The following is a 57,671-nucleotide window of genomic DNA, read 5'->3' as shown; positions in this document are numbered from 1 at the left end:
CCCCGCCACTGCGGGATCGCATCGATGACATTCCGCTGCTGCTGCAGGAGTTGCTCAACCGTCACGCGGAGCAGCACCACAGTGTGATCCGTCTGACCCAGCGGGCGCTGGAGTCGCTGATGCAGTACCCCTGGCCGGGCAATGTGCGCGAGCTTTCCAACCTGCTGGAGCGGCTGCTTATCCTCTACCCGCAACAGATCGTCGATGTGGCGGATCTGCCGAGTCGTTATCGTCTGTTGCCGAGCGAGCCGCGGGATGAGCGGCTGACCGAGATGGATGAGCGGGATGCGCTGGCGGCGGTGTTCCAGGAGCCGCCGGAGCTGGATCACCCCCTCGCCTCTGCCCGCACCATGCAACTGCCGGAGGAGGGGGTCAATCTCAAGGAGATGCTGGCCGACCTTGAAGTGGAGCTGATCCGCCAGGCGCTGGAGTCGCAGGACGGGGTGGTGGCCCGCGCCGCCGATCTGCTCGGTATGCGCCGTACCACCCTGGTAGAGAAGATGAAAAAGTACGGGATGAGCAAGGACGTTTAAGGGTCAAAGCCTTGACGTTAACATGCAATCTATTGCTTTAATTGAAATAATTTAGTGGCATGGAAATTGAATAACCTGACCCAATAGCCAGTTTGAGGTCAGGTTTATGACGATCCAGCAGCAGGACATGCCACTCCAGTCCCACGAAGTGAGCCAGCTCTATGCCATCTTCAAGGCGCTCCCCACCGGGGTGTTGCTGCTTGACGGGGCTGGGGTGGTCACCCGCGCGAATCCGGCAGCCATCTCCCTGCTGGGGGAGCCGTTGGAAGGAGAGCTCTGGCGCCGCATCATTGCCCGCTGTTTTGAACCACGTGAGGATGATGGCCACGAGATCTCCCTGCGCGATGGACGACGGGTCCAGCTTTCTACCCAGCCGCTGCCGGATCAGAGCGGCCAGCTGGTCTTTATCAATGACCTCACTGAAACCCGCAAGCTTCAGGATCGCATCAACCACATGAAGCGGCTGTCGGCGCTGGGCAATATGGCGGCTTCGCTCGCCCACCAGATCCGCACTCCGCTCTCCGCCGCCATGCTCTATGCCGCCAACCTGGCCAACCGCACCCTCAAGCCGGAATCCCGCAACCAGTTCCAGCAAAAGCTGATGGCGCGCCTGCAGGATCTTGAAAAGCAGATCAACGACATCCTGCTGTTTGCCCGCAATGGCGACAATCAGGTGGTCACCCCCATCTCGGTACAGGGCTTGCTGGCTGAAGTGCAGGCTGGTGCCGAGGCTTTCTGTCAGCAACAGGGCTGCGAACTGCACATAGAGGCGCCGGAGCCCGATCTCTGCCTGCTGGCCAACAGCAGCGCACTGGCGGGCGCCATCAATAACCTGATCGCCAATGCCCAGCAGGCGGGGGCCACGTCACTCTTGGTCAGCGCGGTGCGCAGTGGTGTCCGGGTGGAGATGCGTGTCATCGACAATGGCAAGGGGATCCCTTCTCACCTGCTTGGTCAGGTATTCGAACCCTTCTTTACCACCCGCTCCCAAGGCACTGGCCTCGGGCTGGCGGTGGTGCAATCCGTCGTGCGTGCCCATCAGGGGGAGGTCGGTGTGGCCTCGGTTCCCGGTGAAGGCACCTGTTTTACTCTGTCGTTCCCCCTGCATCAGCAGCAGGTGCAACTTGGAGGTGCAGCATGAGCCTTGTTAAGGAGCTGTGCCGGCCGAGAGGGAGCCATATCAATGCGGCCAGGTTGGCTGTCGTGGGAGGTGTAGCATGACTCAGGCCCGGATCCTGGTTGTAGAAGATGACAATGGCCTGCGCGAAGCGCTGGTGGATACCCTTTTGCTCGGCGGTTATGAGTGCCGTGAAGCGGACAGCGGCGAGCGGGCTCTGCTGGCCCTCTCCCGTCAGCCGTTTGACATGGTGATCTCCGATATCCAGATGGGGGGAATGGACGGTCTCACTCTGCTGGCTACTATCCGCCAGCAATATCCGCAGATACCTGTGCTGCTGATGACCGCCTACGCCAATATCGACGGCGCGGTGCGCGCCATGCGCGAAGGGGCCATCGACTATCTGGCCAAGCCATTTTCGCCGGAGGTGCTGCTCAATCAGGTCAGCCGCTATGTGCCCGCCCAGAAGGTGGAGAAGCGCGCCGTGGTTTATGGGGACCCCAAAACTGCCGAGCTGTTCCAGCTGGCGACCCGGGTGGCCAGAAGCGAAGCGACCGTGATGGTGACCGGCCCGAGCGGGACGGGGAAAGAGGTGCTGGCCCGTTACATTCATGACAACTCCAGCCGCGCCGAGCAGCCCTTTGTCGCCATCAACTGCGCCGCCATTCCGGAAAACATGCTGGAGGCGACCCTGTTTGGCTACGAGAAGGGGGCCTTCACCGGTGCGGTGCAGGGGTGCCCGGGCAAGTTCGAGCAGGCGCAGGGGGGCACCCTGCTGCTTGACGAGATCACCGAGATGGATCAGGGGCTGCAAGCCAAATTGCTGCGGGTGTTGCAGGAGAAAGAGGTGGAGCGGCTCGGCAGTCGCAAGATGATCCCGCTGGATGTGCGGGTCATCGCCACCAGCAACCGGGATTTGAAAAAAGCGGTGCAGGATGGTCTGTTCCGCGAAGATCTCTACTATCGCCTCAACGTCTTCCCGCTGCGCTGGTCTGCCCTCTGTGAGCGGCCCGGCGACATTTTGCCACTGGCGGAGCATCTGCTGGCGCTTCATGCCAGTCAGCAGGGGTTACCGACACCACAGTTGACGGATGCCTCGCGGGATCGGCTGCTGGCCCATCCCTGGCCAGGCAATGTGCGGGAGCTGGACAACGTGGTACAGCGCGCCCTGATCCTCAGCCCCGACGGGGTCATTGATTGTGACCACCTCATTCTGGAGGAGCTGGATGAGCAGGAGATGGAGTTTGTCAGCCTGGAGCGCAGCTATGGTGGCGATCGCCTCGGCAGCGAGCTCAAGCAGCAGGAGCACCAGATCATACTCGACACCCTGCAAGATTGTAACGGCAGCCGCAAGGCGGTGGCCGACCGACTCGGCATCAGCCCGCGCACCCTGCGCTACAAGCTGGCCCAGATGCGGGAGGCGGGGATCGACCTGCCAGCCTGAGGCATGTGGGAAACCGCACTGTGTGGTGGCTGTCATGGTCTTGACGGCCCGGCTCGATTATCATGGAGCCCTTGGCGTTTTGAGCCTGGGCCCTGTTTTTATTGGTAAAGCAGGGGACCGAGCCTTAATAAGGGACCCCTATGATCTCTCATCGAAAACTCGAAACCGTACTGAACCATCTGCTCGAACCGCACGCTATCAAGGATTACTGCCCCAACGGCTTGCAAGTGGAGGGGCGTGAGCGCATTCGCAAGGTAGTGACCGGTGTCACCGCCAGTCAGGCGCTTATCGACGCCGCCGTGGCTGCTGAGGCCGATGCCATCCTGGTCCATCATGGCTACTTCTGGAGCGGTGAACCGGCCCAGATCACCGGCATGAAGCAGCGTCGGCTCAAGACCCTGCTGACCCACGATATCAACCTGTTTGCCTACCATTTGCCGCTGGATGTCCATCCTGAAGTGGGTAACAACGCCCAGCTTGCCAAGCTGCTCGACATCAAGGTGCGTCGCGGTCTGGAGCCGTGGAACAGCAAGAGCGTCGCCATGGTGGGCAAGCTGGAGCAGCCGATGAGTGGTGCCGACTTTTCCAAGCTGATTGCCGAGCGCCTTGGCCGCGAGCCACTCTATTGTGGCGACAGCGGCCCCGAGCTTATCCGCTCCGTGGCTTGGTGCACCGGTGGCGGTCAGAGCTACATCAATCTGGCGGCGGAGCAGGGTATCGATGCCTTTATCTCCGGCGAAGCCTCCGAACAGACCATTCACACCGCTCGCGAGATGGGGATGCACTTCTACGCCGCGGGCCATCATGCCACCGAGCGTTACGGCGTCAAGGCACTGGGGGAGTGGCTGGCGACTGTGCATGGGCTGGATGTCACCTTTATCGATATCGACAATCCGGTGTAGGGTCGCTTGGCCGCATAGCGGCGTAATCGGACCTGACCTAAACCATCGTGTGGTAGGTAGAAATGACAAGGGAGGCCTAAGCCTCCCTTGCTGTATCTGACATGCAGTTGTTGGCGGTTACTCGCAGGCGTAACCAGCGGGGCCCAGCAGGGCGCCATCCAGTTGCACGGCGCCGTCCACCATCTGCAGCCTGCCTTCGCAGAACCAGCGCACCACCAGCGGGTAGATGCTGTGCTCCTGCGCCTGTACCCGTGCCGCTACCTCGTCCGCCGTGTCCCCTTCAAAGATGGGCACGCGGGCCTGCAGGATAACCGGGCCACCATCCAGCTCTTCGGTGACAAAGTGGACACTGGCGCCATGCTCGCGCTCCCCATCGTCGATAGCGCGCTGGTGGGTGTGCAGGCCCTGATACTTGGGCAGCAGGGAGGGGTGGATATTGATCATCCTGCCGGCGAAATGGCGCACAAGATCGCCGCTCAATATCCGCATAAACCCCGCCAGCACCACCAGGTCAGGCTGATAGTCTGCCATCAGCGCCAGCAGGGCGGCGTCATACTCCTCCCGGCTGGCGAACTGCTGCTGGGCCAGAATGGAGGTCGCCACCCCCGCATCTTTGGCGCGAACCAGACCATAGGCATCGGCCTTGTTGCTGATAACGCCGACCACCTCACCGGCAATCTTGCCGCTTGCGCAGTGGTCGAGGATCGCCTGCAGGTTGCTGCCGCTGCCGGAGATTAGGACGAGGATCCGCATCATTTGATGACGACCTGCTCCTCACCGTCGGCTGCCTTGGCGATATGACCGATGTGCCATGCGTTCTCACCTTCCGCCTTGAGCAGGGTCAGCGCCTTCTCCAGCTGGTTGGCGGGCAGGGCGATGATCATGCCGACGCCGCAGTTGAAGGTGCGATACATCTCGTGACGGGTGACGTTGCCAGCCTGCTGCAGCCAGCTGAACACCGCCGGCCACTGCCAGCTCTGCTCGTCGATCACCGCTTGAGTGTTGGCAGGCAATACGCGGGGGATGTTCTCCCAGAAGCCACCGCCGGTGATGTGGGACAGGGCGTGGATCTCGCACTCCTTGATGAGCTTGAGCACAGGTTTCACATAGATGCGGGTCGGCTCCAGCAAGGCATCTGCGAGGGTGCGGTCACCCAGCGGCTGATGCACGTCGGCTTTGGAGACTTCCAGAATTTTACGGATCAGGGAGAAGCCGTTGGAGTGAGGGCCGCTGGCGGCCAGCGCGATCAGGGCATCCCCTTCACCGACCTTGCTGCCGTCGATGATTTCGCTCTTCTCCACCACACCGACGCAGAAACCGGCGATGTCGTAGTCTTCCCCTTCATACATACCCGGCATCTCGGCGGTCTCGCCGCCCACCAGGGCACAGCCTGACTGCTCGCAACCGGCACCGATCCCGGTGACCACCGCGGCCGCGGTGTCCACGTCCAGCTTGCCGGTCGCATAGTAGTCGAGGAAGAACAGCGGCTCGGCGCCCTGTACGATCAGGTCATTGACGCACATGGCCACCAAATCGATGCCCACGGTGTCGTGCTTCTTCAGGTCGATGGCCAGCCGCAGCTTGGTGCCCACACCATCGGTACCGGAGACCAGTACCGGCTCCTTGTAGCCCGCAGGGATTTGACACAAGGCCCCAAAGCCGCCAAGACCACCAAGGACTTCAGGACGACGAGTGCGCTTTGACACGCCCTTGATACGTTCAACCAGTGCATTGCCGGCATCGATATCTACGCCAGCATCCTTGTAGCTCAGTGAGGTTTTGTCAGTCACGAGTATTCCCCGTCATGTAAAGAAGTGGAGGGTAAAATTCGGGGCGTATTCTAACAGTGGCGGTGAAAAACCAGAAAGGAAATCGTTTGCGCGTTTTTGCGCGGAAATGCTCTACAAGCGGTGGCTTTTGTTGTATGATTCCGCGATTTTTTTGCGGCAGGTTAGAGGAGATAATAATGAAAGTCGTTGAAGTCAAACACCCCCTGGTCAAACACAAGATCGGTCTGATGCGTGAAGGCGATATCAGCACCAAGCGTTTCCGTGAACTGGCCAAAGAAGTGGGCAGTTTGTTGACCTATGAAGCGACCTCTGACTTCGAAACCGAGAAGGTTATCATCGATGGCTGGAATGGGCCAGTAGAAGTTGACCAGATCAAAGGCAAGAAGGTAACCGTCGTACCTATCCTGCGTGCCGGCCTTGGCATGATGGATGGCGTGCTGGAGCACATGCCGAGCGCCCGCGTCAGCGTGGTCGGTATCTACCGTGATGAAGAGACCCTGCAACCGGTTCCCTATTTCGAAAAGATCGTCAGCAACATCGAAGAGCGTCTGGCGCTGGTCATCGATCCAATGCTGGCCACCGGCGGCTCCATGATCGCCACCATCGATCTGCTGAAGAAGAAAGGCTGCCAATCCATCAAGGTGCTGGTACTGGTTGCCGCGCCGGAAGGGATCAAGGCGCTGGAAGCCGCTCACCCTGACGTAGAGCTCTACTGCGCTTCTGTCGACCAGGGGCTGAACGAGAAAGGCTACATCGTGCCGGGTCTGGGCGATGCAGGCGACAAGATCTTCGGTACCAAATAAGTTTATGCCTTGACCCGCTTCCCATGTGGAAGGGGTGATCGGAGCCGGCGCATCGCCGGCTCTGCTGTTTGTGGCCGCTTGTGCCAGCCTTGCCGCAGGACGCGCCTTGCCGCTACCATAAGCACACTCTCCCATTTCGAGACTCTGTTCATGTTCAAACGTGTTGTGACCGCCCTCTGCTGCGGCTTGTCATTCATGGCCTCGGCCGCTCAGGTGACCGACCTCTATCAGGGCAAGGCCCCGACCAGTGGTGACATGGTGGCCGCTCAAGGGCAGGCACTGGGTCAGGTACTGATCAAGGTGACCGGCAAGCGCGACATCCTCACCCAGCCGGTGGTGGTCAAGGCGCTGGCGGCCCCGAGCGACTATGTCAAAAGCTATGGCTATGAGGATCAGGACTCCGTCAAGTATCTGAAAGCCGAGTTCAAGAGTGACAAGGTCAACAGCCTGGTCTCCGAGAGCCAGTTTGCCCTGCTTGGCCCGGCTCGTCCCCAAATGGCCATCTGGCTGGTGGTGGATCAGGGTGAGCGTCGCTTGCTGGCGGATCAATCCAGCGATGGTTGGGCGCAAGCCTTGCGCGAGCAGGCCCAGACGCTGGGGCTGCCCATCAGCATTCCGCTGATGGATCTCGATGACAACATGGCGGTCAGTGCCACCGACGTCTGGGGACGCTTTGCCGACCCGATTTTGCAGGCAAGCCAGCGCTATGGCGCCGAGATGGTGGTGTTGGGCAAGCTGACACCGGAAGGTGACAAGTGGAGCATCGATTGGGGACTCTACGGCCCCAAAGCGGCCGGTGAAGTGGCCGAGCTGACCCGTGGCAATAGCACCGGCACTCAGGCCGAAGTGGCGCAAGGGTTTGCCGATACCCTGGCGGCCTGGCTGGTGAAAAACTACGGTGCCCGCATTTCTGGTCCGGCAACCAGCCAGACCTTGGTGGTAGATGGCCTCTCCGAAGTGGACAGCATGATCGCCGTGCAGAAGATGCTGCAGGGGATGGCCAACGTCAGCAAGGTGGCGATCGGCAAGTTGGAGGGGGACCAGGTCACCTTCAACTTTACCCTGCAAGGGGATCAGGCCGAGCTGGTGCGGGCGCTGCAGCTTGAGAGTCGTTTGCGCAAGGTTGACGATAATGGCAGCGGTTTGCGTTACCAATGGTCGCAGCCCTGAGTTTATAAGGCTTTTGTAGACCGCCCGGCTTGCCCGGGCGGTTCTCTATCTGCCTTTGCGATGATACACTTAGCCACAAATGTCACAGTCAAAGCCCAACGAGTGAAGCAACCGGCCCAACTGTCTTTAGCCGTACAACTACCGGATGATGAAACCTTCGTCAGTTTTTATCCCGGCAACAATGCTCATCTGATCACCGCCCTCAAGAATGCGGCCATCGGTCAGGGCTCACCTTTCCTCTATTTCTGGGGGGCCAAGGGATCGGGCCGCTCCCACCTGCTCCACGCCACCTGCGCTGAGGTCAATGCCCGCGACGCCGCAGCCGCTTATCTCTCCCTCGATCAGTTTGAACAGCTCGATCCCAGTATGCTCGATGCCCTCGAAAGCTTGCCGCTGGTCTGTCTCGACAGCCTTGAGGCCATCGCCGGCAATGCCGTTTGGGAGCGGGCGCTGTTCGATTTCTACAACCGCTGGCAGGAGAAGGGGGAGGGGACGCTGGTGGTCACCGGCTGCAGCGCACCGCGCAAACTGGGGCTGCAACTGCCGGATCTCGCTTCGCGCCTCGACTGGGGGGTGAGTTTCCATCTCGAAGAGCTGGATGACGAAGGCAAGCTCAGTGCCCTGCAACTGCGTGCCGAGCTGCGGGGCTTCAAACTGCCCATCGATGTGGGCCGCTTCCTGCTCAACCGACTCTCCCGCGATATGCGCACCCTGCTCACCACTCTCAATCAGCTCGACAACGCCTCATTTCGCGCCAAGCGCAAGCTGACCATTCCCTTTGTCAAAGAGATACTCGAGCTCTGAGAACCTGGCCACGTTCTTACTGCGAGGCCGTGAGCAAGGCTCATGTGCTGCTCTTCACCTTGCTGACGACCTCTCGTCACAGACCGTGAAGAGGTTCTATAGCTTTGTTCCTTCTCCCTTCGGGAGAAGGGCCTCTCAAAAAGAAACCCCGGCTTCAGGCCGGGGTTTTGCTATTTCAAGACAGCTCTGCCTATCAGTGGAACTGATCTTCTTCGGTGGAGCCGGTCAGCGCGGTGACCGATGATTGGCCACCCTGAATGACGGTGGTCACCTTGTCGAAGTAACCGGTACCGACCTCCTGCTGGTGTGCCACGAAGGTGTAGCCACGGCTAGCTGCGGCAAATTCCGGCTCCTGCACCATCTCGACGTAGTGCTTCATCCCTTCGCCACGGGCGTACTGGTAGGCCAGTTCGTACATGTGGAACCACATGTTGTGGATACCCGCGAGGGTGATGAACTGGTACTTGTAGCCCATGTCGGAGAGCTCCTGCTGGAAGCGGGCGATGGTGGCATCGTCCAGATTTTTCTTCCAGTTGAAGCTCGGTGAGCAGTTGTAGGCCAGGATGCGATCCGGGAACTTGGCCTTGATCGCTTCGGCAAACTTGCGCGCTTCGTCCAGATCCGGCTTGGCGGTTTCACACCACACCATGTCAGCGTAGGGGGCGTAAGCCAGACCGCGAGCGATGGCCTGATCGATACCGGCACGCACCTTGTAGAACCCTTCGGCTGTGCGCTCGCCAGTCAGGAAGTCTGCATCGTACGGGTCGGCGTCGGTGGTCAGCAGGTCAGCGGCGTTGGCATCGGTACGGGCGATCACTAGCGTGGTGGTGCCGCATACATCGGCTGCCAGACGAGCGGCAACCAGCTTCTGCACCGCTTCCTGAGTCGGTACCAGCACCTTGCCGCCCATATGGCCGCACTTCTTGACCGAAGCGAGCTGATCTTCGAAGTGCACGCCAGCGGCGCCCGCTTCAATCATGCCTTTCATAAGTTCGAAGGCGTTAAGCACACCGCCGAAACCGGCTTCCGCATCCGCCACGATCGGCAGGAAGTAGTCGATAAAGCCCTCATCCTGCGGCCCTACCTTGTTGGCCCACTGGATCTGGTCGGCACGGGCGAAGGAGTTGTTGATGCGCTCCACCACGGACGGTACAGAGTTGGCCGGGTAGAGGGACTGATCCGGATACATGGTGGAGGACAAGTTGTTGTCCGCCGCCACCTGCCAGCCGGAGAGGTAGATCGCCTCGATCCCCGCCTTGGCTTGCTGTACTGCCTGACCGCCGGTCAGGGCGCCGAGGCAGTTGACGTAGCCTTTCTTGGCGTCGCCGTGGATCAGGCCCCACAGCTTGTCGGCACCACGCTGGGCCAGGGTGTGCACCGGCTGCAAGCTGCCGCGCAGGTTCACCACGTCTTCGGCGCTGTAGCCGCGCTTGATCCCTTTCCAGCGGGGGTTTTCCGCCCAGTCCTTCTCGATAGCCTGGATCTGTTGCTCACGGGTCAGTGCCATATCAGTTCCCTCTTTCATTGATTTCACGTTTCCATTGACTTGTTATTGGCGAGCCCCGCCCGGGGCCCGTGATTCAGAGCCGCTCGTAACCGGGCAGCGTCAGAAAATCGATCAGGGTGTCGGCGCAGGTGATCTCTTCCATCAGTTCGCTTGCCTCGGCAAAGCGTCCTGCCTGCCAGCGCGCGGCGCCTACCTCGGCTTTGACCACCTCCTGCTCTTCGGCCAGCATCTGGCGGAACAGCTCCTTGGTCACCACCTTGCCGTTCGACAGGCTCTTGCCGTGGCGGATCCACTGCCAGATGGAGGTGCGGGAGATCTCGGCGGTGGCGGCATCTTCCATCAGACCGTAGATGGGCACGCAGCCGTTACCGTTGATCCAGGCCTCCAGATATTGCAGGGCGACCCGGATATTTGTACGCATGCCAGCTTCGGTCCGCTCGCCCTCACAGGGTGCCAGCAGGTCGGCGGCAGTGATGGGGGCATCCTGCTCGCGCAGTACGCCGATCTGGTTCTTGGCACCCGCCGCAATGGTGGCGTTGAACACCGCCATGGCGGTATCGGCGAGGCCAGGGTGGGCGACCCAGGTACCGTCGTGGCCGTTGTTGGCTTCGCGCTCCTTGTCGGCCTTGACCTTGGCGAAGACCTGCTCGTTGACGGCCGCGTCCTTGGCCGGAATAAAGGCGGCCATACCGCCCATCGCCAGCGCACCGCGCTTGTGACAGGTCTTGATCAGCAGCCGCGAGTAGGCGGAGAGGAACGGCTTGTCCATGGTCACCACCTGACGATCAGGCAGGACCCGATCCGGATGGTTCTTCAAGGTTTTGATATAGCTGAAGATGTAGTCCCAGCGGCCGCAGTTCAGCGCAACGATGTGATCCTTCATCTGATAGAGCAGCTCATCCATCTCGAATACGGCTGGCAGGGTTTCAATCAGCACGGTGGCCTTGATGGTGCCACGTGGCAGACCGAACTTGTCCTCGGTCCAGGCGAACACCTCGCTCCACCAGCGCCCTTCCAGATGGCTCTGCAACTTGGGCACGTAGAAGTAGGGGCCCGAGCCTTTGGCCAGCAGCGCCTGATAGTTGTGCAGGAAATAGAGGGCAAAATCGAACAGGCCGCCTGGGATGGGCTCGCCATCGAAAGTGACATGTTTTTCCGGCAGGTGGAGACCACGCACCCGGCAAATGAGCACCGCCGGATTGGGGGTCAGGGTGTAGGCCTTTCCTTCCGGACTGGTGTAAGAGATGGTGCCGTTGACCGCATCGCGCAGGTTGATTTGGCCCTCGATCACCTTATTCCAGGCAGGGGCCAGTGAATCCTCGAAATCCGCCATGAACACCTTGACGTTGGCGTTGAGGGCGTTGATCACCATCTTGCGCTCGACCGGGCCGGTGATCTCCACACGGCGGTCTTGCAGGTCGGCGGGAATGCCGCGAATGGTCCAGTCACCTTCACGGATGTGGGCGGTTTCCGGCAGGAAGTCCGGCAGCTCGCCGCCATCGATACGGGCCTGGCGTGCCACACGTTGTTTCAGCAATTCCCCTCTTTGGGGAGCAAAACGTTCCACCAGTTCGGAGACCAGAGCCACCGCGTCCGGCGTCAGAATTTGCGCGTATTCGGGTTGCATCTCGCCCTGGATGCGAAGGCGGGCGCTGCAGTGGGTCTGAGCCGGTGTCGACATAAGGTTCACTCCTTTGAGAATTACATTTTGAACTTACTAACTACGACTAAAGTCGAACCCCTGTTCCTGAAACGTTCCCGCAACAACGGGGTAACACGATTGATAAGGTGCGAAATATTGTTGAGTACGTCAACAGTTTTTTTTAAACACTTGTTTTCTGGGTATGGTTAAGTTGATGTTTTTTATTACTTTATTGGGTTGGTATAAAAGCTCTACGCAGATGGTTATGCTCCTGCTTTTTCCCATCGGACAACGGCTAATTTGGGCCGTTACCCTGCCCCTCATTTTGTAACTTATTACGTAATAAAATTACAGATGCAAAAATAAATCCCGACCTAACTCCAGGCTTTGCCAAAACAGCCGTATAAAGCGCGTTTGAATGTGGCAATGAATGTTTTGCTAATGCTAGACCTGATTGGTGAACGTGCGTTTTAAACTTGGTGTGGTGATGCAGGCTCTGTTGGCACCAGAGGTTGCAGCGATGGAAAGTGAAGTGCAATAACGTAGGTTTGTATCAGTTGTCGGGGGGAATGCCGGGGAGGAAAGGGGGAGATACATCAGTCAATAATACTGCCATCCTTGATAGAATTAGCAGTTTGTCGTTTTTTGCAGATTTCTCGCCAAGGGCCTGAAACAGAGAGCGTTGAACAGGCGATGTGCTGGTGATGAGCGGCCATCTGGCCGGGCTCAATAGTCATCATCCGGTTCGGCAAGATCGATCACATCCAGCTGGATGACCTGTTCTTTTTCGCTTTCGGTGTGGCAAGGGGTGTCGTGAGGAACGGAATAAAGCGTAATGGCGGGTGCGAAATCGGTGTTCTGGTTCATGCCTAGTCCTGTGTTGCACGCAAGCCGGACAGTGATCCCTTCACTTGTTTTTCCACCTCCCTGTGTTGTCTACCGACGGAAAGTTGCGCATCTTAATGAGTTCGGCAAAAAGATTCAAGTGGTTCTGAGTGTTTTTTGTTCTTGGTGGGCTGGCATCGTCAGGAGGATAAATCGGAGGCAAAAAAATAGCCCAGTAGTTTGACTGGGCTATTCTCGGGGAAAATGGTCGGTGTGAGAGGATTCGAACCTCCGACCCTCTACACCCCATGCAGATGCGCTACCTGGCTGCGCTACACACCGACGGAGTCAGACTCGGCTGACGGGGAGGAAGTCTAATAGCATGGCCAAACGGGTGCAACTCCTTTTTTATCATAGAGATGCCGATTGCTTCTTTATTGCTCAGTCGGGATGCGGCTTGGGTCTGGCGTGCAGATTTGGCATAATCGCCGCCCTGTCAGCGATGCTAATCATGCCTGCTATCTATGGAATTATCTGACTGGTGTAGGGTCGCGGGAATGCAAACGGCACAATTGAACAATATAAAGAGGGGATTGGCGTGAAACCATCAGAGGTCCCAGAAACACTGGGTCAGGCTCCGAGTCAGACCGCGCAGGACGAACAGTGGATGCGCCATGCCATGGCATTGGCCGCCCGGGCCGAAGGGATTGGCGAGATCCCGGTCGGTGCCGTTCTGGTGCTGGATGGTCAGGTGGTGGGCGAGGGGTGGAACCGCTCCATCAGCGAACACGATGCCTGTGCCCATGCCGAGGTGATGGCAATTCGGGCGGCGGGCCAGCAGCTGGCGAACTACCGCCTGCTCGACACCACACTTTATGTGACGCTGGAACCCTGCTGCATGTGTGCCGGTGCGCTGATCCATAGCCGGGTCAAGCGGGTGGTTTACGGCGCACGTGATCTCAAGACCGGTGCTGCGGGGTCGGTGTTCGAGATCTTGCAGGACCCGCGCCACAACCACAGTGTCGAGCTGACCGGCGGTGTGCTGGCCGATGCCTGCTCGGCCCAGTTGTCGGCCTTCTTCAAGCGTCGCCGCGCCGAGAAAAAGGCGGCCAAACTGGCGCTGCAACAATCAAACGATGCCCTTTCCTGAATCATTTGGGGGCAGCACAGGCTGCTCTTGCTGATTATTCTCACAAATATCTCTTTATAAACAATATATTGTGTTCACTTTCCCTCGAAAGGACCCCCGCCCATTTTTCCACTAGCAACCTCGGTTAAAGCGCTCTCGATGTAACAAAACTGTCATGCAACCGCCATATAATGCCGCCAAGCCTAGCTTACATTGAGGTCTTGCATGTCATCGGAATCGTTAAACCTGGTCATGGCGGGCAGTAGAAAACGCCGGATCAAGGATAAATTGGCCAAATATGGCGTCACCACAGGCGGAGCCCTGGTACTGGTGGCGCTGCTGCTTATCTTCTTTTATCTGCTCTATGTGGTGAAACCCATCTTCAATGGCGCCTCCATGGAGCCAACTGCCTCATTTACTCTGCCTGCAGCAGGGAAGACCGCCTGGCTCGGCGTGGAAGAGCAGAACGAGATCGGCTATCGCTTCAGCGATAAAGGACTGGTCAACTTCTTCGCGGTGCAGGGAGATGACAAGATCAAGGTCGGGCAATCCCTTGGTCATGCTGAGGTCACCGGTGATGTCACTGCGGTGGCGCCACCGTCCCCTGGTCAGAAGCTGATCGCCTACGGTTTCGCCGATGGCAAGGCGCAGGTCGTCCAGCCTGCGTTCAAGGTCTCCTATCCCAACGATGTGCGGGTGATCGAACCCAGTCTGCAATATCCCTTTGGCGAGGAGCCGGTAGTGGTCGATCCGCAGGGCAAAGCGCTGCGTGCCATGGTGTTTGAGGCCACCAAGGACAAGATGGCGACCGCCGCCGTGACCGAAGATGGTCGTGGCGTACTGATGGTGATGAGCGGTGAGGAGAACTTCCTCTCCGGCGAGATTGAGTGGAGCAGTGAGAACTACACCATTCCGTCCCTGCCGCGCCATGTGGATCAGATGCTTTTGACTCCCAATCTGCGGATCCTCTTTGTGCGGGAAGGCAATCGTCTATCTGTCTATGACATTCATGACCTGAGCAATATATCCGTGCGCAACGTGCTGGAGATCAATGCGCCAGATGCCAACGTGACCCGGGTCGAGCTGCTCTCCGGTGCCTCCTCCCTGCTGGTGGGCAACGACAACGGCATCATCTCCCAGTGGTTTGAAGTGGCAAAAGATGGCAAACGCCAGTTCACTCAGATCCGTGACTTCAAGGGCGATGGCGCGGTGGATCTTCTGACCCCCGAGCACTATCGCAAAGCCTTCATCAGTGCCGACAAGGACGGCATCATCAGCTTCTTCCACGCCACTGGCGAGACCAAGCTGCTGACCGAGACGGTGGAAGGGGGTGAACTCTCTGCCCTGGCCATCTCCCCCCGTCACAACCTGTTGCTGATGCAGCAAGGGGAGACCTTCAAGCTTTTCTCGGTGGAGAACGATCACCCCGAGGTGACCTGGTCGGCCCTGTGGCAGAAGGTATGGTATGAAGGGTATCCGGAGCCCCAGTATGTGTGGCAATCCACCTCCGCCAGCAACGACTTTGAAGCCAAGCTGAGCCTGGTGCCACTGGTATTCGGTACGCTGAAAGCCTCTTTCTACGCCATGGTGTTTGCGGTGCCGCTCGGTGTCGCCGGTGCTATCTATACCGCCTACTTCATGTCGGCGGGGCTGCGCAAATACGTCAAACCGACGGTGGAGATCATGGCGGCGTTGCCGACCGTTATCCTGGGCTTCCTGGCGGGTCTGTGGCTGGCGCCCATCATAGAGGGGGCGCTGCCCGGGGTGATCCTGCTGTTGATCCTGCTGCCGATGGGGATGCTGTTGACCGCACTGGTCTGGAACTACCTGCCGGAGCGTGGCAAGTCCTGGCTGCCGGAGGGATGGCACGCCATCCTGCTTATTCCAGTGCTGCTGCTGATTGGCTGGGGGGCCTTCGCCCTGAGCCCGCTCATCGAGAATGCCTTTATGCACGGTGATTCGCGCATCTGGCTGACCCACGAAATGGGTATCAAGTTTGACCAGCGCAATTCGCTGGTGGTCGGTATCGCCATGGGCTTTGCGGTCATCCCCACCATCTTCTCCATCGCCGAAGATGCGGTCTTCTCGGTGCCCAAGCACCTGACCCAGGGCTCGCTGGCGTTGGGGGCTACCCCGTGGCAGACCCTGAGCCGAGTGGTGATCCTCACTGCCAGCCCGGGCATCTTCTCGGCGGTGATGATGGGCCTTGGCCGTGCCGTGGGCGAAACCATGATCGTACTGATGGCTACCGGCAACACCCCCATCATGGACTTCTCCATGTTCCAGGGGCTGCGTACTCTGGCCGCCAACATTGCGGTGGAGATGCCGGAGTCGGAAGTGGGCAGCTCCCACTATCGGGTATTGTTCCTCGCGGCCTTCGTCCTGTTTGTGTTCACCTTTATGTTCAACACCCTGGCCGAGTTTGTCCGTCAGCGGTTGCGTGAAAAATACAGCTCGATGTAAGGGGCGGCTCTGTAATGGACAAGGAATCGACAATGGGTAAGTGGTTTAAATCAGGGGCCCCCTGGATCTGGATGACCGGCGGAGCCGTCAGCCTGAGTCTGGTGGCGGTACTGGGTCTGCTGCTGCTGATCGGATGGCGTGGTCTGGTCTACTTCTGGCCGCACCCCATCTATGAGTGGCAGCTGGAGGACGCCAGCGGCAACAAGAGCGTGCTGATCGGCGAGATCAACGATCGCGAGCTGGTGCCGGTGGAGCGACTGCGCGCCGCAGGTCTGCCGCTGGAGGGGGAAGAGCGCGAGCTGCTGACCCGCTATCTGGTCAAGACCGGCAACCGTGAGTTCGTCGACCTCGATTTTCGCTGGGTATTGGAGACGGACATCAAGTCCCAGAGCCAGCCAGCCGAGCTGGCCATGGTTGAGCGTGCCACCAACGGTAACTTCTACGGTTATATCGTCGGGGTAAAAGAGGATGGCCGCGAGCTGACTTCGGATCTGCATCCTGCCCTGCAGCGGGTGCTGGCGAGAGCCAATGCCCTCTCCGAACAGGCCAACGATCTGCAAAAAGGGGACATCGGCAGCATCAACTATCAGCTGGAGCGGCTGCGCCTGAAAGAGCGCAAGGCCGAGCTGGAAGAGAAGCTGACCGATCAGCTGAAAGCTCAGCTGGAGCGTGAACGTCAGGCCCTTAACGATCGTTATCAGGTGCTGGAAAAAGAGCTCTTCTCTCTGCGCAGTCAGGCTGACCGGGACAGCATCACCGTCAAGGATATGCGTGGCGAGCTGGTGACCATGCCCATGTCCAGGGTACTGGATGTGGTATGGCCCAACGACATGAGCCTGCTGGCCAAGGTGGGTCACTGGTTCCACCAGATCGGCAAGTTTGTCTCCGACGATCCCCGTGAGGCCAATACCGAGGGCGGGGTGTTCCCGGCTATCTTCGGCACCGTCTTCATGGTGTTCCTGATGGCGATCATCGTCACCCCGCTGGGGGTGGTGGCAGCGGTCTACCTGCACGAGTATGCGGGCAAAAACAGCTTGACCAAGATCATCCGCATCGCGGTGATCAACCTGGCGGGTGTACCCTCCATCGTCTATGGCGTGTTTGGTTTGGGCTTCTTCGTCTACACACTCGGCGGTTCGTTAGACCAGCTGTTCTACCCGGAAGCGCTGCCGAGCCCGACCTTTGGTTCACCCGGCGTGATCTGGTCGGCGCTGACCCTGGCCATCCTGACCCTGCCGGTGGTGATCGTCTCCACCGAAGAGGGGCTGGCGCGGATCCCGAGCACCATCCGTCAGGGCTCGTTGGCACTGGGCGCCACCCAGGCCGAGACCCTGTGGCGCATCGTGCTGCCGATGGCGAGTCCGGCCATCATGACCGGCCTTATTCTGGCGATTGCCCGTGCGGCCGGTGAAGTGGCGCCGCTGATGCTGGTGGGGGTGGTGAAACTGGCACCGACCCTGCCGATGGATGGCAACTTCCCGTATCTGCATGTGGAGCGCAAGTTCATGCACCTGGGCTTCCACATCTATGACGTCGGCTTCCAGAGCCCCAACGTCGAGGCGGCCCGCCCGCTGGTCTATGCCACCTCCTTCCTGCTGGTGACGGTGATCGTGGGTCTGAACCTGACCGCTATCGGTATTCGTAACCACTTGCGCGAGAAATTCCGGTCGCTGGAACATTGATAGGCCAGCTACCACAGAGACGGGCAGGGGACAGGGTTCCCTGCCAGCCAAGCGTTCCGGCCGCGGGCGATGAGATTGCCCGCCGCCACCGACAGATTTTGAGGTAACAGATGATCAACGTAACGACCACGTCTACCCAGCACACCGCGCTGGACCTGCTTAACCTGAGCCCGGAGCAGACCGCGCTGGAGGTGAAGGATCTCAACCTGTACTACGGCAGCAAGCAGGCGTTGTTCAACGTCAACATGAAGATCCCCAAAGGGCAGGTGACCGCCTTTATCGGCCCGTCAGGCTGTGGCAAATCGACCCTGCTGCGCTGCATCAACCGGATGAACGATCTGGTGGAGATCTGCCGCATCGACGGGGAGATCCTGCTGCACGGCCACAACATCTATGACAAGAGCGTGGATGTCTCCGCCCTGCGCCGTCAGGTGGGCATGGTGTTCCAGCGCCCGAACCCGTTCCCCAAGTCTATTTACGAGAACGTGGTCTATGGTCTGCGCCTGCAGGGGATCAACGATCGCCGCACTCTGGATGAGGCCGCCGAGCGCTCCCTGCGCGGTGCGGCCCTGTGGGACGAAGTGAAGGATCGTCTGCACGACAACGCTTTCGGTCTCTCCGGGGGTCAGCAGCAGCGTCTGGTGATCGCCCGCGCCATCGCCATCGAGCCGGAAGTGTTGCTGCTCGATGAACCGACATCGGCGCTCGACCCCATCTCCACCCTCACCATCGAGGAGTTGATCAACGAGCTCAAGAGCCAGTTCACCGTGGTGATTGTGACCCACAACATGCAACAGGCTGCGCGGGTGTCGGATCAGACCGCCTTCATGTATATGGGCGAGCTTATCGAGTACTCGGATACCAACACCATCTTCACTACACCGGCCAAGAAGAAGACCGAGGATTACATCACTGGTCGCTATGGCTAAGGCGTGGTTGAACAAGGGTTATGGATATGAACATGATGAGCATCAATAAACAGATTACCGGTCAGTTCAACGGCTAAGGCATAATCGGAGCAATCAAGGATTATTTGTATGGACAATATGAACCTCAATAAACACATCTCCGGTCAGTTCAATGCCGAGCTAGAGAGCGTGCGCAATCAGGTGTTGGTGATGGGGGGTCTGGTGGAGCAGCAGCTCACCGACGCTATCGCGGCAATCCACGATCAGGATCTCGATGCGGCTCGCAAGATTGTGGCCAACGACCACAATGTCAACGCGATGGAAGTGGCGATCGACGAGGAGTGCACCCGCATCATCGCCAAGCGTCAGCCGACTGCCTCCGACCTGCGACTGGTGATGGCCATCATCAAGACCATCACCGACTTGGAGCGCATTGGCGACGTGGCCGACAAGATCGCCCGCATGCTGACCGACAACGCCAACAAGCCGCAGCCGCCGCTGGTGTCGCTGGAGAACATGGGCCGTCGCACCATCAAGATGCTGCACGATGTACTCGACGCTTTCGCCCGCATGGATCTGGATGCGGCGCTGGCGGTCTACAAGGAAGATGACAAGGTAGACCGGGAGTACGAGTCCATCATCCGCGAGCTGATGACCTATATGATGGAAGATCCCCGCACCATCCCCCAGGTTCTCAACGTCCTGTGGGCGGCGCGGGCCATCGAGCGGGTCGGCGATCGCTGCCAGCATATCTGCGAGTACATCGTCTACTACGTTAAAGGCAAGGATGTACGCCACACCAAGGCGGACGATCTGGGCACCCTGCTGGGCAAGGGCTAACCGGAAGTGAATAAAAAGGCGCGTGAAGCGCCTTTTTTGTTGCATAACTGGTCGGAGTAAGATAAAGCCCCCAACTGGCTGTTTTCTGATAGAATACTCCCCCTGTGTGAGTCCCGGATGGGCTCACGGTCCGGTCTCCCGGGCCCAGTTTGCCGTCTTGTGCTAAGGCGGGTGTAGCAATAGGTTAATCATGAGTTTTGCCGATAGTTTGTTCTTTTTAATGCTGCTGGTTGGCGGCAGTGTGTTCTTCTCCCTCTCCGAGATCTCTCTCGCCGCGTCTCGCAAAATCAAATTGCAGGTGATGGCGGATGAAGGTAATCGCCAGGCCGAAAAGGTGCTGGCCCTGCAGGCCCAGCCGGGCAACTTTTTCACCGTGGTGCAGATTGGCCTCAATACCGTCGCCATTCTGGGCGGTATCCTGGGTGAGTCTGCCCTCAACCCCGCCATCAAGGGGATTGTCTCCCAGTTCTACCAGGGCCCCTGGCTTGGCGAGATCAGCTCCGGTGCCTCCTTCGTGTTCGTCACCGGCATGTTTATCCTGATCGCCGACCTGATGCCCAAGCGTCTGGCCATGACCATGCCCGAGCAGATTGCCGTGGTGGTGGTGCGCCCCATGCTCTTCTTCGTCACCCTTTTGATGCCGCTGGTGTGGGTCTTCAACGGATTGGCCAACTCCCTGTTCCGTCTGATGCGCGTCTCCACGGTGCGCAACGACGAGATCACCTCCGACGATATCTATGCCGTGATGGATGCTGGTGCCGAGGCGGGGGTTATCCAGCGCGAGGAGCATCAGCTCATCGAGAACGTGTTCGAGTTGCAGTCCCTTGGTGTCACCTCTGCCATGACGGCCCGCGAGAGCCTCATCTACTTTACCCTGCAAGAGAGTGAAGAGAGCATCAAGGCGAAGATCGCCGAGCATCCCCACAACAAGTTTCTGGTCTGTGACCACAACCTCGACAGCATCAAGGGCTTTGTCGATGCCAAAGAGCTGCTGATCCGCGTTATCGGCGGCCAGAGCATCGACCTGATCGGTGGCAACCTGGTGCAGAACGTCATCATCATCCCCGATACCCTGAACCTCTATGAAGCGATGGAGTACTTCAAAAATCATCGTGGCGACTTTGCCGTGGTGATGAACGAGTACGCGCTGGTGGTGGGGATCGTCACCATGAACGACCTGATGAGCACCGTCATGGGCGAGTGGGCGACCCACGTGGTGGAAGAGCAGATCGTCCAGCGCGACGAGAACTCCTGGCTGGTGGACGGGGTCACCCCCATCTCCGACGTGATGCGCGCCTTCGATATCGAAGAGTTCCCCGAGAACCAGAACTACGAGACCATCGCCGGCTTTATCATGTATATGCTGCGCAAGATCCCCAAGCGCACTGACTCGGTCAAATACGCCGGTTACAAGTTCGAAGTGGTGGATATCGACAGTTACAAGATTGATCAGCTGCTGGTTACCCGGGTCGAACCGGCTGTTGCCGAGAAGCCAGCTCAGGAATCGTAAAAGGAGCGACATAAAAGTCATGAAGATGCAGTCTCATTCCCGTGCGCTGGCCTTTGTCGCGCTCGCCCTGGCACTGGGTGCCTGTAGCCAGAGCGCGCCGCGCAAAGCCACAGTGGCAGCCAAGCCGGTTGCCCCCAAGCCCGCGGTGGTCGTGCCGCAGCCGGATCCCGATGCGGTGGTGCAAAGCGGCATGGCCGAGCCGAGCCCGGTCTTTGATGAGCAGTACCATGGCCCGGATCAGGGGTCGCTGGAGTCGGTGACCGCCCTGTTTGCCCGTGGCTACATCGAGTCGGCTATGCGCGAGACCATGCTGGCGGCTGTGCACAACGACTATCCGCTGCTCGGCATGCGGGATGTGCGGTTGACCGATCCGGTCTCCAAATTCCTCACCTCCGAGCATGCGGCCACCACGGCCCATGACTACCTATATGCAGGCGTACAGCGTCGCCTCGGTCGTCCGCTCAGCCCTGCCCAGTGGGAGCAGATCTGGCGCGGTTTGCCGCAGCAGGGTCGGGTCTCCGACTGGGTCAAACAGATTAAGCGAGTGCTGGCCGGGCGTTAAGTTACCAGCGGATCAAGATAGTGATGAGGCCACCTTCGGGTGGCCTCTTGCATTTCTGCGTTTGCCTCGCCGTTTGCACGCTGATTTCTGCTGATACTGATTGCCGCCCGTGGCACTTTGTTTTACCTTGCTCTAGCCATCTAAACATCTATATGTTTTTATGGCTGCATAATAAAAGGGCTTCCCAGGATGAAGCGGGACGATCTGCAGCGATTCGATGCGAAACCGCAGATCAACAAAACAAACAGATAAATACGCAAATAAACAACGCACATAACAAAGAGACACGACAGATGAAAACCAGGGAATTGTGGGTGCTGGATGGGGGCATGGGGCGCGAGTTGGCACGGCGGGGGGCACCGTTTCGTCAACCCGAGTGGTCGGCGCTGGCCTTGATGGAGGCGCCAGAGACGGTGCGTGACGTGCATCAGGCCTATGTGGCGAGCGGGGCCAGGGTCATTACTACCAATAGCTATGCGCTGGTGCCGTTTCATATCGGCGATGAGCGTTTCTTTGCCGACGGGGAGGGATTGGCAGCGCTGGCTGGTCAGCTGGCCCGTGAGGTGGCTGACGAGCAGAAGGGCGCCGTGCAGGTGGCGGGTTCTCTGCCACCGCTCTTTGGCTCCTACCGTGCCGACCTGTTCAAGGCGGACCGGGTGAGCGAGTTGGCGATGCCGCTTATCCGGGCGCTATCCCCTTATGTGGATATCTGGCTGGCCGAGACCATGAGCCTGATTGCCGAGCCACTGGCCCTGAAAGCGCTGTTGCCTGACGATGGCAAGCCGTTCTGGGTTTCCTTCACGCTGGAAGATGAGGCGCCGGGCAACGAGCCGCGACTGCGCTCCGGCGAGCGGGTGGCCGATGCGGTGACCTCGCTGGTGGCGGCTGGAGTCGATGCCATCCTGTTCAACTGCTGTCAGCCCGAGGTGATCGAGGGGGCCCTCGAGGTTGCTCGCGCCCGATTGCAGGCGCTGGGTCGCATCGACATCCGCCTCGGTGCCTATGCCAACGCCTTCCCGCCGCAGCCCAAAGAGGCCACCGCCAACGACGGACTGGACGAGATCCGCGCCGATCTGGGGCCGCTGGATTATCTCGGCTGGGCCGAGCGCTGGCGCGGGGCCGGGGCGAACTTGATCGGCGGTTGCTGCGGTATCGGCCCCGAGCATATTCAGGCGCTGAGCAGCCGGTTGCGCTAAGGAGCACCCATGAAAGAGAACAAGATTGGGCTCTGGTCCCTCACCGCGCTGGTGTTCAGCTCCATGGTGGGGGCGGGGATTTTCAGCCTGCCTCAGAACATGGCCGAGGTGGCGGGGGCGCGCGCTGTGCTGATCGGCTGGGGCGTGACGGGTGTGGGCATCCTGGCGCTCGCCATGAGTTTTCTCTATCTGTCGCGACTCAGACCGGATCTCGACGGCGGCATCTACAGCTACGCCCGCGCCGGTTTTGGCGATCTGGTGGGCTTCTTCTCCGCCTGGGGGTACTGGCTCTGCGCCACCATCGGCGTGGTGGGTTATCTGGTCATTGCCTTTGCGGCGCTGGGCAGCTTCGTCGATACGCCGGAGCAGGTCTGGTTTGGTGAGGGCAACACGCTGGCAGCGTTTGTCGGCGAGTCCTGCATCCTCTGGGCGGTGCACCTGCTGGTGGCCCGCGGCGTGCAGCAGGCGGCGCTGTTCAATCTGGTGGCGACCCTGGCCAAGAGCCTGCCGCTGCTGCTGTTTATCCTGTTCGCCTGCTACTGGTTCGACCCGGTCACCTTCGCGGCGGATCAGCAGGGCAGCACCCTGGCGGTGCCGGTCTCCGAGCAGGTGCGCAATACCATGCTCATCACTCTCTGGGTCTTCACCGGTATCGAGGGGGCAGCGGTGCTGTCGGCCCGCGCCAGAAACCGGCGAGATGTGGGCACGGCCACTGTGCTTGGCGTGGTATTGGCGTTGCTGCTCTATGTGCTTATCTCGGTGCTGGCGCTCGGAATATTGAGCCGACCCGAGCTGGCGGCGCTGCCCAACCCCTCCATGGCAGGGCTGATGGCCCAGATGACCGGCTCATGGGGCAAGCTGCTCATCAGCGTCGGCCTGATCGTCTCGGTGCTTGCCTCCTACGTGAGCTGGACCCTCTTCTCGGCCGAGGTGCCGTTCAGCGCGGCACGCCACGGCGCGTTTCCCGCCATCTTCCGGCGCCAGAACCGCAATGGGACGCCTATCGCCTCGCTCTGGCTCACCAGCCTGACGGTGCAGACTTGCCTGCTGCTGGTATGGCTGCTCGGCAAGGGCTACACCAGCCTGCTGCTTATCTCTACCTCGATGATTTTGGTGCCTTACCTGCTGATCGGCCTGTTCTTGCTCAAGCTCTCGTTCAGCAAGAAGGGTGAGGGCGGGCAGGGCCGCGGTCTGATGCGGGCGGTAGCGCTGGTATCGAGTTGTTACGGTTTCTGGCTGCTCTATGCTGCCGGGGTGGAATATCTGCTGCTGTCGTTGTTGCTCTACGGGCCGGGTCTGCTGCTGTTTCTCTACAGCCGCCGTCAGCTGGGCGCAGATCTTTGCCTGAGTGGTCGCGAACGGCTGTTGGCCGGAGTGACCTTGCTGAGCCTGATCCCCGCCGTCTGGTCGTTCGCCCATCTCTGACATCGAAGATGTGACTGACCATAAGAGAGCGCCACTGTGGCGCTCTCTTGTTATCAGGGACTGGTTATCAGGGGCTTGCTATCCGAGAGTTGTGACCTGGGGAGAAGGCTTAGCGGCTGGCAGGTCCGGCCGGTTTGCCAAACAGCACCGCGAGTTTTTGTCGCCAAGGCAGGCCACGGGCGTCGCGCAGCATGTCGCGCCACTCGTGGAAGGTGAGGGTGAGGGGATTGAAGCTGTGGATCGGCTTGGTGATGCCGAAGCGGCACGGCTCGGCCGGGTCTTCTTCCACAAAGGTGCCGAACAGCCGATCCCAGATGATCAGCACCCCGGCAAAGTTGCGGTCTATGTACTTGGCGTTGCTGGCGTGATGCACCCTGTGGTGGGAGGGGGTGTTGAAGATCCACTCCAGCCAGCCGAGTTTGCCCACTACCTGGGTGTGGACGAAGAACTGGAAGCCCAGACTCAGCAGCACAGTGGCGACCACCGCCTCGGGCGGGAAGCCGATGACAATCATCGGGATCCAGAACAGCCACATGCCGGAGATGGGATACATCAGGCTCTGGCGAAAGGCGGTGGAGAGGTTGAGCCGCTCCGAGCTGTGATGTACCACGTGGGAAGCCCACAGCCAGCGCACATGGTGGCTGGTGAAGTGGAACAGCCAGTAACAGAGATCCTGCAACAGAAACAGCAGTAGCACACTCCAGAGATTCAGCTCGATATCGAACAGCCGCCAGCCCCATAGGGTGTCATACAGATAAGCAATGGCGATGGCCGCCAGCGCATCGCCCCCTTGGTGCATCAGGGCCAGGGCGGCGTTTGCGAACAGATCCCGCCACTGGTAGGTGGCGGTTGGAAGGGCCGCGCCATGTTTGCGCAGGTAGAGCATCTCCCAGCCGATAAAGGCCAGAAAAACCGGGGAGAGGTAGAGCAGAAGCAGTTGCACATCCATATGCGGCCATCCATTCAGAGCAATTGCTCTCCAGCATAAAGGATGGCTTTAATATTTCATTAACATTTTTCTGCCAACGAAGAGATGGCATGAAATATGGCGCGGCAGCAGAGGAAGGTGCGGCGGATGGCTATGCTTGATGCAGGCTTTTTCAGGAGGTGCTGGCTTATGCGCGTCTGGTGTTGCTTGTTGCTGGGGTTGTGCATGATGGCCCAGGCCAAAACCCGTGTTGAAATTTTGGCCGATGCCAACTATCCCCCCTACTCCTGGCAGGAGGGGGAGGAGGTCAGGGGGATCTATGCCGATATTATCCGCGAGGTGACCTCTGCCATGCCTGACTATGAGGTGGTGCTCAAGCCGATGCCGTGGCGGCGCGGTCTGAGCATGGTGGAGCAGGGCAGCGCCTTCGCCATCTTTCCGCCTTACTACCAGCCCGACAGTCGCCCCTGGATGTGGCCCTACTCCCAGCCGATGCTGGATGAAGAGCTGGTGGTGATGTGCGGCGCCAGTGTTGCGGTCAATACTCCGCAGGCCAGGTTTCCGCTCGACTATCATGGTTTACGCTTTGGCATGAACGCCGGTTTTGCCGTCGGCGGTGATGCCTTTTGGCAGGCGGTAAAAGAGAAGCAGATCGACGTGGAGGAGGTGAAAAGCAATCGGGAGAACTTGCTCAAGATTGTCCGCGGCCGGGTCGATTGCACCATCAATGATCGCCTCTCCCTGCTCTATGAGTTGCTCAACATGATAAAGGCCGATCAGCTGGCGGTGGCCGATATGTCCTTGCTCAAACAGGGGCCGGTGCTCAGCAAGGAGCAGGGGTTTCTCGGCTACAGCCGCAAGGGGGAGTACCCCTACAAACAGGCCTTTATCGACCAGTTTGACAAGGAGCTCTATCAGCTCAAAAAACGTGACGGGGTGAAAGTGATCGTGGAGCGCTATTTGGGAAAGTCCCCGCGCTGAGCCGATGAGATGGGCACTCGGGTTCAGCTGGGTTAAGCCTGCTCAGCGTGACACACAAGAAGAGGGACCTTGCGGTCCCTCTTCATTTATCCAGCAGAGCATGTTGGCTACAGCACCTGACTCAGGAACTGGCGCAGGCGTGGGGAGGGAGGATTGTCGAAGAAATCGGCCGGTTTTTCATCCACCAGCAGTTCGCCACTCTCCATAAAGAGCACCCGATCCGCTACCTCGCGGGCAAAGCCCATCTCGTGTGTCACCACCACCATGGTCATCCCTTCGCGGGCCAGCCCCTTCATCACATCCAGCACTTCCCCCACCATTTCGGGGTCCAGCGCACTGGTGGGCTCGTCAAACAGCATGATGCGCGGCTGCATGGCGAGCGCCCGGGCAATGGCTACCCGCTGTTGCTGACCACCGGAGAGTTGGGAGGGATAGCTGGCTGCTTTCACCGACAGCCCCACTTTCAGCAGCAGCGCCTTGGCTCTGTCTTCGGCCTCACGGCGCGACAGGCCACGCACCTTCTGCGGAGCGAGGCAGATATTATCCAGCACCGTCAGGTGGGGAAAGAGGTTGAAGGACTGGAACACCATGCCCACCTCTTCCCGCAGCTTGTTGACATCGCCCGGCTCGGTCAGGCTGATGCCGTCGACTACTATGTTGCCGTCGTTGATGGTCTCCAGCTGGTTGAGGGTGCGCAGGAAGGTGGACTTGCCCGAGCCACTGGGGCCGACGATCACCACCACTTCCCCTTCTGCCACCTCGGTACTGACGTTTTTCAGGGCGTGCACTTCGCTGCCGTAGAACTTCTCTACGCCGGTCGCCTTGATGATGGGATCAGTTGCTGCGTGCATATTTCACCTCGAGACGGCGTACCAAGAAAGAGAGGGTGCCGGTCAGCACCAGATAGAGCAAGGCGACGGTAAACCATACCTCGAACGGACTGAAGGTGGAGCTGACTACCTCGCGACCGGCCTTGGTCAGATCGGTGATGGAGATGACCGAGACCAGCGAGGAGTCCTTGATCAGGTTGATGAATTGGCCTGCCAGCGGTGGCAGTACCCGCTTGAACGCCTGCGGCAGGATGACATAGCGCATGGTCTGGGCCGAGGTCATACCCAGGCTGCGACCCGCCTCCATCTGCCCCTTGTGGATGGAGCTGATACCGGCGCGGACGATCTCCGCCACATAGGCACCGGTAAAGACCGCCAGCGCGGCGACCCCGGCGGTGAAGCGGTCGAGGTTCAGCACGGTGCCGATAAAGAAGTAGACGATGAAGATCTGCACCAGCAGCGGCGTGCCGCGGATGAGCTCAACGTAGGTGACCGCCAGATTGCGCAGGGCCGGATTGGGGGAGAGACGCGCCAGCCCGGCCAGGGTTCCGAGCAGGATGGCGAAGATGCCCGCCACCAGCGAGAGTTTGACGGTGACCCAGACGCCCCAGGCAATGGGGCCTGCAGTCCAGCTCAGTTGGGTGTCGAGGGTATCGCCACGAAAAACGGTATCCCCTTCGGCGACTTGTACGCCGGTACTGGCAATGGCTTGCCGCACATTGGGGTCGAGATCGTCTTGCAGGAACAGCTTGCCCTTCTCGGCCTCGCTGGTGCCCGCCATCACGGTGCCGTCAAATTCGGCGAGATTCTTCTGCTCCGCCTGATAGGCGATGTATTGGGGAATGCGTTCCCAGCGCCAGGTGTAATCCACTGACTGGACAGCCTTGTAGATGCCGAATACGGCAACCAGCAGCATCAGCAGGAAAACCCCATGCCAGAGCAGCTGATTGGGTTGTTTTTCCATCTGTCTTGTCGGTTTGGGTGTGTGCACAGTCACAACCTCTTCTCGTTATTGTGTGGGGAGCTGCGTGGTGCAGGGGCGGCATGTGCCGCCCCCCGGAGGTTATTTGAGCTGATTCAGCCAGGCGTTGGATTCGAACCACTTCTTGTAGAGACGGTCGTAGCTGCCATCGCCCTTGATCTGGCGCAGGTAGTTGTTGAACCAGTTGAGGGTGTCCTGATCCCCTTTGCGGATGGCCCAAGCCAGCGGCTCGAAGGTGAACGGCTTGTCGAGGTGCACCACGGCGCCCTGATTCTGGGAGGCGAAAATAGCGTTGTAGGGCAGGTCATAGACGAACGCATCGACCTTGCCGTTGATCACTTCCAGCTTGGCGTCATCCTGGGTTTCAAACTGCAGCAGGGTGGCTTTGGGGATCAGGCGCTTGACTGCCTGCTCGCCGGTGGTGCCGAGCTTGACCGCGATCTTGTATTTCGGGTCGTTGAGGTCGGTGAAGGATTTGATTTCGCCCGCCTTCTCTTTGCGCAGGACGATGGTCTGGCCGACCACGATGTAAGGATCGGCAAAGTTGACCCGCAGGTTGCGCTGGGGAGTGACGGTCATGCCGCCCATGATGACGTCGAACTTGTTGGTCAGGAGTGCCGGAATGATGCCATCCCAGGCGGTGTTGACGAACTCGACCTTCACGCCCATCTCTTTGGCGACCATCTTGGCGAGATCCACATCAAAGCCGATGTATTGGCCCTGCTTGTTGGTCATCTCGAAGGGTTGATAGCCGGCGTCGAAGCCGACTCGCAGCACGCCGCGTTCGAGCACGGCATCCAGGGTGGACGTGGGGGCAGGTGTCGGGGCCGCCGTGGCGATCCCGCAAAACAGCAGGGTAGAAAGAATCAGTTTTTTGATCATAAGTGACGTCTCTGTCGGTGGTGTGTTCGGCCTTGAACCTGATCCCGTGCGACTCCGTGGCACAAGAGACTGCTGCATCCGGCAACAGGCAAGACAGGATGAATGTCTTGAGCGGGACAAAAGCCCCATATGAGATGCTATGAATAGTGGTTGAGTGAAAAATGTACCAAAAACAGATTGTGTCAGAAGACTCAACAGGTTAGAGACATTTATTGCTCATGGCTTCATTCATAAAATCACACGAAAACAACATATCTATCTAATGGGGTGGGTTCAAGCCCAAATTATGCCCAAGACATTTTGTTACAAAGCCAAGGCGCCGCTTGCGGCTCTTATTGCACCGATAAGCTCCATAAGAGACTCTTTTCAGGGGCGGAGACAAATACGTATTGATGGGATATCACGCTCATTGCGCTGTTTGTCAGCAAACGAACGGGCTTTATTATGAAAACCATCAAGTCCCACTGGGTCTTGGCAAACGCTTCTCATATACTCAGTTACCCTCTCTGCATGGCTTTGGTATGGACGCCTCACTACTGCTTAAGCTGGATATTTTTACCTTGATGATCATGGCCTTGTGTGGCTATTGTCTCGGTTTCCTCACTCTTACCATCATTCGCGTCACCCACAACGATATTCCCGGTGTCGGGGTCTGGTGGTGGTCCAGTCTGTTTGCCATGCTGGGTCAGGCTGGATTTGCCAGCTTGCTGCTGACCCCCACCCCCTATGGCTCCTGGGTTGGCAATGTCTTCCTGATTTTTCATGTGTCGCTGCTGCTGGTTGCCCAGCGCTGTTTCTTCCGGCAATCGCCAGGCTGGCCTGCCTGCTGGGGATTCATCCTGCTGTTTGCCGCCATCATGACCTGGTCGGTCGCCATCGATGGCCGGATTGCGGTACGGGTGATGATCAGCAGCGCCACCTTCCTCATGCTCAGCACGCTCATCATCTGGCAGCTCTGGCGTCACGGCCGCCCTGATTATCAGGTGGCAGTCTGGGTGCTGATTGGCCTCAATCTGGTGCTGATTGCCATGACATTGATGCGGATGTTTACCGTGTGGGGCGAGGTGATCGAAAGCCCGTTCCAGCGTCAGTTGTTCAACGTGTTGCCCTATGTCTCCATGCTGGTGGGTAGCTCCATGCTCACTTTCGGGGTGCTGCTGCTCTGCAACCAGCACCGGGCGCTGGAGCTGCGCTATCAGGCCAGTCATGACCCGCTGACCGGCTTGTTCAATCGCCGTGGTTTTATGGAGCGTCTGGCCCGGGGACGCCCTGCACAACAGGGGGCGTTGGTGGTGCTCGATCTGGATGACTTCAAGCAGATCAACGATCGGCATGGTCATGAGGTGGGTGATCGGGTGCTGGAGCGGGTCGGGTTGGCACTGCGCGAGCTGGAGGGGGTATTGGCGGGCCGCTTTGGGGGTGAGGAGTTTGTGCTGCTGTTTCGCCATGTCGCCGCAGACGAGGCCATCGCCCGTTGCCAGTCACTGCTGGTTCAGCTTGCGGCCAGCGAGGTGGAGGGGATTCATATCACCGTCAGCATGGGTATTGCTTACTGGCAGGGGGAGTGGCACTTTGACAGCCTGTTCAGCCGTGCGGATGACGCTCTCTATCGGGCCAAGCGGGAAGGAAAGAACCGGGTCTGTCAAGCTGCCTGATGCAGGAATAGGTTCAGGAATAAAATCAGGGCGCGGTGATCCGCGCCCTGTCTGCTTGCCGGATATAGCTCGTTAGCTGCCACCCGCTAATCTGCATTCGCTTGAGGGGGTCTCGGTGCCTGCGCCTTGAGGAAGGGGAGCAGCAGCAGGGCCGAGACACCTGCCGCCACCGAGATCACCACGAAGAAGCCGTTCCAGTGCCAGATCTCCATCACCTTGGCCAGCGGATAGCCTGACAGCGCCGCCCCCATGTAGGCAAACAGGCCGACAAAGCCGGTGGCGGCCCCCGCCGAGTTTTTGTGGGAGCACTCCGCTGCCGCCATGCCGATCAGCATCTGCGGGCCAAACACGAAGAAGCCGATGGTGAAGAAGCATGCCGCCTGCATCACATAGCTGAAGAAGGGCATCAGCCACAGCGACCCCACCGCCAGCAGGATCCCCACAGCAAAGATGAGGTTCATCGGGCCACGGTTGCCATTGAACAGCTTGTCCGAGCCCCAGCCCGCCACCAGGGCGCCGATAAAGCCCCCCACCTCGAACATGGAGATGGCCGAGTTGGCGCTCATCAGATTGAAGCCGCGCTGCTCGGTCATGTAGAGGTTGCCCCAGTCATTGATGGCGGTACGCACCACATAGACCAACACGTAGCAGCAGGCGAGCAGCCAGATATAGGGGTTGCCCAGCACATATTTGCGCAGGATCTGGCGATGGGAGAGCCCCACATCCTGAGTCTGCTGGGCCAGCTCCATGGCATCCTTGCGCCACTCGCCTACTGTCGGCAGTCCCATGGCACTCGGGGTATCCCGCAGCCGCCAGCAGAGGAACAATCCCGCGATGATGGCGATAAGGCCGGGCACTATCATGCCGTAGCGCCAGCCATGCTGCAGGGCGATGGTGCTGACGATGAGAGGGATGAGCGCGCCACCGACGTTGTGGGCGGTGTTCCAGGCCGACCACCAGACTCCGCGCTCGGTACGCGAATACCAGCTTGTGAGCAGCTTGGAGCAGGGGGGCCAGCCCCAGCCCTGGAAGAAGGCGTTGGCGACCCAGAGGGCGGCAAACATCCAGAGTGCCGACGAGAGGCCGAATAGTATGTTGATAACGCCGGTGGCCATCAGTCCGACACCCATGAAGTAGCGCGGGTTGGCGCGGTCACTGATGATGCCGGAGAAGAACTTGGAGCAGCCGTAGGTTATGTAGAACAGGGTCCAGAGCATGCCGATGTCGGACTTGTCCAGCATGCCGCTCGCCAGCATGTCCGGCATGGCGAAGTTGAAGCTCTTGCGGGTGAAGTAGAAGACCGCGTAGCCCAGATACATGGTCAGCAGCAGGTGCAGCCGCCAGTGGCGATAGGTGGTGTCGATCTCGGCCTGATCCCGGATAAGGGGCCGGGGCGGCGCGCTTCTCATAAAACTCAGCACAGGCTGGCCCTCTGGTGGTGATTAGCCATGGATCTCTTCCCGTCTGCGACTGGGCAGGTTGACCGTCAGCTGGGTGCCGTGGATGCAGGAGAGTTGCAGACTGCCTCCGAGGGCCTGTACCCGTTCGCGAATGCCGAGCAGGCCATAGCCCTGTTGCGGGCGGCTTTCCGGCAGACCGCGGCCATCATCTTCCAGCACCAGTTGCAACAGATCGCCGCTGGCCCGGACGCGAATGGTGACCGAGTGGGCGTTGGCATGTTTGACCACGTTGTTGAGCCCCTCCTGACAGACCCGAAACAGGGTGACCCGCTGGGCATCGGAGAGATCCCCATCCGCCAGCTGCCACTCCAGCCGGGTGACGATGCCGTGACGCTCCAGCTCCAGCTCCCGCAGCAGCGCCCGTACCGCCTGTTCCAGAGTCATGTCGTCGAGCTGGCGCGGGCGCAGCCGCCCGAGCAGACCGCGCACCGCGTCGTAGATGCCAAGGGAGAGGGTATCGATCAGGGCGCTGCTCTGGCCCACACCCGCATTGTCGGGGGCGAGGCGGCGAACAATACCGGCCTGGGTACGAATGGCTGTGATGGTCTGGCCGATGTCGTCGTGCAGCTCGCGCGCCACCTCCTTGCGGATGCTCTCCTCGGTCTCCAGCAGCCGCTCGGTGAGTTGGCGATTGTGGGCAAGCTGGCGGGTCAGCGCCTGATTGAGCTCGCGCTGGCGCTGGATCCCGGCGCCGAGCAGCAGGCCGGTAAGGCTCTGGGCCAGCAGGGAGAGCAGCAGATCGAGGGGGTGATCGTGCCAGGCCTGACTGGCCAGCAGGGCGATGGTGTTCATCAGGGTAGCGAGCAGCGCCCCCTGCCAGCCGTAGCGCCACGCCATGGCGATGATGGGGATGGCCAGACAAAACGGGGTAAAGCGCACCAGCGAGTTGGGCAGCCCCAGCTGCAACCAGAGGCTCAGCACGAACAACAGCAGATACCAGACCAGATGGCGAAAGCGCCAGTCTACCGGCTGATCCACCAGCGCAGGGCCGAGCGGCACCCAGGTAGCGCGGGTAAGGTAGTGCCAGATCAGCATGCAGGTGGAGGTGAGGGTGAGCCCGCCGGTGAGGGTGAGCAGCAGGGCCGAGAGGCCATCTTCTCCCGCCAGATGCCAGAGCAGGGATTGCAGCAGGGCTGCCACCGAGACGGTGGCGAGCAGCAATAGCAGTTGCTGCCAGTCGTTGCGCACTGGCTGGCGGCGGGCAATCAGCAGCGGCAGCAGGGTGAGCAGACTGCCGATCAGCAACCACTGCCAGTGGGGCAGCCCCACTTCCAGATTGAGCCAGTAGAGCAGTAGCCCTTCGCACAGCAACAGCGGCGGCCAGTAGTGGCCGGGACTTTGCAGCAGTAACCCGAGGCGCAGGCCGAAGGGGAACAGCAGCACCGCCAGCGCCGGGCCACCCGCCAGATGCAGGCTGATGCTCCAGAGGCAAAACCAGCCGGCGGCAAAGATGAAGCAGGCCGCCAGCGCGATGGCGACATAGCTGGCAAAACGGGAGATCACCAGCTATCCAGCATGCGGTGGGCCAGCTCGACGTTGTTGCTGACCTTGAGCTTGTCCATCAGGTTGGCGCGATGGACGTGGACGGTTTTGGGGGAGAGGCCGAGCTGCTCGGCGATGGCCTTCACCTCCAGCCCCTGTGCCAGCAACTGGGCAATCTCCCGCTCCCGATTGGTGAGGGGATCCCGGCTGCTGCTGGCCAGTTTCTGGGCGATGTCCGGCGTCAGATAACACCCCCCCTGGGCGGCGGTACGCACCGCGGCGATCAGCTCGTCCGGACTGCAGCGCTTGGAGAGAAATCCCTTGGCACCGGTTTGCAGCGCCTGCTCGATGAGGGCGGGGCTGTCGTGCACCGAGAGCATCACCACCGCAAGGCCGGAGGGGAGCTGCTTGAGCAGATCCAGCCCCGATTGGTCGGGCATCGAGATGTCGCAGACGCAGACGCGCGCCCCGCTGCCGGGCAGGCCGGCAAGGGCATCGCTGGCGGAGCCGAATTCGGCGACCACCTGCAGGTCGGGCTCCAGATTGAGCAGTTGGGCAAAACCGGATCGGACGATCTGGTGATCGTCGATAAGGGCAATTTTTATCATGATGTCAGCCTGAAATTCGGTGCGTCATGACCATGACGCGGCCAACAAGATACCTGCCCCTCGAGTCAGGCTCAAGCAGCAGCAGGAAAAGGGGCTAAAAACCGGGGAGCAAGGTGAACAAAGCTTGATCGGGATCAGCTGGCAAGGGCGAGCAAGCGGGCTGATCAACAGGGGATGACCAGCCCGTGGGACTCAGCGGTGCAGCTCGCCGGCGCGCTCCGGCTGATAGACCACTTCCAGAATTTCGACCTCGATGGTGCGACCGGCCGGGCCCGGCCAGGCGATGCTGTCGCCCACTTTCAGACCGAGCAGGGCGCTGCCCACCGGCGCCAGTACCGAGATGTTGCTCTCGTCGCCCTTGGCATCGCGCGGGTAGACCAGGGTGAGGCAGAACTCGTTGCCGCTGCTCTGCATCTTGAAGCGTACCTTGCTGTTCATGGTGACCACGTCCGGCGGCATGTCGGCCGGTTCGCGGATCTCGGCGCGGTCCAGCTCCTCTTGCAGGGCGAGATGCTGCGGGTGGTTGCCGAGCAGTTGTTCGATACGGTCCAGATCAAGGCTGGAGATAACCAGATGAGGTTGTTTCATAAGATATTCCTTATCAATAGCGGATAGGCCCATACCGGCGGGTGCAGGTTGGCCATCACGCAAAGTGTTACAAAAATGGATTCAACAGGTTCAATCGATTGAAAATGCCATGCCCCCAAGCGACTCGCGGCCGAAGGAGCGAGGCGGGGGCTCAGCAGGGTGTGAGCAAATGCGAGGAAATAGCGAGTATTTTCATGGGGCTACCATAACCATTCTGGCCGGCCTTGGCAACCGTGATTGAGTGACTACTCAGGAACCTGATAGTTGTACTGACGGATGATCCGCGCCAGTGTGCCATCATGGCGCATCTCGTCAATCACGGCTTGCCAGCGACGCCCTTCGGTGAAGGGAAAATCCTTGCTGGCCGCGATAAATAACTGGGTACGCATCAAGGATTCGCCTTTTACTATCTCATCGATGGAAAATCCGCCCGTCTGCTGGTTGTAGAGGATGACGTTCCAGGCTGCGACCCAGGCATCGATGCGTCCTCGTTGCAGTTTGAGGGCATTGAGGTCTTCGGTGGCGACGGTTTGGCTGGCGAGATTCAGCCTCTGCTTGAGCAGATACTGGCCGAAGGAGTGACGCAAGGTGCCCACCTTGAGTGAAGGAAGCGCGTTTATCATGAGCGGGGTGGGATGCTTGTGGCGATTGCTGACAATGAGGAACTCTTCATCAAGGATGGGGGAAACCCAGTAGTAGAGATGCTCCCGTTGAGAGCTGCGTACTGGCGGTATCAGCAGTACATCCTTGCGATGGGCGGTTTGGGTGAGGGCTCGGGCCAGCGGCATCAACTCGATGGTGAGCGGTTCTTTAAGGCGTCGCGCGGCCTCTTCCATGATCTCGATGGCGACACCGCTTGGTTTGCCGTGAGAGGAGCGAATGACGTAAGGGGGCAGCTCGGCCGCCACCAGCACAATAGCCTGGGCACCGGTGTGTACCAGCAACAACAGCAGTGCAAAAAAGGGCAGGCAGAGAGCGCGCATCAAGGTCGTGAGCCAGAGTCGAATATGCAGAGTGTAACATTCCTGCCTGCGTTGTCGTTGGGCTCGCTGAGGGGTTGGGATCTCAGTCGAAGAAATCGCGCAGATCGCGCACTTCGTAATCAGCGAGTTGCTGCCAGGGGAGCTGAGCAGGCAGCTTGCGCAAGGTCACCTCCATCCGGTAGCTGCGATAGCCGTCGAGACTGGCCGATTCGACCACCAGCGGGAGCTGCCACTGACTCGACCAGAGAATGCGGGTTCGTTGCTGCCCTTCGCGCTTCTCATACCAGCGGGCCTGCTCGGGGGCGGCCTCATCCAGCGGGGTCATCCCCTCGATCAGCGCCGGGTTGACGAGATGGCGGATCCGTGGCCAGTCGGGTTTGAAGGCCACCTGGCCATACTCTTCCACCGGCACCTCAACCAGCTGGTTGTGCCAGCTGTCGGCATAACGCAGTTGCAACTCACCTTCATCACTGCGACTGACCCAGCGGGCTGCCATCTGGTGGGTAAAGTGCTTGTGGCCGGGGGTGGCATCGTGAGTGGCGTGATAGGCACGGGCAAGGGGGAGGGGAATGAGCCGCTGGCTCCACACCTGATTGCCCACCCGCAGCCACTTCTCTTGCCAGACACTCTCTCTGGCGATGCCATCGCTGCCGGTGTTCCGGTCGTGATAGCTGATCCGGGCGGCGAGATCCGGGGGCGTGTCGTCAGCATGCAGGGGGAAGGCGAGGGTGCTGCCAAGCAGCCATAACGAAAGCAAAAGTCGCATCATCATCTGTCGCTCGAAAGAGCCGGGGCCCGGGCCGCTGAGTCGATTGCTCAGATGCACCCGGGCCCCTGCTGCTTACAGGCCGAGCGCCTCCCGCAGTTTGCCAAACACCTTGGTGTTATCCAGCGTGCCTTTGAAGCGGTTGCTGCCGGCGCCATCGGCAAACAGCATCACATCGCCGCCGCCGTGGGTTTCCGATGTCAGTTTGACGCCGGTCTCCTGCAGATAGTCATTGGCCATCACCTGATCGCTGGTGAGGACGGGACGCACATCGGGGCGGTTGGGGCCGTTACCGAACACCAGGGTGGTGAAGGGCTTGCCATCCACGTCGTTCTGGGTCGAGCCATCGCCATTTTTCACCAGATCCAGCACCGGATTGCCCTTGGCGGAGTAGCCGTTAATGGTCATGGTGTGGTCATGGTCGGCGGTGACCACGATCAGGGTATTGTTGAGATCCACTTTACCCAGCGCCGTCTTGACCGCCTCATCCAGTGCCACCGCGTCGGTGAGCGAGCGCTTGGCGTTGGTGCCGTGCAGGGCATGATCGATCCGGCCGCCTTCTACCATCAGGAAGTAACCCTGACTGTTCTTGCTCAGCAGGTCGATCGCTTTGGCGGTCATTTCGGAGAGGGACGGCTGGGTATTGGCTGCCCCCTTGGCGACCCGATCCAGCTCGTAGTCGAGGTGGGATTTGCTGCTGAACAGACCGAGCACCTTACCACTGGTGACCTTGGCCAGTTCACTTTGGGTAGTGACATAGCTGTATCCCTGCGCCTTCATCTCGGCGGTCAGGTCGCGGTTGTCATTGCGACCGCCCTTGTTGCTGGCGCTGTAGGGGGTCCAGTGGTTGGCACCACCGCCCATCAGCACATCGACCCCATCCTTGAGGGCACTGTTATAGCCAGCGCCCCCAGGAACGGCCTGTGCGGCGATGTCATAAGCGGCATCCCGATGGCAGATGTGGGCGTAGGTGGCCGCCGGGGTCGCGTGGGTCAGCTCGGTAGTGGTGACGGCCCCGACCGATTTGCCTGCCGCCTTGGCCAGCTCCAGGATGGTGGGCACCGGCTTGCCGTTATCGCTGCTGCAATTGTTGACGGTTTTGTTGCCATTGACGTCTTTGCCGGGGGCGACGGCTTTGGTGTCGCTGCTCATGGCGATCACCTCGTTGTTCATCTTGACCCCGGTGGTGTAGGCCGCCATGGAGGGGGCCGAGTCGGTGGTCTGGGCATCGTTGGAGAAGGTCTTGATGCGGGCACTGCGCGGCAGTTTCATCATCTCCAGATTGCCCTCTTCTCCCACCTTGAACAGGCGGGTGGCGGTGAGCACGGTGGGCCCCATGCCATCACCGATAAAGAGAATGACGTTTTTGGCATCAGCGGCCTGTGCCTGGGAGGTTGCGCCCAGCGCACTGAACAGGGCTGCGCAGACCAGCGTGTGCTTGATGGATGTGTTCATCTGTTTGCTCATGAAAGTGCTCCTTACAGCTTGGCCGCAGCCTTGATCTTGCCGAACACGGCGGTGTTATCGAGTGAGCCATGGAAGCTGTCAGCCCCCTTGCCGATGGCGCCGAGGAAGACATCTGTGCCGCCGTGGGTCTCGTTGCCGATCTCGCCTACCTTGACCACCACTTCCTGGTGGTAGTCATTGGCGGAGACGGTGGCATCGTCGAGTGGGGCGACGCTGCTGCGCGGGCCATCCACCCGGTTGTAGCCGTTGCCAAAACCTATGATGGTGTAGGGCATGCCCTCGCTATCCTTGCTTGGCTCGCCAGTCTCGTAGTTCTTCACCAGCCCGAGTACGCCGGGGTTGTCGGCGGTGGTCTTGCCGGTGCGCTTGGCATAGCCGTTGAGCACGAGCGTGTGGTCGTGATCGGCGGTGACCACGATCAGGGTGTTTTTCAGCTCGGGGTCGCTCTTTTTCACCTCGTCGATGGCGGCTTTGATGGCGTTGTCGAAGGCGATGGTGTCCTGCAGCGCCCGCTTGGCGTTGGTGTCGTGCAGGGCGTGGTCGATGCGGCCCCCTTCCACCATCAGGAAGTAACCCTTCTCTTTGCCCTTGAGCTGCTTGATGGCGGCCAGGGTCATCTGGGCCAGTGACGGCTCGCTGGCAGGGCGGTCCAGGTCATATTTCATGTGGCTGGAACCAAACAGACCCAGCAGCGGCTTGCCCGCATCGGCCTTGTTCAGCTCATCCAGATTGCTGGCAAACTGGTAGCCCTTGGCCTGCATTTCGCTGATGAGGTTGCGGCCATCCTCCCGCTTGCCCTTGTCGGCTTTGGGCAGGAAGAAACTGCTGCCGCCACCGAGCACCACATCCAGCCCCTCCTTGAGGGCGCTGTTGTAGCCTTTGCCGCCCGGTACCAGCTGGACGGCGATATCTGCCTCCAGATCCCGGTTGCAGATATGGGCATAGGTAGCCGCCGGGGTGGCGTGGGTCACCCGGGTACTGGTTACCACGCCGGTACCGCGGCCATCGGCTTTGGCCAGCTCCAGCAGGGTAGTCACCGGCTTGCCGGCGCTCTTGCTGCAGTCGCTCTCATAGGTGGCGTCGCCGTCCATGCTGATGACGCCGTTGTTGCTCTTGACCCCGGTCATGTAGGCCGCCATGGAGGGGGCCGAGTCAGTGACCTGGGCATCGTGGGAGAAGGTCTTGATAAAGGCCGTTTCTGGCAGGGTATCGATGGTGAGATCACCCTCTTCGCCGACACCGTAGATGCGGGCTGCCGTCAGGGTGTTGAGGCCCATGCCGTCACCGAGGAAGAAGATGACGTTGGTGGGTTGGGCTGCGGGCTTGGTCGCCACCGTGTCATTGTCTGATTTGCAGCCGGCAGCCAGGGCGGCGCCGATCATCACTGCAAGTCCTGCCATTTTTCTCATTGGGGTTCGCTCCTTGTAAAACCTGAGCGCAGCCTAGAGGGGGCAGATGACACTTTTACTGACTATCGGTGACGGTTGTGTGAAAAAGTGATGAAAATGTTACACTATATCAATGTGTTATCTGTCAATTGAGCCAGTTGGTCCGGTCGCTTCCGGCAAGGTCGCTCCGCCTCGGCGGTTTGCTGATTTGATGAGGTGATGGTTAGAATGACCTGTCAAAAGAGGCCCGCAGCAGGTAAAATGCGCCCCCTTCGTTCGATGCCCGCGGCAGAGCGCCTGTTGTTCCATGCGCCCGCCCGCAGCCCCCACAGAGAGTAACGGATATGTCCATCAACTGGTTCCCCGGTCACATGCACAAGGCCCGCAAAGAGATTGCCGAGGTCATGCCCCAGGTCGATGTGATCATCGAGATGCTCGATGCCCGCATCCCCTTCTCCAGCGAAAACCCGCTGGTGCCCGAGCTGCGTGGTGATACCCCGGTGATCAAGGTGCTGAACAAGGCGGACCTGGCCGATCCGGCGATCACCGATCTGTGGGTGGCGCACATGGAAAAAGAGAAGGGGATCAAGGCGCTGCCGCTGACGCAACAAGAGCCGGAGAAGATCAAGCAACTGCTGACTCTCTGCCACGAGATGCTGCCGGAGCGCAATTTTGAGCTGCGCGGCGTGCGGGCGATGATCATGGGGATCCCCAACGTGGGCAAGTCCACCCTGATCAATACCCTGGCGGGGCGCATCATCGCCCGTACTGGCAACGAGGCGGGGGTGACCAAGTCCCAGCAGCGGATCAAGCTGGATAACAACGTCATCCTGACCGATACCCCGGGTTTCCTCTGGCCCAAGCTCAATCCGCCCTCCTGCGGTTATCGTCTGGCCATCACAGCGGCCATCAAGGACACGGTGTTCGACTATGCCGATATCGCCATGTTCGCCGCTGACTACTTCATCAAGGCCTATCCGGAGCGGATCAAGGCGCGCTACCAGATTGACGAGTTGCCCGAGACCGAGATCGAGCTGCTGGAGATGATCGCCCGCCAGCGGGCGTTTATGCGCAAAGGGGGGCTGGCCGACCTGCACAAGGCGTCCGAGATCCTGATCAACGAGTTCCGCTCCGGCTTGCTTGGCCGCATCTCGCTGGAGACGCCGGAGATGGTGAGCGTCGAGATTGTCGAAGCCGCGGCAGAAGCCGAGCAAAAAGCCAAAGAGAAGGCCGAGCGGGAAGAGGAGCGTCAGGCCCGCGCCCGTCGCAAGTACGCCCGCAAGCGTCAGAAATAATTATCCTCAGGCGTCCCGAGCTTGCCTGACAACGAGCGAGCTTGTGTGACCGAGATGACGGAACACGAAGAGGCGACCCCAGGGGTCGCCTCTTCTGTTTTATCTAGAGAAATCTCCTCCCACTCTGATGGCGTGTCCGCGCCATATAAAGCCATGCCATCAGCCAAAACGATGGCGCGCCGTCTCAAACAGCGACATATGAAGCGGGATCAGCTGTCGCCAGTCGCGGCGATAGCCGCCACCGGGCACCGCCGCGATGGGCAACCCATGCTTGATTGCACAGCCAAATACCATGGCATCGCGCAGGCGAACCCCTGCATCGCTCAGGGAGAGATAACCAAGCTCGTCGGCATGATGCACATCGACGCCCGCCTGATAGAGGATGAGATCCGGCGAATAAAGCCGCAGTGCCAGCGAGAGTGCCTGTTGCAGTGTGGTGAGATAGGCATCGTCCGTCATGTCGCTTGGCAGCGGAAAGTCGAGGTGAGAGGCGGCTTTGTGATGGGGAAAGTTGTGCTCCCCATGAAGGGATAGGGTGATGATATCGCGCCGTCCGGCGCACAGGGCTGCACTGCCATCTCCTTGATGCACATCGAGATCGACGATCAGCACCTGTTCGCAGCGCCCCTCGTCGAGGCAAGCCTGCGCCGCAATCACCAGATCGTTGAACAGACAAAAACCGCTGCCGTGATCCCGGTGGGCGTGGTGGTAGCCACCGGAGATCTGCAAGCCGCAGCCCTGCTCAAGTGCATAGCGGCTGGCGGCAACGGTGGCACCCACCGAGCGCAAGGTGCGCTCTATCAGAATGGGTGACCAGGGAAAACCGATCTTGCGGATGGCGCGATCTTCCAGCTGGCCGCTCAGGGCCGCCGCGACATAATCAGCATCGTGAATGCGACAGATTTGCTCCCGGGTGGCCGACGGCGCTTCGCCAAGGGGGTAACCCTGCACCTGCAAGCGCTCAAACAGCCCCTGATACTTGGCCAGCGGGAAGCGATGGCGTTCGGGCAGGGCCAGGGAGGAGTAGAGGGGGTGATAGAAAATATGCAGTGACATCAGGGCATTGTTCCATCGATGCAGAGATGAACCTGGATATGAAAAAGGGGAGCCAAGCTCCCCTTGTCATTCCCGACGGGTCAGGATGATGTTTCCGGATTACTGCTGCTGGATAACCCAGATCTGGAAGGCTTTGCGGGTTTCCGCATCGGCCTTGTTGTACCAGTTTTGCAGTTGGGTCAGGGCTTCCGGATTGCTTTGCGCCTTGCTGGGCGCGGCTTGGGCCGGTGCGCTGGCGGCAGCCATCACGGCAGCAGAGGAGACGGCAACGGTTTTGGGCTGGTTGAAGGCTTTGCCCATGTTGATCAGCTCTTGCTGATAGTCACGGGTCAGCTGGAAGCCCTCTACTTTCGGCATTACGAACTGTTCACTGCTCACTTGCTGTCCTGTGACCTTGTCTTTCAGCGCCACTTTCTGATCTTTCAGGAACTGTTTGGCTTCTGCTTCATTGCGGGGCTTTTTATAGTCCAGCACCAGCTGCTGATTGTCGGCTGCAGTGAAGTTCAGCACCAGCGGCTCGGCGGTCACCAGCTTGATTTCGTTACGGCTGGAGTAGTTGCCTTCAAAGGCGACGACCAACTGGTGCTTGCCGGCAGAGAGGGGGAAGGTGCTGGTTTTGTCGAGCAGCTGGGGGTTGATGGATTGGCCATCAATCAACTGCACGATGTAAGGGGTGGATACTTCCAGTTTGGCATCAGCCAAGGCGCTACCGGCCCACAACAGACCAGCCAGCGCCGGTACCAGAACAGTCAGTTTCATTTCATCTCCTTGAACAGTCAGGCGATTGCCCACTGAAAACAGGGGCTCATTTTTACAGGTTTGGTCTACTGCGGCAATGGCTCTTTCTGGAGGTGTATGTTCGTGCAGTTGTCAGTTCATTTATCAATAACGGCATGCTTATTTATTCGAACCGCCGTGTAAACGGGGGGAGGGCATCAAGTAACCCCTTGCCATAACGTTTGGTCAGTAGACGCCGGTCCAGAATGGTGACCCGTCCCCGATCGGCCTCTTTGCGGATGAGGCGGCCACAGGCCTGGATCAGTTTGCGCGATGCCTCCGGCACCGTCAGTTGCAGAAAGGGGTTGCCTCCTCGCTGCTCCACCCACTCGGCGGTGGCCTCCTCGACCGGCGAGTTGGGCACCGCAAAGGGGAGCTTGGTGATCACCAGATTGGTAAGGTAGTGACCCGGCAGATCCAGCCCCTCCGAGAAGCTGCCGGTACCAAACAGGATGCTGGCCTGACCGCCATCGCATTTTTGCTTGTGCAGGGTGAGCAGGGCATTGCGGGAGGCTTCCCCCTGCACCAGCAGTGACAGTCCCTTGGCTCGCAAGCCAACGGCCACCTCATTCATCTGGCGGTAGGAGGAGAAGAGCACCAGACTCGCCTCCTTGCCCGCCAGAATACGTGGCAGCACGCTGATGAGTTCATTGGTAAAGGCTGGTGAGTTGGGTTCGTGCTCCATCTTGGGCAGATAGAGCTCGGCTTTCTGGTAGTCAAAGGGGGAGCGCAGGCGCAGATAGCGGGTACCGTCGTGCTCCTTGAGCCCCACCTGATGGCGAAAATAGCTAAAGGAAGAGAGGGCGGTGAGGGTCGCGGAGACCAGCACGGCCCCCAAACATTTCGACCAGAGCCACTCCTCCAGCAGATAGCCCACCTCTATCGGTGAAGCGTGCAGCCAGATATCGCCGTCATCGCTCTTGGCCATCCAGCGGGCGAGCGGGGTTTTGCCGGTCGGCACATGGCGCCCCAGCATCTCCCACAGGGCGCAGAAACTCTCCAGCCGTTGCAGATGAAAACCGCTCTCGGCCAGCAGGGGTTCGGCCTCCTTGCGGCGGATCTCGCCATCTTTCAGCGCTTCACCTATGGCCCCCTGCATCCGATCCAGCGCCCGCAGCGCCTTCTTGCTCGACTCCTTGAGATTCTCCGCCAGCATGGGCAGGGGATCCGGCAATACCCCTTCGGCGAAGCGGTAGTGAGGTTCACTGCCAAACAGCCGATCGTTGGCGCTGAGCCACTGCTCGACCGCCTTCAGGTCGGGCTGGATGGAGGCCAGCGCATCCTGCAGTTTGAGTTGGGGGTCGAGCAGGCTTTCCTTATTAAGCGTCCGCGCCAGCTTGCCTGCACTTTGTACCAGCTTCTCCAGCCAGCGGCGCGAGCCTTTGACGCTGGCCGATGCCGCGCCGTGATCCCGGGCGATGGTGGGCAGGTGATGGGCCTCATCCAGCACATAGATGCACTCATCAGGGGGCGGCAGAATGATGCCGCCGCCCATGGTGAGATCGGAGAGCAGGAGTGCATGGTTGACGACCAGCACATCGGCGCTCTCCATGTCGTTGCGGGCGCGATGAAAGGGGCAGTGCTGGTGATGGCTTAGCGCCTTGTTGCAGGTGTGGCGGTCTGCGGCGATGCGATCCCAGCAAGTGTCGGGAATGGGCTCCGGCCAGTTGTCCCGATCCCCGTCCCACTTGCCATTGGTGTAGGCCTGCCACAGCGCCTGGTAGCGATCCTTGTCGCTGTCCGATGGTTTGGATTTGCTCAGACTGCCAAAGTCGAGCTCGAAGTTGGCCATCTCGGCGCCACTGGCTGCCTGCTCCAGCAGATGCTCGCAGCAGTAGCGCTGACGCCCCTTGACCAGCATAAAGCGAAACGGCAGCTCGCTGTGGCGGTGGTAAAAAGGAAGGTCTTTGTGGATCAGCTGCTCTTGCAGGGCCACTGTGGCGGTGGAGATCACCAGCTTCTTCTGGGTGAGTCGCGCCACCGGAATGGCGCCCTGCGCATAGGAGAGGGATTTGCCGATACCGGTACCCGCTTCGGCAACCAGAATACGGCGTTGTTTGTCGTACTCGCCGGTCAGGGTTTTGGCTATCTCGGCCACCAGAAAGTTCTGCTCTTTGCGCGGCACAAAACCGGGTAATCCATCCGAAATCTGGCGATAGGTTTGACGAATGGTTGCTTTGAGGCGAGTAGAGAGCATGAAGAGAAGGCCAGTTAGGGGTTAATCGAAGGACAAGGATACCCGCAACCCCTCGGTGAGGTCGAGGCAACAGCCATTATCACGGAGTTTTACGCTGATCAGACCACTTTGGTTGTTTATCAGGTAGTTAGCGTCATTTGCATGCAAAATAGACTATTTGAGTCCAAATAATCAGCAGGATTCATTGTAAACGTTTTCCTTTTACCTTGCCGTCAGGTGAGACTTGGCTCACATTTTTGCCTCCATGACTATGGTTTGCGTAAAAAGTTCCAAGTTTTTTCATTGCGGTTCAAAAAATCCGGTGCTAGTCTCGGCGGCATAGTGATGCAAAGAACATCGCTAACACAGGGAATAACAACAACTTAGTGTTTAATTACAGTAGGCATTGGAAACTATGAAAAAGACAATTCTGGCTATTGCCATTCCGGCTCTGTTTGCATCCGCCGCTAACGCCGCGGTGATCTATGACAAAGACGGTACCACTTTCGACGTATACGGCCGTGTACAGGCTAACTACTACGGTGAGCACGATGATACCGATGGCGAGCTGATTGGTTCTTCCCGTCTGGGCTGGTCCGGTAAAGTTGCTCTGAACAACACTTGGTCCGGTATCGCCAAGACCGAGTGGCAAGTTGCTGCTGAAAACTCCGACAAGGGCAGTGACGGTAAGTCTAGCAAGTTCGATGCTCGTCATATCTATGCAGGCTTTGACGGCACCCAGTACGGTAAAATCATCTTCGGTCAGACCGACACTGCTTTCTACGACGTACTCGAGCCGACCGATATTTTCAACGAGTGGGGCGATGCGGGTAACTTCTATGACGGTCGTCAGGAAGGCCAGGTTATCTACTCCAACACCTTCGGTGGTTTCAAAGGTAAAGTTTCCTACCAAACCAATGACGACGTAGCGGTCAAGATCACTGACGTTGGTCAGAAGGTCAAAGAAGATGCCATCTTTGGTTCCGACGTTAAGCGTAAGAAAGCTTATGCCGTTGCCGCCGGTTACGATTTTGACTTCGGCCTGGGCTTCAACGCCGGTTATGCCTACTCCGACCTGCAAAACAAAGTTAATGGTCAGACTGGTAAGAAAGACGAGTGGGCTATTGGCGCGCACTACGCTATCAATGGCTTCTATTTTGCCGGTGTTTACACTGAAGGCGAAGTGAAGAACAAGAGCCTGGGTCTGAAAGATGACGGCCGTGGTTACGAGCTGGCTGCTTCTTACAACGTAGATGCTTGGACCTTCCTGGCTGGTTACAACTTCAAAGAAGGCAAGGCCAACGCTCAAGCTGCCGGTTCTACTTACAAGGATCTGGTTGACGAGACCCTGCTGGGTGTTCAGTACGCTTTCACTCCGAAGCTGAAAGCTTACACCGAGTACAAGATCCAGGGTATCGAGAAGCATGACGACGAGTGGACTGTTGCTCTGCAGTACAACTTCTAATAAGTTGAACAAGAGTAATATCCAGGCTTGAGTCTTTGACCAGGCTACAAATGGCCGAGATAATTTCTCGGCCATTTTCTTTTTTGGCGACAGCGGATTGGCGCCATGATAAATCGCCGGATTGCTGTGTTAAGTGATCTTTGGCAAACCATTTGTCTCGGTTAATCTCTCCTGCTTCCTGCTTCCTGCTTCCTGCTTCCTGCTTCCTGCTTCCTGCTTCCTGCTTCCTGCTTCCTGCTTCCTGTTTATCTCTTTGATGGGGAGTGCACCGTTCTCCTTTGCGTCGTACAGCCTTGCTAGCAGCAGTTTGGTTTGACCGTTAGAGTCTGGCAGCCCTTGCAAGGGGCGGTGCTATTTGCGCGGATTGCGTGGATATTGAGGGGGCATACTTGCTGGATGTGAGGCAGCGCCAGGGGAGGGTATTGAGGCCAGTCAGCTGTGGGGGCTCGACGTAGGGCCGAGCGTGACTGACGTCAGTGTTTAAATCGGTAACAAATAAAATGGGAAGATGCCCAGGCATCTTCCCATTCTGGCGATATGAGGTAGCTGCTTTTGCAGGATCAGCCGTGTTGGCGGCGGTCGTTGGCCTGGGCGAGCAGCATGCGGCTTTCACGCAGGAACTGGTCGGCATGCTCGCCGAAGAAACCGGAAACTTGCGAGAATGCGTTGATGAAACCGTCCCTGTCTCCTCGCTCCAGCAGCCCCAGCGCTTCGCCGAAGTTTTGGTAGTAGCGACGGATCATCGCCAGGTTCTGCGGTGACGACAAAATGATGTCGGCATAGAGGTGGGGATCCTGGGCAAACAGCCGCCCCACCATGGCGAGCTCCAGCCGGTAGATGGGGGAGCTCAAACTCAGCAGGCGATCCAGATTGGCCTGCTCCCGGGAGAGGTGCCAGCCATAGGCAAAGGTGGCGAAGTGACGCAGTGCCTGAATGAGGGTCATCGCCTCATCGTGGGCCTTGGCTTCCACCTGTTGCAAGCGGGCGCCCCAGATGGTCATCTGCTCCAGCAGCCATTGGCTGGCGGCGGGGTCACGACCCTGGCAGCAGACGATCACCTGCTTGGCGAGACTCGCCACATCCGGCCCGAACATGGGGTGCAGTCCCAGTACCGGCCCCTGATGTACCGCCAGCATATGTTCGAGCGGCGCCGCTTTCACGCTGGTGACATCGACCAGCAGGCAGTGGGCGGGCAGGTTGCCGAGGCGATCGATGATCTGGCAGGTGATATCGATGGGCACCGCCACCATCACCAGACCGGCTCCGGTGAGGATCTCGTCAGCGCGCGGCCAGTCGGCTTGTTCCAGCGTCTCGACCCGATAGCCTGAGAGGCTGAACATATGGCCGAACAAGCGGCCAAGCTGGCCCTGACCACCGATGATGACCACCTTGCCAAGGTCCGGCCTGATGCACTTGAAGCCTGTATCTTTCTCGCTGGCATAAGATTCACGCATCACCCGGCGCAGCACGTCTTCGATGAGATCGCCGGGCACCCCCAACTGCTCAGCCTCGGCGCGGCGGCGGGCCAGCATGCTCGCTTCCCGATCCGGTGCATAGATGGGCAGGCCGTGGCGGCTCTTTACTTCACCCACTTCTCCCACCAGGGCCAGACGGGCGGCCAGCAGATCGATCAGCTGCTTGTCCACCGCATCTATCTTGTCCCTGAGTACATTCAACTCTTCAGCCATATCCAGTCCCTGCTGGCGCCGCAGCGGCGGCGCCCTGAAAATCAAGATGCAACAAGGTATCACGGCATGAGCGGTTTGATGCCACCACTAGTGATACCTCGATTGTTCAATAGGTTACGACAAGATACCACGGCTTACCGTGCAGTTCTGCCCTTGAGGGGGTCAGCTAGCTGGTTGTGGCAGCGGGCCAGCAGGGTGGCGGTGGTGTCCCAGTCGATGCAGGCATCTGTGATGGAGACCCCGTAGCGCATCTGCTCCTTGGGCTGCTCGCTGGACTGGTTACCCTCGAACAGGTTGGATTCGAGCATCACCCCTATGATGGAGCGGTTGCCCTCCTGGATCTGGTGGATGACGTTGTCGGCCACCTTGGGCTGCAAACGGTGATCCTTGCTGGAGTTACCGTGGCTGCAATCCACCACAAGGCTCGGCAGCAGGCCCGCTTTCTCCAGCGCCTCTTCCGCCAGCGACACGTTGACCGAGTCGTAGTTGGGATGTTTGCCGCCGCGCAGGATCACGTGGCCATCCGGGTTGCCCTGGGTCTGCAGCAGCGCAACCTGGCCCTGCTGGTTGATCCCCATAAAGGCGTGAGGGGAGGAGGCCGCCTGCAGCGCATTGATGGCAGTCCCCAGGTTGCCGTCGGTGCCGTTCTTGAAGCCGACCGGCATGGAGAGGCCGGACGCCATCTCCCTGTGGGTCTGGGATTCGGTGGTGCGGGCGCCGATGGCTGACCAGGAGAAGAGCTCCGCCAGGTATTGCGGGCTGATGGGATCGAGCGCTTCGGTGGCCAGCGGCAACTCCAGCTCCGCCAGCCAGCAGAGCAGCTCGCGGGCACGGTGCAGCCCCAGCTCCACATCGAAGGTGCCATCCAGATTGGGGTCGTTGATAAAGCCTTTCCAGCCGACCGTGGTGCGCGGCTTCTCAAAGTAGACCCGCATGACAATGTAGAGAGAGTCCTGATAGGCATCATGCAGCGCTTTGAGTCTGGTTGCGTACTCTTTGGCGGCGTCCATATCGTGGATGGAGCAGGGACCACAGATCACCAGCAGCCGGTGATCGCGGCGGTGAATGATATCGGCGATGGTATTGCGGGCCCCTTGCACGAATGCCAGCGCCTTGTCGGAGATGGGTAACTTCTCCTTGAGCTGGGCAGGCGTGATCATCACTTGTTCGGACTGGATATGTATATTGTTCAGGGGATCTCGTTGCATAGCCTCTTCGCCTCGTCAGAGTCAGCACACTGGTTTTGATACTACCAGCTGTAATTTTAAGTTTACGAAAGTACCGCTTTCGTTACGAATGGCCATCACAATACCAAGTAAATGCCAACTTTCAAGTGTGAATATGGAATTTAATAGCCTTTTGGCAATATGAAAGTACTGCTCATCGCCAAAGGTTTGGATTAACTGCCAAATTTGTCCATGAAAAGCTACTGCTGTAATTATATATTTACAGTCTAAAAAGGGGAGGTCGAATGGCGGGGGGCAAGTGGCTATAAAAAACGGGAGCCTGCAAGGGCTCCCGTTTTTTGTCGCGATAACAGTGCTGGTCGGAGAGTTATGCCGGTACGGCCTGCTCTACAGCCTGCTTGCGCGCCGTTTTTGCCAGTGCATCCAGCATGGGCTTGGTGACCAGTACGATCCCCTGTTCGGATCGGTGGAAGCGGCGGGCATCTTCATCGGCGTTCTCACCGATCACCATCCCTTCCGGCAGCTTGCACCCCTTGTCGATCACTACCCGACGCAGCCGGCAGCCGGCACCGATCTCCACACCCGGGAAGATCACGGCTTGATCCAGAGTGCAGAAGGAGTCGACCCGTACATTGGTGAAGAGCACCGAGCTCAGGATGAAGGAGCCGCTGACGATGGTGCCGCCCGAAAACATCGAGTTGATGGTCATGCCGTGCTGACCGTTTCTGTCCTGCACGAACTTGGCGGGAGGGGTCATGTTCTGGCTGGTCCAGATGGGCCACTCCTGATCGTAGATATCCAGCTCCGGCGTGACGGAGGCGAGATCCATGTTGGCTTCCCAGAAGGAGTCCACGGTGCCCACGTCGCGCCAGTAGGGACGGCGATCCGGACAGCAACCGACACAGGACATGCCAAACGGGTGAGCGAATGCGGTGCCCTCTTTCACCACGCGGGGGATCACGTCCATGCCGAAATCATGATGGGACTGCGCGTTGGCAATGTCCTCTTCCAGCAGTTGGTAGAGATATTCGGCATCAAAGATATAGACGCCCATGGAGGCCAGCGCGGTGTCGGCCTTGCCCGGCATGGCAGGCGGGTTGGCGGGCTTTTCGACGAAGGCGTTGATCTTGCGATCATCATCCACAGCCATTACCCCGAAGGCGCTTGCTTCACTGCGTGGCACCTCGATGCAGGCTACGGTCACCTTGGCACCCATATTGACGTGGTCGAGCAGCATGGCGGCGTAATCCATCTTGTAGATGTGATCGCCTGCCAGTACCACCACATATTTGGGGGCGTGATCGCGGATGATATCCAGATTCTGGTAGACCGCATCGGCGGTACCTCGATACCAGTTCACCTCATCCACTCGCTGCTGGGCAGGGAGCAGATCGATAAATTCGTTCATCTGGTAGCGCAGGAAAGACCAGCCGGACTGGAGATGGCGCAACAGGCTGTGGGATTTGTACTGGGTCACGACACCGACCCGACGAATGCCGGAGTTGATGCAGTTGGAGAGCACGAAATCGATAATGCGGAATTTGCCGCCGAAATGGACGGCAGGCTTGGCACGGTTGTCGGTTAACTGTTTGAGGCGACTACCCCGCCCTCCTGCGAGTACCAGAGCCATGGTCTCGTTCAGCAACTGTCTGGCTTTTGCTGTATTGGCAGGTTGTAACAACATCTCATATCCCTTTGTAGATAAATCACTACAATGTTGCCTCCTTTGAACCCTCAAGAAAGTGCTTTCAGTCACATTTCAGGGTTTTTGACGTAATAAAATGACCTTTTTGTTATTAAAAATGACGGATTGATCCGTCATTGCTTTCAATATGGTCAGTTGTCAATTGAGGCGACTTGGCCAGTAACAGGAGCGACGGGGATTGGCGGGGGAGGGTAGAAAAAGCCCCTGCCAATGGTTGGCAAGGGCATAGTTGGTAGAGGCTCGATTAGCCGACTCTGGTTAGCAAGGGTCAGGCTGCGTTGGCCACTGGCTCCTCGCTCTTTTTCTGGTAGGCCTGCGGGGTGAGCCCAAGCAGCTCCTGCACGGTCGAGGCGACGGTGATGGAGGAGACTGTGCCCACCAGGATCCCGGCAAACAGGGTGAAGGAGAAGCCGTAGAGGGCGTCACCGCCAAACAGCAACAACGCGCCCACGGTAAACAGGGTGGTGCCCGAGGTGATCATGGTGCGACTGAAGGTCGCCTTGATGGCCACATCGGAGCACTCGTGGATGCCCATCTGGGTACGCGAGCTTAGCAGATCCCGCAACCTGTCCGAAATGACGATGCTGTCGTTGAGGGAGTAGCCGATCACCGCCATCAAACCGGCGATGATGTTCAGATCGAATTCGATCTGAAAGAGTGACAGCAGCCCCAGCGCCACGATGGCGTCATGGACCACCGAGAGCAGGATGCCGATGGCCTGACGCCACTCGAAGCGAAACGCCAGATAGGCCGACATCGCCAGCGAAGCGACCAGCACCGCCAGCATCCCCTGCTGGAACAGTTCGGCACCCACCTGAGGACCGACGATGGTGGTGCGCAGCAACTCGACCGGCATCCCCAACTGCTGGGTTAGCATGGTGGCGAGATCCGCCGCGGGCCAGGGCAGTTCGTGGGGGGGCAGCTTGATCAGCCACTCGCCGGGAATACCGGCCGAGCTCAGCTCAACGGCTCCCGCCAGCGGGGAGACCAGCATGGTATTGAGCTCATGGGCCTCTTTCAGGGTCTGGATATGAAACTCCAGCAGGATCCCGCCGGTAAAATCGAGCCCCAGTGTCAGGCCGTTCACCAGCAAGATGGCGACGCTGGCCACGGTCAGCAGGATGGAAGCCCACAGGCCGATATAACGCCAACGGGTCAGCCCCATGGCAACGATCATTCTCAACATAATTCTCTCCTTGGCCAGCCAGCATCAGGCTGTTGGCCCATCACGACGTGTCGCGACACGCCGGGAAATAGTGTTCTGCTTTGGCCGCCCCAGCCATATCCATGGCCGATGGCGCAGCCAAAGCCGCTCATCAGAGGGACTGCTGTCCCGTTACACCTTCAGCGTGCGCTCGCTGCTGCGTCCCCACAGGGGGTTGATGATGGCGCGTGTCCCCCAGATCCCGGTGATCATGCTGGAGAGCAGACCCAGGATGAGGGTGATGGAGAAGCCCTGCAGCGGCCCGGAGCCGATGGAGTAGAGCACCACGGCGCAGATGAGCGTAGTGATGTTGGCATCGAAAATGGTGTGGAAGGCCGAGCGATAGCCAAAGTCGATGGCGTTGGCCAGTGAGCCCCCTTCTCGCAGACGGTCCCTGATCCGCTCGAAGATCAGCACATGGGTATCCACCGCCATGCCCACCGTCAGCACCAGACCGGCGATCCCCGGCAGGGTCAACACGGCGCCCGGCAGCACTGCCAGCATGCCGACCTGCATCAACAGGTTGGCGACCAGCGCCGTGATGGCAACCCAGCCGAATTTGCGGTACCAGGCCATCATGAACAGCATCATGCCTGCCATGCCGAAGGCCAGCGCGGTGAAGCCTGCCTCGATATTCTGCATCCCCAGCGTCGGACCAATGGAGCGCTCCTCCAGGATCTTGAGCGGGGCGGTGAGGGCGCCGGCACGCAGCAGCATGGCCAGCTCTTGCGCTTCCGGCAGACTGCCAATGCCGGTGATACGGAACTGGTTGCCAAGGGCGGTCTGGATGGTGGCGACGTTGATCACCTCGCTCTGGGCGCGCAGTTTGCCCTGGGCGTTGGTTTTGTACTCGGTGAAGACGGTCGCCATCGGCTTGCCCACATGCTGGCGGCTGAACTGGTTCATCTTGCTGCCCCCCAGGGTGTCGAGCACGATATTGACCTGGGGTTGACCCATCTCGCCCATATTGGCGCGGGCATCGACGATGTGCTCGCCGGTGAGTACCGGCTTGCGCGCCATGCCGACGGCCTGGCCGTTGCGATCGGCGATATAGAAGTGGCTGTCGGCTTTGGCCTCGTAGAAGGCCAGCGAGGCGGTGGCCCCGATCACCTCTTTCGCCTGCTTGGGGTTGTGCACCCCGGGCAGTTCGATACGGATGCCATCTTGGCCCTGACGCACCACCGAGGCCTCGACGATGCCGAGCTCGTTGATCCGTTTTTTCAGGATCGACAGGTTTTGGGTCACGGCGTTGTTGACCAGCAGGGTACGCTCAGCCTCGCTCAGCACCAGTTTCAGATCATTGCCGGAGCGGGTCAGCTTCCACTGATCCTGACGGGTACCGGCACTCTCCTTGATGATGGCGAGCCAGCTCTCCTGTTCGGCCACCTCCGGCAGGGTGACGGCTACGGCGCCCTGTGCGCTGCGCGTGACGCTGGCGCCGCGCAGATTGGCTTCACGGAAGCGGGTGCGCAGGGTATCCACCAGATTCTTGGTCTGATTGTCGATGACAAAGTCCACGTCCACCCCGATAAGCAGCTGGGAGCCGCCACGCAGGTCCAGTCCCAGCTTGATGGGGTCGGCGCCGAGGCGGGTGATCCAGGCCGGCGCGTTGGAGTGAAACTCCAGGGTCAGGGCGGCACTGTCGACCCCTTGCTGCTCCAGCAACTGCTTGGCTCGCTGCTGCTCGCCCTGGCTGTCAAAGACCAGCTCGACCCGCTCAGGTTGCTCGATCACCTTGACCGGTGTCAGGTGCTTGTCGCTCAGCAACATCTGTTGCTGGGTGGTCAGGCGCTGCTGTCCGTGCAGGCCAAGGGAGGGCTGCTCACCGAAAAAGGTGGGCAGGGAGTAAAAGGTAAAGGTCAACAGCATCAACAGCAGCAGTGCGTACTGCCACTTGCTCATGCGGTTGAGAACGGTGCGATTGCTCTTTCTCATGGCAAACAAGCCTCTGTCAGGAGAATGGTGTCCGGGCCGATAGCATCAAGGCTCGGCAAGGCGCAAAAAATGGGATGCATCAGATGCGGATCAGGCAGTTGCCGGATCCGTCAGGAAGAGGAGATGAGCAAACAGTGGATGTGTCAGCCCCTCCGGGGTCAGGCGTTCAGATAGCTCTGGGTGAAGCGGTATTGCAGATGTTGGCGCTGTAGATGGCGCCGATGCATCGCACCGAAGCGATCGCGAAAACTCTGTTTGTGATAGAGCTCGGGGGCCAGCATCAGCCAGCCGAGCAGTAACAGCAGGATGGCCTGGGCCGACCAGCTCTGGATCAGCTCGTAGACCACACTCTTGGGCTGGTTGTCACTGCGCAGGGATTGTTCGAGACGCAGCAGGTGATTCTGATGGCTGCCGACAAACTTGATGATGCCATCATCGCTGTCGCTGAGCTGATTGAACACCTGAGTCTGCTGCTGTTCACTCTGGGGAGATGCGGGTAGCAGCGGGCCTTCCATTCGGGCGATGGAACAAAGCAGGGTGAAGGCAATAACCAGAGTTACCAGCACCAGTTTTACTTTGTCGATAAGGCGCAAAAAGTTAATTCCCGATAAATAGAAAGGGCAAACTACCATAAGCGCCCGGTTTGAACAAGGTTGCCCCGGGAGCATGGCACCATTCGGTGCCGCTCGTCAGCTGCCGCTCATCTGCTTGAAGTCGCGGGCATAACCCTTAAGCAGGGAGTAGAGATGGGCCCGCTGGGAGATATCCAGCGACTGGCTCATGGCGCTCAGCCAGTTGACGGTACGCTGGCGCGACTGTTCGGTATAGCCGGTAAAGCGGCCATCCATCAGCCCATCCCCCTCGGCCAGCAGGTTGGTCAGCTCGCGGGTAAAGTCGGGACTCTGGCGCTGCTTCATCAGCCTGTCCAGCTCCTGGGTCCAGGACTCCTGAAACTCGAGCCAGGGGGGCATCAGCTCGTATTGCCATTCGGCCCACTGGGCCACCAGTGGCGCCTGTGCCGGTTTCACCTCGCCAATCCAGAACTCGAGCCGCTTGTTCATCTTGTCGCGAAACTCTGCCAGCATCTGCTCTCTGGGCTCAGTGGCAAAGTCCTTTTGCCGCTCCTGTTGCCGCTTGACCCGATCGGTCATGAAGCGGGCCACCTGCTCGTCGGTCAGGGTGCGCGCCAGCCTGACCGCGCGGGGGATAGTGTTTTCCAGCGTGCGGGTCAGGCTCTGCTGCACCGCATCGAGATTGGTCGAGATCTGCTCCGGCGTCATGGGGCTGGCCACTGCCTTGGCCAGCGCGTCGAGATCCTTGGCGTAGCGCGGCAGCTCGTGCTGGCGATGCCAGGCCATCAGCCCCTTCACTTCGCGGCTGAGCAGATCCTTCTGCGAATAGGAGAGGGCAAAGTAGTCATCCAGCTGCCAGATGATGGCGGTATCGAGCCAGTAGTAGATCACTCGGGTGGAGCAGCCGGTCAGCAGCAGGCCGATCAGCAGCAGACCCCAGGTTTTCGGCTTGTGCCAGCGCACCTTGTTTATCATCTGTTACTCCAGTCGTTGCCGGTTGATGGCGATCAGGGTGTCATAGTCGAGTGAGGGCTGTTGCTCTGCCATCAGCAGGGCCCAGAGCAGGCCGATATAGTCGACCCAGGGTAAAAATGCCTCGCTCTGAAAATCGGGCCACTGGTGGCGCGGCACGGCCTGCAGATAGTGCGCTTCCAGCTCGTCGCGCCGCTCGGCGGGCCACTCATGGGTGCGCTGGATGCTGGCGAGCTCAAAGCCGGGGTGACCTGCCGCGCCATACTCCCAGTCGATGACCCAGGGTTTGCTTCCCAACAAGTTAGCCGGATTGAGATCATGGTGGCAAGGGCGCCAGCAATCATTTGGCTCACTGCTGACGAGCAAGCTCCGCTCCAGGGCGGGCAGCCAGGAGGGGATGTGTGCCAGTCGGGCGCGATAGCCCGCCGCGTGGGCTCGCACCGCCATCACCACCGCAGGTAGCGGCAGGCGATGGAGCTTGCGCAGCACCTCAGCTAGCAGACGGGGCTGATCGACTGCCGGTGGCGCCGCGTGCACCCAGTTTGGCTCATCGCACCATTCGAGCAGCATCAGACCGCTGGCGGGATCGCCATAGTGGCAAGGCAGCGCTAGTCCTTCGGCTATCGCCCCCTGATAAAGCTGCCACTCGGTGGGACGGTCGATACCAAGGCGCACCGGGTCGGAGTGGCCCTGACGCAAAAAGTAACTGCGCCCCGAGGGGAGGCGCAGTCGATAGTTGCAGTTGGTCAGGCCTAACCCGAGTGGTTCCAGCTGCCCCTCCCGCCAGGGGGCGGGCAGGCTGGCCAGTAGCGGATCACAGTTGCCTGTCACCGGGAGCCTGTTACCAGCCAAAGGTGGATTTCTTCGCCTGTTTGCGGATCTCTTTCTGATCGGCCCACAGCAGTTCGCCGTTTTGCAGATCCATCAGGTTCATGGTCATCTGGTAGTAGACATCCTTCACCTTGCCATTGTCCTTGACGATGCTGGCGAGGTTGCCATAGACCATGTAGCGGGCACCGGTCTGTTTGCCAAGCCGCACCATGGAGGCAGGATCCACCATGCCGCTGCTCTGCTGGTATTCGAGCTGCTGCTTGACGGCGGCCACCTTGCTCATGTCGACGAAGCGGAACTTGCCGGCCCGCAGCAGCTTGGTGCGGATGGTATCGGTGATGGCTTCGGTATCGATGTGCTCGGAGGTCTTGTTGCGGATGGAGTCCATAAACATCACCGGACGACCGCCTGCGGTGATCTCGCTGGTGGCAGGGGAGGCGAGCATGGAGTCCGCCATCTTGTCGGCGATGGCCTGCAGATCGCTTGAGCCGTAATCGACGGTGACGGTTTCGGTTTCAGTGGGATCGCCATAGCTGACGGTGGTGCTGGAGCAGCCGCCCAGCAGCAGCGCGCCGGTCAGGATCAGCAGGGCATGATTCATTTTCATCAGTAGGATTCCTCAATCACTTCGCGTACGTAAATCCGGTAACCCTGCGCCGCGGGGCTGGGCGCCAGGGCCGATAGGGTGCGGGTCTGATAGCCATGCAGCTTGATGGGGGTCCAGCCGCGGCCATCGCTGGCGACCTCCTGACCGGCCTCATCATACCAATAGAAGATATATTGCAGCTTGTTATCGCCGCGCTGGGTGCTGGCGGCGGCCACATTGACCTGCAGCAGGCCATTTTGCTGGCGGCGGCTCAGCTCGGTCAGGGTGACGTTGACGTTTTGATGCTGCTCCAGCGTGGGTGCACCGCCCGCCGGGCCATAGAGCGCCACGCCGGAGGTGTTGGTGGCGCAGCCGGTCAGCAGCAGCGCGAGCCCGAGGGCCAACCCGTATGCTTTCATCTTGCTCTCCTTAATTGGAGTGAGTGGGGTAGCACTGGGGCTGCCCGGTTAATCGTCTTGCTCATCTCTCTTTGCCGCTTGCTCAGAGCGGCATCACCCGGGTGGTCAGGCCGGCGCCGAGGCGCTGTACCCAGACCAGGGTGGTGCGTCCCTTGTGGATGGTGAGCGGCAATTGCCGCTGCGCCGCCCCCGCGCTCAGGGTGAGGTTGATGTCACTTGCTGGCACCATTCCCTGCCAGCTCGATGCCTGAGCTGGCAGCGTCAGCCAGCTGCGGGTATCGGCCCGCTCGGAGAGGGTGTTGAAGATCCCCACCAGAATATTGCCCACATCCCCTCCCTCTTTGGCGGCGGTGCGGCGCATCTGCTCCTTGGCCACCAGTCGCAGCGCCTGGCGGGTCAGCATGCCGGGCAGCCGCTCTTGCAGATCTTTGGCGGCCAGCGCTTCCAGCCTGACCAGCTCGCTGGTCTGCCAGGCCCGCTTGCCGACTTCCACCGTCAGCGGGCCGGTGTCGCTGGCCCGATTATCGTAATAGGGGATGGCGACGGTAAAG

The 57,671-nt window shown here is 59.5% G+C and carries 51 protein-coding genes and 1 tRNA gene (2 of these 52 cut by a window edge); 20 read left to right on the top strand and 32 right to left on the bottom strand.

Annotated elements, in window-relative coordinates; all coding sequences use genetic code 11:
* The 4 genes from G5253_RS01960 to G5253_RS01945 all read left to right on the top strand — a co-directional run.
* Window positions 1-533, top strand: partial view of a sigma-54 dependent transcriptional regulator gene (locus G5253_RS01960; protein WP_266133996.1) — the final stretch only. 889 nt of this gene lie to the left of the window's left edge; the window shows 533 of its 1,422 coding nt (coding positions 890-1,422); its start codon lies off the left edge, out of view; its stop codon occupies window positions 531-533.
* 106 nt (window positions 534-639) lie between these two features.
* Window positions 640-1,674 carry a sensor histidine kinase gene (locus G5253_RS01955; RefSeq protein WP_266133788.1) on the top strand — a complete coding sequence of 345 codons (1,035 nt, stop codon included), beginning with the start codon at window positions 640-642 and terminating at the stop codon, window positions 1,672-1,674.
* A gap of 76 nt (window positions 1,675-1,750) precedes the next feature.
* The gene (locus G5253_RS01950; RefSeq protein WP_266133789.1) at window positions 1,751-3,094 is read left to right on the top strand and encodes a sigma-54-dependent transcriptional regulator; all 1,344 of its coding nucleotides are present in this window, start codon (window positions 1,751-1,753) and stop codon (window positions 3,092-3,094) included.
* 140 nt (window positions 3,095-3,234) lie between these two features.
* Window positions 3,235-3,996, top strand: coding sequence for a Nif3-like dinuclear metal center hexameric protein (locus tag G5253_RS01945; protein ID WP_410170572.1), 762 nt, complete (start codon window positions 3,235-3,237; stop codon window positions 3,994-3,996).
* 117 nt (window positions 3,997-4,113) lie between these two features.
* On the opposite strand, the gene purN is transcribed toward G5253_RS01945, so the two are convergent.
* Both purN and purM read right to left on the bottom strand, forming a co-directional pair.
* Window positions 4,114-4,752, bottom strand: coding sequence for a phosphoribosylglycinamide formyltransferase (gene purN / locus G5253_RS01940; protein WP_266133790.1), 639 nt, complete (start codon window positions 4,750-4,752; stop codon window positions 4,114-4,116).
* Window positions 4,749-5,786: a phosphoribosylformylglycinamidine cyclo-ligase gene (purM, locus tag G5253_RS01935; RefSeq protein ID WP_042080181.1), complete on the bottom strand. Its 1,038-nt coding sequence runs from the start codon at window positions 5,784-5,786 to the stop codon at window positions 4,749-4,751. Before purM ends, purN begins: the two co-directional genes overlap by 4 nt.
* Before the next feature lie 176 nt (window positions 5,787-5,962).
* On the opposite strand from purM, the gene upp reads away from it, so the two are divergent.
* From upp to hda, 3 genes are all read left to right on the top strand, one after another.
* Window positions 5,963-6,589 carry a uracil phosphoribosyltransferase gene (gene upp, locus G5253_RS01930; protein WP_005334115.1) on the top strand — a complete coding sequence of 209 codons (627 nt, stop codon included), beginning with the start codon at window positions 5,963-5,965 and terminating at the stop codon, window positions 6,587-6,589.
* Window positions 6,590-6,739: 150 nt separating this feature from the next.
* Window positions 6,740-7,759: a DUF2066 domain-containing protein gene (locus G5253_RS01925; protein ID WP_266133791.1), complete on the top strand. Its 1,020-nt coding sequence runs from the start codon at window positions 6,740-6,742 to the stop codon at window positions 7,757-7,759.
* A 102-nt stretch (window positions 7,760-7,861) separates the two neighbouring features.
* Window positions 7,862-8,563, top strand: a complete 702-nt coding sequence (gene hda, locus G5253_RS01920) for a DnaA inactivator Hda (RefSeq protein WP_013723920.1) — start codon at window positions 7,862-7,864, stop codon at window positions 8,561-8,563.
* A gap of 193 nt (window positions 8,564-8,756) precedes the next feature.
* On the opposite strand, the gene aceA is transcribed toward hda, so the two are convergent.
* The 4 genes from aceA to G5253_RS01900 form a co-directional block, all read right to left on the bottom strand.
* Window positions 8,757-10,070, bottom strand: a complete 1,314-nt coding sequence (aceA, locus tag G5253_RS01915; protein WP_005344572.1) for an isocitrate lyase — start codon at window positions 10,068-10,070, stop codon at window positions 8,757-8,759.
* Window positions 10,071-10,143: 73 nt separating this feature from the next.
* Complete coding sequence (gene aceB, locus G5253_RS01910) at window positions 10,144-11,751, bottom strand: malate synthase A (RefSeq protein ID WP_266133792.1); 1,608 nt, start codon at window positions 11,749-11,751, stop codon at window positions 10,144-10,146.
* A gap of 687 nt (window positions 11,752-12,438) precedes the next feature.
* Window positions 12,439-12,579 carry a hypothetical protein gene (locus tag G5253_RS01905; protein WP_266133793.1) on the bottom strand — a complete coding sequence of 47 codons (141 nt, stop codon included), beginning with the start codon at window positions 12,577-12,579 and terminating at the stop codon, window positions 12,439-12,441.
* Between the two features lie 223 nt (window positions 12,580-12,802).
* Window positions 12,803-12,879 (bottom strand) — tRNA-Pro (locus tag G5253_RS01900).
* 256 nt (window positions 12,880-13,135) lie between these two features.
* On the opposite strand from G5253_RS01900, the gene tadA reads away from it, so the two are divergent.
* From tadA to G5253_RS01855, 9 genes are all read left to right on the top strand, one after another.
* On the top strand, window positions 13,136-13,687 hold the full coding sequence (gene tadA, locus G5253_RS01895; protein ID WP_266133794.1) for a tRNA adenosine(34) deaminase TadA: 552 nt from the start codon (window positions 13,136-13,138) through the stop codon (window positions 13,685-13,687).
* Window positions 13,688-13,891: 204 nt separating this feature from the next.
* The gene (locus tag G5253_RS01890) at window positions 13,892-16,129 is read left to right on the top strand and encodes an ABC transporter permease subunit (RefSeq protein ID WP_266133795.1); all 2,238 of its coding nucleotides are present in this window, start codon (window positions 13,892-13,894) and stop codon (window positions 16,127-16,129) included.
* Window positions 16,130-16,161: 32 nt separating this feature from the next.
* On the top strand, window positions 16,162-17,811 hold the full coding sequence (gene pstA / locus G5253_RS01885; protein ID WP_042012620.1) for a phosphate ABC transporter permease PstA: 1,650 nt from the start codon (window positions 16,162-16,164) through the stop codon (window positions 17,809-17,811).
* 110 nt (window positions 17,812-17,921) lie between these two features.
* The gene (pstB, locus tag G5253_RS01880; protein ID WP_216954080.1) at window positions 17,922-18,740 is read left to right on the top strand and encodes a phosphate ABC transporter ATP-binding protein PstB; all 819 of its coding nucleotides are present in this window, start codon (window positions 17,922-17,924) and stop codon (window positions 18,738-18,740) included.
* A gap of 108 nt (window positions 18,741-18,848) precedes the next feature.
* Entirely contained in the window at window positions 18,849-19,559 is a 711-nt protein-coding gene (gene phoU / locus G5253_RS01875; RefSeq protein ID WP_005302735.1) for a phosphate signaling complex protein PhoU, read from the top strand.
* Window positions 19,560-19,749: 190 nt separating this feature from the next.
* Window positions 19,750-21,069 carry a hemolysin family protein gene (locus tag G5253_RS01870; protein WP_421202621.1) on the top strand — a complete coding sequence of 440 codons (1,320 nt, stop codon included), beginning with the start codon at window positions 19,750-19,752 and terminating at the stop codon, window positions 21,067-21,069.
* 19 nt (window positions 21,070-21,088) lie between these two features.
* Window positions 21,089-21,631 (top strand): hypothetical protein, encoded by a 543-nt coding sequence (locus tag G5253_RS01865; RefSeq protein WP_266133798.1) that lies wholly within the window; start codon window positions 21,089-21,091, stop codon window positions 21,629-21,631.
* A 293-nt stretch (window positions 21,632-21,924) separates the two neighbouring features.
* Window positions 21,925-22,827: a homocysteine S-methyltransferase family protein gene (locus G5253_RS01860; RefSeq protein ID WP_421202620.1), complete on the top strand. Its 903-nt coding sequence runs from the start codon at window positions 21,925-21,927 to the stop codon at window positions 22,825-22,827.
* Between the two features lie 9 nt (window positions 22,828-22,836).
* Complete coding sequence (locus tag G5253_RS01855; RefSeq protein ID WP_266133800.1) at window positions 22,837-24,252, top strand: basic amino acid/polyamine antiporter; 1,416 nt, start codon at window positions 22,837-22,839, stop codon at window positions 24,250-24,252.
* A gap of 109 nt (window positions 24,253-24,361) precedes the next feature.
* On the opposite strand, the gene G5253_RS01850 is transcribed toward G5253_RS01855, so the two are convergent.
* Complete coding sequence (locus tag G5253_RS01850) at window positions 24,362-25,201, bottom strand: sterol desaturase family protein (RefSeq protein WP_266133801.1); 840 nt, start codon at window positions 25,199-25,201, stop codon at window positions 24,362-24,364.
* 168 nt (window positions 25,202-25,369) lie between these two features.
* Here G5253_RS01850 and G5253_RS01845 point away from each other — a divergent pair, with 168 nt between their 5' ends.
* Window positions 25,370-26,161: a substrate-binding periplasmic protein gene (locus tag G5253_RS01845; protein ID WP_266133802.1), complete on the top strand. Its 792-nt coding sequence runs from the start codon at window positions 25,370-25,372 to the stop codon at window positions 26,159-26,161.
* 107 nt (window positions 26,162-26,268) lie between these two features.
* Here the strand turns inward: G5253_RS01845 and G5253_RS01840 are convergent, their stop codons facing one another.
* From G5253_RS01840 to G5253_RS01830, 3 genes are all read right to left on the bottom strand, one after another.
* A complete protein-coding gene (locus tag G5253_RS01840; RefSeq protein ID WP_266133803.1) occupies window positions 26,269-27,012 on the bottom strand; it encodes an amino acid ABC transporter ATP-binding protein in 744 nt (247 codons plus the stop codon).
* Window positions 26,996-27,955 (bottom strand): amino acid ABC transporter permease, encoded by a 960-nt coding sequence (locus G5253_RS01835; protein ID WP_019445267.1) that lies wholly within the window; start codon window positions 27,953-27,955, stop codon window positions 26,996-26,998. The genes G5253_RS01840 and G5253_RS01835 overlap by 17 nt, the downstream gene beginning before the upstream one ends.
* Window positions 27,956-28,054: 99 nt before the next feature.
* Window positions 28,055-28,855, bottom strand: coding sequence for a transporter substrate-binding domain-containing protein (locus G5253_RS01830; protein WP_005334079.1), 801 nt, complete (start codon window positions 28,853-28,855; stop codon window positions 28,055-28,057).
* A gap of 521 nt (window positions 28,856-29,376) precedes the next feature.
* Here G5253_RS01830 and G5253_RS01825 point away from each other — a divergent pair.
* The gene (locus G5253_RS01825) at window positions 29,377-30,510 is read left to right on the top strand and encodes a GGDEF domain-containing protein (protein ID WP_227340823.1); all 1,134 of its coding nucleotides are present in this window, start codon (window positions 29,377-29,379) and stop codon (window positions 30,508-30,510) included.
* An 86-nt stretch (window positions 30,511-30,596) separates the two neighbouring features.
* Here the strand turns inward: G5253_RS01825 and G5253_RS01820 are convergent, their stop codons facing one another.
* The 8 genes from G5253_RS01820 to G5253_RS01785 all read right to left on the bottom strand — a co-directional run bounded on the left by G5253_RS01820 (window position 30,597) and on the right by G5253_RS01785 (window position 39,273).
* On the bottom strand, window positions 30,597-31,931 hold the full coding sequence (locus G5253_RS01820) for an MFS transporter (protein WP_266133804.1): 1,335 nt from the start codon (window positions 31,929-31,931) through the stop codon (window positions 30,597-30,599).
* Window positions 31,932-31,952: 21 nt separating this feature from the next.
* A complete protein-coding gene (gene uhpB, locus G5253_RS01815) occupies window positions 31,953-33,473 on the bottom strand; it encodes a signal transduction histidine-protein kinase/phosphatase UhpB (protein WP_266133805.1) in 1,521 nt (506 codons plus the stop codon).
* Window positions 33,470-34,060: a transcriptional regulator UhpA gene (gene uhpA, locus G5253_RS01810; RefSeq protein ID WP_005334071.1), complete on the bottom strand. Its 591-nt coding sequence runs from the start codon at window positions 34,058-34,060 to the stop codon at window positions 33,470-33,472. The genes uhpB and uhpA overlap by 4 nt, the downstream gene beginning before the upstream one ends.
* Window positions 34,061-34,252: 192 nt before the next feature.
* Window positions 34,253-34,648 (bottom strand): nucleoside diphosphate kinase regulator, encoded by a 396-nt coding sequence (rnk, locus tag G5253_RS01805; protein ID WP_005334070.1) that lies wholly within the window; start codon window positions 34,646-34,648, stop codon window positions 34,253-34,255.
* Window positions 34,649-34,893: 245 nt separating this feature from the next.
* Window positions 34,894-35,631 carry a substrate-binding periplasmic protein gene (locus tag G5253_RS01800; RefSeq protein WP_158111102.1) on the bottom strand — a complete coding sequence of 246 codons (738 nt, stop codon included), beginning with the start codon at window positions 35,629-35,631 and terminating at the stop codon, window positions 34,894-34,896.
* Between the two features lie 82 nt (window positions 35,632-35,713).
* Complete coding sequence (locus G5253_RS01795) at window positions 35,714-36,400, bottom strand: hypothetical protein (protein WP_107685200.1); 687 nt, start codon at window positions 36,398-36,400, stop codon at window positions 35,714-35,716.
* A 72-nt stretch (window positions 36,401-36,472) separates the two neighbouring features.
* Window positions 36,473-37,864 (bottom strand): alkaline phosphatase, encoded by a 1,392-nt coding sequence (locus tag G5253_RS01790; RefSeq protein WP_127006774.1) that lies wholly within the window; start codon window positions 37,862-37,864, stop codon window positions 36,473-36,475.
* A gap of 11 nt (window positions 37,865-37,875) precedes the next feature.
* Entirely contained in the window at window positions 37,876-39,273 is a 1,398-nt protein-coding gene (locus tag G5253_RS01785) for an alkaline phosphatase (RefSeq protein ID WP_005334065.1), read from the bottom strand.
* A gap of 323 nt (window positions 39,274-39,596) precedes the next feature.
* Here G5253_RS01785 and ylqF point away from each other — a divergent pair, with 323 nt between their 5' ends.
* Window positions 39,597-40,547, top strand: coding sequence for a ribosome biogenesis GTPase YlqF (ylqF, locus tag G5253_RS01780; RefSeq protein ID WP_005334061.1), 951 nt, complete (start codon window positions 39,597-39,599; stop codon window positions 40,545-40,547).
* Window positions 40,548-40,706: 159 nt separating this feature from the next.
* Here the strand turns inward: ylqF and G5253_RS01775 are convergent, their stop codons facing one another.
* From G5253_RS01775 to dinG, 3 genes are all read right to left on the bottom strand, one after another.
* Window positions 40,707-41,603, bottom strand: coding sequence for a histone deacetylase (locus G5253_RS01775; RefSeq protein ID WP_266133806.1), 897 nt, complete (start codon window positions 41,601-41,603; stop codon window positions 40,707-40,709).
* Window positions 41,604-41,702: 99 nt separating this feature from the next.
* The gene (locus G5253_RS01770) at window positions 41,703-42,362 is read right to left on the bottom strand and encodes a DUF2057 domain-containing protein (protein WP_216954052.1); all 660 of its coding nucleotides are present in this window, start codon (window positions 42,360-42,362) and stop codon (window positions 41,703-41,705) included.
* A gap of 142 nt (window positions 42,363-42,504) precedes the next feature.
* The gene (gene dinG / locus G5253_RS01765) at window positions 42,505-44,577 is read right to left on the bottom strand and encodes an ATP-dependent DNA helicase DinG (RefSeq protein WP_266133807.1); all 2,073 of its coding nucleotides are present in this window, start codon (window positions 44,575-44,577) and stop codon (window positions 42,505-42,507) included.
* Window positions 44,578-44,971: 394 nt separating this feature from the next.
* On the opposite strand from dinG, the gene G5253_RS01760 reads away from it, so the two are divergent.
* Window positions 44,972-46,021 carry a porin gene (locus G5253_RS01760; protein ID WP_088869706.1) on the top strand — a complete coding sequence of 350 codons (1,050 nt, stop codon included), beginning with the start codon at window positions 44,972-44,974 and terminating at the stop codon, window positions 46,019-46,021.
* 560 nt (window positions 46,022-46,581) lie between these two features.
* On the opposite strand, the gene tyrA is transcribed toward G5253_RS01760, so the two are convergent.
* The 11 genes from tyrA to G5253_RS01705 all read right to left on the bottom strand — a co-directional run.
* Entirely contained in the window at window positions 46,582-47,709 is a 1,128-nt protein-coding gene (gene tyrA, locus G5253_RS01755) for a bifunctional chorismate mutase/prephenate dehydrogenase (protein ID WP_421202619.1), read from the bottom strand.
* A 134-nt stretch (window positions 47,710-47,843) separates the two neighbouring features.
* Window positions 47,844-48,917 (bottom strand): 3-deoxy-7-phosphoheptulonate synthase, encoded by a 1,074-nt coding sequence (locus G5253_RS01750; protein WP_021231016.1) that lies wholly within the window; start codon window positions 48,915-48,917, stop codon window positions 47,844-47,846.
* A gap of 346 nt (window positions 48,918-49,263) precedes the next feature.
* Complete coding sequence (gene glgC / locus G5253_RS01745) at window positions 49,264-50,580, bottom strand: glucose-1-phosphate adenylyltransferase (protein ID WP_216954048.1); 1,317 nt, start codon at window positions 50,578-50,580, stop codon at window positions 49,264-49,266.
* A gap of 289 nt (window positions 50,581-50,869) precedes the next feature.
* Complete coding sequence (secF, locus tag G5253_RS01740; RefSeq protein ID WP_421202618.1) at window positions 50,870-51,787, bottom strand: protein translocase subunit SecF; 918 nt, start codon at window positions 51,785-51,787, stop codon at window positions 50,870-50,872.
* 150 nt (window positions 51,788-51,937) lie between these two features.
* The gene (gene secD / locus G5253_RS01735; RefSeq protein ID WP_421202617.1) at window positions 51,938-53,740 is read right to left on the bottom strand and encodes a protein translocase subunit SecD; all 1,803 of its coding nucleotides are present in this window, start codon (window positions 53,738-53,740) and stop codon (window positions 51,938-51,940) included.
* 158 nt (window positions 53,741-53,898) lie between these two features.
* On the bottom strand, window positions 53,899-54,333 hold the full coding sequence (locus tag G5253_RS01730; protein WP_421202616.1) for a hypothetical protein: 435 nt from the start codon (window positions 54,331-54,333) through the stop codon (window positions 53,899-53,901).
* A gap of 96 nt (window positions 54,334-54,429) precedes the next feature.
* The gene (locus G5253_RS01725; protein WP_236354174.1) at window positions 54,430-55,287 is read right to left on the bottom strand and encodes a DUF6279 family lipoprotein; all 858 of its coding nucleotides are present in this window, start codon (window positions 55,285-55,287) and stop codon (window positions 54,430-54,432) included.
* Between the two features lie 3 nt (window positions 55,288-55,290).
* Window positions 55,291-56,115, bottom strand: a complete 825-nt coding sequence (locus tag G5253_RS01720; protein WP_254204278.1) for a phosphotransferase — start codon at window positions 56,113-56,115, stop codon at window positions 55,291-55,293.
* Between the two features lie 10 nt (window positions 56,116-56,125).
* Window positions 56,126-56,722 (bottom strand): penicillin-binding protein activator LpoB, encoded by a 597-nt coding sequence (lpoB, locus tag G5253_RS01715; protein WP_005302153.1) that lies wholly within the window; start codon window positions 56,720-56,722, stop codon window positions 56,126-56,128.
* Entirely contained in the window at window positions 56,722-57,120 is a 399-nt protein-coding gene (locus G5253_RS01710; protein ID WP_005334038.1) for a YcfL family protein, read from the bottom strand. Before G5253_RS01710 ends, lpoB begins: the two co-directional genes overlap by 1 nt.
* 82 nt (window positions 57,121-57,202) lie before the next feature.
* Window positions 57,203-57,671, bottom strand: partial view of a COG3014 family protein gene (locus G5253_RS01705; protein WP_421173163.1) — the 3' portion only. 926 nt of this gene lie beyond the right edge of the window; the window shows 469 of its 1,395 coding nt (coding positions 927-1,395); the start codon falls outside the window, past its right edge; it ends in the stop codon at window positions 57,203-57,205.

The organism is Aeromonas sp. 602658 (genome assembly GCF_049173005.1).
Lineage (GTDB): Bacteria > Pseudomonadota > Gammaproteobacteria > Enterobacterales > Aeromonadaceae > Aeromonas > Aeromonas veronii_A.
The sequence above is the reverse complement of the archived record's forward strand: the minus strand, read 5'-3'. Positions and strand labels throughout refer to the sequence as shown.

Coding starts and splice junctions, on each gene's coding strand:
- secD (WP_421202617.1), bottom strand. CDS start 53,740: ATGAGAAAGAGCAATCGCACCGTTCTCAACCGCATGAGCAAGTGGCAG.
- phoU (WP_005302735.1), top strand. CDS start 18,849: ATGGACAATATGAACCTCAATAAACACATCTCCGGTCAGTTCAATGCC.
- G5253_RS01710 (WP_005334038.1), bottom strand. CDS start 57,120: ATGAAAGCATACGGGTTGGCCCTCGGGCTCGCGCTGCTGCTGACCGGC.
- aceA (WP_005344572.1), bottom strand. CDS start 10,070: ATGGCACTGACCCGTGAGCAACAGATCCAGGCTATCGAGAAGGACTGG.
- uhpA (WP_005334071.1), bottom strand. CDS start 34,060: ATGATAAAAATTGCCCTTATCGACGATCACCAGATCGTCCGATCCGGT.
- G5253_RS01725 (WP_236354174.1), bottom strand. CDS start 55,287: ATGATAAACAAGGTGCGCTGGCACAAGCCGAAAACCTGGGGTCTGCTG.
- G5253_RS01950 (WP_266133789.1), top strand. CDS start 1,751: ATGACTCAGGCCCGGATCCTGGTTGTAGAAGATGACAATGGCCTGCGC.
- tyrA (WP_421202619.1), bottom strand. CDS start 47,709: ATGGCTGAAGAGTTGAATGTACTCAGGGACAAGATAGATGCGGTGGAC.
- G5253_RS01850 (WP_266133801.1), bottom strand. CDS start 25,201: ATGGATGTGCAACTGCTTCTGCTCTACCTCTCCCCGGTTTTTCTGGCC.
- dinG (WP_266133807.1), bottom strand. CDS start 44,577: ATGCTCTCTACTCGCCTCAAAGCAACCATTCGTCAAACCTATCGCCAG.
- G5253_RS01955 (WP_266133788.1), top strand. CDS start 640: ATGACGATCCAGCAGCAGGACATGCCACTCCAGTCCCACGAAGTGAGC.
- G5253_RS01790 (WP_127006774.1), bottom strand. CDS start 37,864: ATGAGCAAACAGATGAACACATCCATCAAGCACACGCTGGTCTGCGCA.
- aceB (WP_266133792.1), bottom strand. CDS start 11,751: ATGTCGACACCGGCTCAGACCCACTGCAGCGCCCGCCTTCGCATCCAG.
- G5253_RS01830 (WP_005334079.1), bottom strand. CDS start 28,855: ATGATCAAAAAACTGATTCTTTCTACCCTGCTGTTTTGCGGGATCGCC.
- G5253_RS01825 (WP_227340823.1), top strand. CDS start 29,377: ATGGACGCCTCACTACTGCTTAAGCTGGATATTTTTACCTTGATGATC.
- lpoB (WP_005302153.1), bottom strand. CDS start 56,722: ATGAAAATGAATCATGCCCTGCTGATCCTGACCGGCGCGCTGCTGCTG.
- pstA (WP_042012620.1), top strand. CDS start 16,162: ATGGGTAAGTGGTTTAAATCAGGGGCCCCCTGGATCTGGATGACCGGC.
- G5253_RS01835 (WP_019445267.1), bottom strand. CDS start 27,955: ATGGAAAAACAACCCAATCAGCTGCTCTGGCATGGGGTTTTCCTGCTG.
- G5253_RS01855 (WP_266133800.1), top strand. CDS start 22,837: ATGAAAGAGAACAAGATTGGGCTCTGGTCCCTCACCGCGCTGGTGTTC.
- rnk (WP_005334070.1), bottom strand. CDS start 34,648: ATGAAACAACCTCATCTGGTTATCTCCAGCCTTGATCTGGACCGTATC.
- upp (WP_005334115.1), top strand. CDS start 5,963: ATGAAAGTCGTTGAAGTCAAACACCCCCTGGTCAAACACAAGATCGGT.
- G5253_RS01800 (WP_158111102.1), bottom strand. CDS start 35,631: ATGCGCGCTCTCTGCCTGCCCTTTTTTGCACTGCTGTTGTTGCTGGTA.
- G5253_RS01840 (WP_266133803.1), bottom strand. CDS start 27,012: ATGCACGCAGCAACTGATCCCATCATCAAGGCGACCGGCGTAGAGAAG.
- G5253_RS01860 (WP_421202620.1), top strand. CDS start 21,925: ATGAAAACCAGGGAATTGTGGGTGCTGGATGGGGGCATGGGGCGCGAG.
- G5253_RS01785 (WP_005334065.1), bottom strand. CDS start 39,273: ATGAGAAAAATGGCAGGACTTGCAGTGATGATCGGCGCCGCCCTGGCT.
- G5253_RS01945 (WP_410170572.1), top strand. CDS start 3,235: ATGATCTCTCATCGAAAACTCGAAACCGTACTGAACCATCTGCTCGAA.
- G5253_RS01845 (WP_266133802.1), top strand. CDS start 25,370: ATGCGCGTCTGGTGTTGCTTGTTGCTGGGGTTGTGCATGATGGCCCAG.
- G5253_RS01905 (WP_266133793.1), bottom strand. CDS start 12,579: ATGAACCAGAACACCGATTTCGCACCCGCCATTACGCTTTATTCCGTT.
- G5253_RS01925 (WP_266133791.1), top strand. CDS start 6,740: ATGTTCAAACGTGTTGTGACCGCCCTCTGCTGCGGCTTGTCATTCATG.
- G5253_RS01750 (WP_021231016.1), bottom strand. CDS start 48,917: ATGCAACGAGATCCCCTGAACAATATACATATCCAGTCCGAACAAGTG.
- G5253_RS01775 (WP_266133806.1), bottom strand. CDS start 41,603: ATGTCACTGCATATTTTCTATCACCCCCTCTACTCCTCCCTGGCCCTG.
- G5253_RS01890 (WP_266133795.1), top strand. CDS start 13,892: ATGTCATCGGAATCGTTAAACCTGGTCATGGCGGGCAGTAGAAAACGC.
- purN (WP_266133790.1), bottom strand. CDS start 4,752: ATGATGCGGATCCTCGTCCTAATCTCCGGCAGCGGCAGCAACCTGCAG.
- G5253_RS01770 (WP_216954052.1), bottom strand. CDS start 42,362: ATGAAACTGACTGTTCTGGTACCGGCGCTGGCTGGTCTGTTGTGGGCC.
- G5253_RS01795 (WP_107685200.1), bottom strand. CDS start 36,400: ATGATGCGACTTTTGCTTTCGTTATGGCTGCTTGGCAGCACCCTCGCC.
- ylqF (WP_005334061.1), top strand. CDS start 39,597: ATGTCCATCAACTGGTTCCCCGGTCACATGCACAAGGCCCGCAAAGAG.
- G5253_RS01760 (WP_088869706.1), top strand. CDS start 44,972: ATGAAAAAGACAATTCTGGCTATTGCCATTCCGGCTCTGTTTGCATCC.
- G5253_RS01865 (WP_266133798.1), top strand. CDS start 21,089: ATGAAGATGCAGTCTCATTCCCGTGCGCTGGCCTTTGTCGCGCTCGCC.
- glgC (WP_216954048.1), bottom strand. CDS start 50,580: ATGTTGTTACAACCTGCCAATACAGCAAAAGCCAGACAGTTGCTGAAC.
- pstB (WP_216954080.1), top strand. CDS start 17,922: ATGATCAACGTAACGACCACGTCTACCCAGCACACCGCGCTGGACCTG.
- G5253_RS01870 (WP_421202621.1), top strand. CDS start 19,750: ATGAGTTTTGCCGATAGTTTGTTCTTTTTAATGCTGCTGGTTGGCGGC.
- secF (WP_421202618.1), bottom strand. CDS start 51,787: ATGTTGAGAATGATCGTTGCCATGGGGCTGACCCGTTGGCGTTATATC.